The following is a 56,016-nucleotide window of genomic DNA, read 5'->3' as shown; positions in this document are numbered from 1 at the left end:
GCTCGCCCGGGTCAGCGACGCCGCGACCACCCTGGTCCTGCTGCTGTCGGCGATCGTGTTCCTCTCCATCGAGTCCGGCGGGTTCGGCCGGCGGCTGGCGCTGGTGGCCGCCGAGCGTCCGCACCTGCCGATCGCGCTGGGGCTGTTCGCCCGCGGCACCCGCAGCTACCTGCTGGTCAGCACCGTCTTCGGGGCGATCGTCGCGATCGGCGACACGATCGCGCTGGCGATCATCGGCATCCCGCTGCCGGTGGTGTGGGGGTTGCTGTCGTTCATCACCAACTACGTGCCCAACATCGGCTTCGTCCTCGGGCTGGTGCCGCCGGCGATCCTCGGACTCCTCGGCGGCGGGTGGACGGAGTTCTGGGTCGTCGTCGCGGTCTACGCGCTGCTCAACTTCGTCGTCCAGACGCTCATCCAGCCGCGGTTCGTCGGCGACTCGGTCGGGCTGTCCATGACGGTCACCTTCGTCGCCCTGCTGTTCTGGGGCTGGGTGCTGGGCGCGCTCGGGGCACTGCTGGCGATCCCGCTGACACTGCTGGTCAAGGCGATGCTCGTGGACGTCGACCCACGCGGGCACTGGCTCGACGCGCTGCTGCGCGAGGAGCCGCGGGCGCCGCGGACCAGCCGCGCCCGGCAGCGGGCGAACGCCCGGCGGGCGGCGCTGGCCTCGGTGCGTGCGCTGCAGCCGCACCTGCCCGGCCGCAAGCACTCCGAGGACTGACCGCAGCGAGCGCGGAGCCGACCGTCGAGCGGGGTCGGTCCAGGACCGAACGTGCAGGTCAGGGCGGAATGTCAGACCCCCGGAGGACGTTGTCACCATGTCGGGCACCCCGCCCGGCCGGACGTCTTCGGAGGACGATGATGAAGGGCGATCGCGTAGAGATAGTGATCGACGCCGGCGGTGCGACCCGCACGTACGACATCGAGGCCACCCGTGCCGGACGGCGGGTGGACGTCACCCACGGCCGCGGCGTCGTGGAGGTCACGGAGACCACCCGCGGTGGCACCCCGGTCCGCACGGCCCGTTTCATGGCCGGGCGGGTGTTGGCGCTCGTGGAGCACCCGGCTCCGCGGCGGGCACCGGACGACGCCGAGGTGACCCCGCTGCGGAAGTCGGCCTGAACGGGGTCCCGGCCCTCCGCAGATCCGGGAGGAGGCCGGCAGTGGCCGGGCACCAGAGATGAGCCACGCCGAGGCGGGGCCGGCGCAGGAGCTGGTCGTCATGGTGGGCCTGCAGGGCAGCGGGAAGTCGACCTGGGTGCGCGAGCACCTGGGCGGCTCGCACGTGGTGGTGAGCAAGGACCACTGGCCCAACGCGCGCCGCCGTGAGGCCCGGCAGCAACGGGTGGTCGCGGAGCTCCTGGCGCAGGGGTCGAGCGTCGTCGTCGACAACACCGACGCGACGCCGGAGGACCGCGCCCCGCTGGTGGCCGCGGCCCGGGCGGCCGGCGTCGGCGTCCGCGCGGTCTGGCTGGACACCCCCGTGGACACCTGCGTGGCGCGCAACGAGGCGCGGGAGGGACGGGCCCGCGTGCCCCTGGCCGGGCTCTATGGCACCGCGGCCCGGTTCGGGCCGCCCACGACGGACGAGGGCTTCGACCGGGTCGACGTCGTCGGCGCCGCGCGTACCGACGCGCCGGGGGCTACCGGTCGGTAGGGAGCGCGGTGGGCCGCCGTACCGTGTCGGGAGCGCACTCGACGGCGCAGACACGAGAGGGATCTTCCGTATGAGCGAGGCAAGCACCACCGGGGCCCGTGTGGCCATCGTGACCGGGGCCGCCCGCGGCATCGGCGCGGCCACCGCCCTACGGCTGGCGCAGGACGGGTTCGCCGTGGGCGTGCTGGACCTGGACGAGACCGCCGGCAAGGAGACCGTGGCGGCCATCGAGGCGGCCGGCGGCCGGGCGCTGGCCGTGGGCGCCGACGTCAGCGACCCCGAGCAGGTCGAGGCCGCGGTGGGCCGCATCGCCGCCGAGCTGGGCGCGCCGACGGTCCTGGTCAACAACGCCGGTGTCACCCGGGACAACCTGCTGTTCAAGATGACCGAGTCCGACTGGGACACGGTCATGAACGTCCACCTGCGCGGCGCGTTCCTGATGACCCGCGCGGTGCAGAAGCACATGATCGAGGCCAAGTGGGGCCGGATCGTCAACCTGTCGAGCACCTCGGCGCTGGGCAACCGCGGTCAGGTCAACTACTCGGCGGCCAAGGCCGGTCTGCAGGGCTTCACCAAGACACTCGCGATCGAGCTCGGCAAGTTCGGCGTCACCGCCAACGCGGTGGCGCCCGGGTTCATCCAGACGGAGATGACGAAGGCGACCGCCGAGCGGGTGGGCGTCTCCTTCGAGGACTTCATCGCCGCTGCGGCCAAGGAGATCCCGGTGCAGCGCGTCGGGCAGCCCGAGGACATCGCGCACCTGGTGTCGTTCTTCGTCAGCGAGGGCGCCGGCTTCGTCTCGGGGCAGGTCGTCTACGCCGCGGGCGGCCCCAAGGCCTGAGGCCGGACCGCCTGCCCGCACCGGCGGGACGGGCCGCGCGGGGCCCGGCCGGGAGCGTTCCCGGCCGGGCCCCGTGGCGTTCCGGTGCACATCCGCGGATGTGCACGCCGGCGGGCATGGCGGAGGAGCGAGCGGCGTTGTACGGAGCGTGCTGAAGGACTCTCCAGCCCCCCGCCACTCGCCGGCTCGCAGCGGGTCCCTGCACGGGGGCCTGCGCCTGGCTCTCCTCGGTGACTCCCTCGCGTACGGCTCCGGCGCCGCCCGGGTCCAGGACACCCTCGGTCCGCGGCTGGCGGTCGTGCTGGAGGACGCCGGCTTCGACGTCGACCTGACCGTGCTCGCCGTCCCGGGGGCCGTCTCCCACGACCTCGCCGCGCAGGCCCGGCGGGCCGTACCGCTGGACGTCGACCTCGCCGTCGTGGTGGTCGGCGCGAACGACCTCGCCCGCATGGTGCCGCCCGCGCAGGCGGCCGCGGGCCTGGCCGGCGCGCTGGGCACCCTCCGCGCGGCGGGTGCCGACGTCGTGGTCGTGCCGGCGCCGGACATGTCGATGGTGCCGTTCGTGCCCCCGGCGTTCCGGTCGCTGGTGCAGGCCGCCTCCGCCGCCCTGCAGCGTGAGCAGGCCGCCGTCGCCCGGGCCGCCGGCGCGCAGGTCGCCGGGGTGTCCGACGCCGTGGCCACCGCGTTCGCCGCCGACCTCGCGATGTTCTCCGCCGACCGCTTCCACCCCTCCTCGGCCGGCTACGCCGTCATCGCCGACGCGCTGGCCCCGCACGTGCTGGCCGCGGCCGTCGCCCGCCGGGACGACGACGCCGCCTGAGCCCCGGCTCTCCGGCGTCCCGCCCCACCGCAGCGCGTCCTCCCTCACGGCCGGCGGTGAGGGAGGACGCGCGATGATCAGGTCCCCTGGTCGTGGCGGCCACTGTCAGGAGAGGTGGTGCACCTCCTGCAGCCCGTACACCGGCGTCGGGATGCCGACCTGGCGCGCTTTGAGCTGCAGCGCCAGGTACAGCGAGTAGTGCCGGGACTGGTGCAGGTTGCCGCCGTGGAACCACAGCGCCTCCTGCTGGGTGGGCTTCCACATGTTGCGCTGCTCGCCCTCCCACGGGCCCGGGTCCTTCGTGGTGTCCGAGCCCAGCCCCCACACCTTCCCGACCCGGTCGGCGACCTCCTGGGAGATGAGGTCGGCGGCCCAGCCGTTCATCGACCCGTACCCGGTCGCGTACACGACGAGGTCGGCGGGGAGCTCCGTGCCGTCGGCGAGGACGACGGCGTCCTCGGTGAGGCGGTCGACCTGGCCCTGGGCCAGCTTCACCTCACCGTCGGCGACCAGGTCGGCGGCGCCCACGTCGATGTAGTAGCCCGAGCCCCGGCGCAGGTACTTCATGAACAGCCCGGAGCCGTCCTCGCCCCAGTCGTGCCAGAACCCGGCCCGCTCCAGCCGCTCGTAGAAGTCGGCGTCATGCTCGGCCATCTGCTCGTACAGGGGGATCTGGAACTCGTGCATGACCCGGTACGGGATCGAGGCGAAGACCAGGTCGGCCTTCTCGGTGGTCATCCCGTTGGCGACCGCCTCCTCGCTGTAGAGCGCGCCGAGCCCGATGTCCATGAGGGTGTTGCTCTTCACGATGTGGGTCGAGGAGCGCTGGACCATCGTGACGTCCGCGTCGTGCTCCCACAGCGCGCCGCAGATGTCGAAGGCGGAGTTGTTGCTGCCGATGACGACGCAGCGCTTGCCGGCGTAGGCGTCCGGGCCGGGGTGGGCCGAGGAGTGGTGCTGGTCCCCGCGGAACACGTCCCGCCCCGGGATGTCGGGGATGTTGGGCTTGCCGGACATGCCGGTCGCCAGCACCAGGTGCTTCGGGCGCAGGGTCAGCGGGTCGCCCTCGCGCTCGACCTCGACCGTCCACTCACCCCTCTCGGGCGAGTACGAGGCCGTCGTCGCCACGGTGCTCGACCAGTACGGGACCTCCATGGCCTCGACGTAGGACTCCAGCCAGTCGCCGATCTTGTCCTTGGGTGAGAACACCGGCCAGGTGTCCGGGAACTTCAGGTACGGCAGGTGGTCGTACCAGACGGGGTCGTGCAGGCAGAGGGACTTGTAGCGGCCGCGCCACTGGTCGCCGGGTCGCGGGTGCTTGTCGACGACGATCGCCGGCACGCCGAGCTGACGCAGCCGCGCGCCCAGAGCGATGCCCCCCTGGCCGCCGCCGACGACGAGCACGTAGGGCTGGACGGAGGTGCCCAGCTCGGCCTGCTCCTTCTCCCGCCGCTCCAGCCAGGTCAGCCGCTGCCTGTTGGCGCCGTGCTCGGCGCCCATCGGCCGACGCGAGCCGCGCGGCTCCTCGTGTCCGGTCAGCTCGTACAGCGTGGTCAGCAGGGTCCACGCCTTCGTCGTCCCGTCCTCGTCGACGAGCCGGGCGGTGCCGCGTCCCCGGCCGACGGCGGTCTCGAAGGTGAACCAGACGGTGACCACGCCGTCGGCCTCCTCCGGGGACTCCTCGACGACGAACGACCGCGGGTCGGTGCGGTCGAGGGTGTGGGTCAGCAGGTCGCGGACGCCGCCGGGGTCCTCGACGGTGCGGATGTTCCAGGTGAAGGACACCAGGTCGCGCCAGAAGCTGGTGGTCGCGAACAGCCCGGCGGCGCGGTCGACGTCGCGGGCGGTGAGGGCGTCCTCGAAGGTCGTGAGCCACGTGGCGGCCCGGTCGGCGGGGGAACCGGTGGAGCCGGGGCGTTCGATCGTCTGGGTCATGCGCTGCCTCCTGCGTCGTTGCGGGGACCGGGCTCGCCCGGCAGCAGACCGCGCGACGGGTCGCGGCGGGAAGCGTTGCAGGGGGTTGCAGCCCCTATGGTCGGTGGTGCAGGTCACACAGGGAGGAGCCGCCGATGGCGAGCCCGGTCCAGAGCGCCCTCCCGCCGGGCGCCGACCCACACGCGCACACCCGGCTGCTGCAGCGGGTGCGCGCAGCCGCGCTGGCCGGCAGCACGCCGCCCGCCGCACCGCGGCCGGTGATCGGGGCCTCGTGGCGGCGGGTGCTGGGGGCGGGGCTCGACCCCTCCGACGCACCCGACGTCGCGCCCCTGGACGGCGCCGAGCTCGAGCGGCGGCGCGCCGAGAGCGGGCTGGCGCCGCTGCTGCCCCTGCTGCGCGAGCGGCTGCTGCCGGTGGCCCGCGACGCCGGCCAGGTGCTGGTGGTCGTGGACGCCGCCTGCCGGGTCCTGTGGCGCGAGGGCGGGCCGGGGGTGTGCCGTCGGGCCGACCGGCTGGGCTTCGTGGAGGGCTCGGCCTGGGACGAGGACACGGTGGGCACGAACGCGATCGGCACCAGCCTGGTCGTCGGCGCCCCGCTGCAGGTGCACGCCGGCGAGCACTACGCGGAGGGCCACCAGCCGTGGACCTGCGCGGCCGCACCGCTGCACCACCCCGTCACCGGCCGTCTGCTCGGCGCGGTCGACCTCTCCGGCCCGGCGGCCACCGTGCACCCGAGCACGATCGCCCTCGTCGACGCCGTCGCCCGCCTCGCCGAGCTGGAGCTGCGCGCCGCGCACACCCGCTCGGTGGAGCGGCTGCGGGCGCTGGCGGCACCGCTGCTGGCCCGCCTCCCGGGGCCGGCGCTGGTGGTGGGCGCCGACGGGTGCACCGCCGCGGCCACGGGGCTGGCCGCGCCGGACCGGGTGCCGCTGCCCGACGACGTCGGCCCCGGTCCGCTGCTGGTACCGGCGCTGGGCTGGTGCACCGCGGAGCCGCTGCCCGGCGGGTGGCTGCTGCGCCTCGACGGCACGGCGGACGCGGTCCGCCCGGCCGGGGTCGTCCTCGACCTCGCCGGCCCGCGGCCGCAGGTGCGCGTCACCGGGCCCAGCGGCACCTGGTCGGCCGGGCTGAGCCTGCGGCACGCGGAGATCCTGCTGGCGCTGGCTCAGGCCCCGTCGGGTCGCAGCGCCGCCGGGCTCGCCGGTGACCTCTTCGGCGACCCGCGGCGCACGGTCACGGTGCGGGCCGAGGTGTCGCGGCTGCGGCGGACGCTCGGTGCCGTCGTCTCCGCGCAGCCGTACCGCATCGACGAGGACGTGCACCTGGAGGTGCGCCTGCCCGCCCCGGTCGCCCGGCTGCTCCCGGCGTCCACCGCCCCGCTGGTGGAGCGGCTGCGGCGGGGGACGCCCCTGCCGGGCTGATCACCTCGGCAGCTGTTCCGCGCGCAGCGCCCGTGGCTCGGCGAACCGGGTGAGCACCGGGCCGAGGACGGCGAGGACCAGCACGTAGCCGGTCGCGACCGGGCCGAGGCCGGTCACGCCGGCCGCGACGGCGAGCCCCGCGATGACGATCGAGAACTCCCCGCGGGCGACCAGGGCCGTGCCGGCGCGCAGCCGCCCGGGTGCGGCGACGCCGTCCCGCCCGGCGGCGAACCAGCCGGTGGCCACCTTGGTGGCGGTGGTGACCACGGCCAGTGCCAGGACGGCGGGCAGCACCGGCAGCACCGCGCCGGGGTCGGTGGACAGGCCGAAGGCGACGAAGAAGGTGGCGGCGAAGAGGTCCCGCAGCGGGGCGAGGATCGCCCGGGCCCGCTCGGCGAAGGACGCCGGCAGCGCCAGCCCGACGAGGAAGGCCCCGACGGCGGCGGAGGCGCCCATCGACTGCGCGAGCCCCGCCACCAGCAGGGTCAGCCCGACCAGCCGGAGAAGCACCTGCTCGTCGTCGGTGGAGGCCAGCAGCCGGCCGAGCCGGTGGCCGTGCCGCCGGGAGGCCAGCAGCACCAGCACGACGGCGCCCACGGCCAGGGCGATGCCGGCGATGGCCGACGCGGGGCCCGCCCCGGCCAGCGCGACCACGAGCAGGGGGAGGAACAGCGCCATCGAGAGGTCCTCGAGCACGAGCACCGACAGGACCGCGGGGGTCTCCCGGTTGGCCAGCCGGCCGAGGTCGCTGAGCAACCGGGCGACGATCCCGGAGGAGGAGATCCAGGTGACGCCGGCCAGCGCCAGGGCGCCCTGCCAGGGCAGGCCGAGCAGCAGCCCGGCGACGAACCCGGGTGGGGCGTTGAGCAGCAGGTCGACCGCGCCGGAGGGCGCGTGCCGGCGCAGCGAGCCGAACAGCTCGTCGGCGGAGAACTCCAGGCCGAGGGCGAGCAGGAGGAGCACCACGCCGATCTCGGCCGCGGCCTCGATGAACGGCTGGGCGGTGGCCAGCGGGACCACCCCGCCGTCGCCGAGCGCGAGCGCCGCCACCAGCACGAACGGGATCGGGGACAGGCCGATCCGCCGGGCCAGCAGGCCCAGCAGGGACAGGCCGAGGAAGAGCAGGCCGAGCTCGACGAGGAGCGCGGCGACGTGGTCCACCCCGACCCGCCTCAGGCCGCTCCGGCCAGGCGCCGGTCCAGCTGCTCCAGGCCGGTCTGGGAGCCGATGGCGACCAGCACGTCGCCGGCCCGCAGCAGGTCGGCCGGCCCGGGTGACGGGACGACGTCGGTGTCGCGCACGATCGCCACGATCGAGCAGCCGGTGAGGGTGCGGGCGCGGGTGTCGCCGAGCGAACGGCCGGCGAACGGCGAGTCCGGGCGGAGCGCGAAGCGTCCGGACTCCAGCCCGGGCACCTCCCGGGAGAGGTCGGCGAAGCGCTGGGTCAGCCGGGGGGCACCGAGCACCTCGGCGACGGCGTCGACCTCCTCGGCGTCGAGCCTGATCACGCTGCGCGCGCGGTCGGGGTCGCGCCGGTCGTAGACGGCGATCTCCGCCGAGCCCTCGCGCCGCATCACGAGCGCGAGCAGGTCACCGGCACGGGTCTGCAGCTGGTACCGCACGCCGACGCCCGGCAGCAACGTCTCCTCGAGGTCCACCGGCGCATCGTGGCAGACCGCCGCGGCTCTCACCGGGCGGTGGCGAGCAGCTGCGCCAGGTGCAGCGCCCGGCGGCCGGCGAGGTCGTCGAGCTGGGTGCGGCAGGAGAACCCGTCGGCGAGGACGACCGCGTCCGGCCCGGCGTTCCGGACGGCGGGCAGCAGCTGGTGCTCGGCGATGGCCACCGACACCTCGTGGTGACCGCGCTCGACCCCCCAGTTGCCCGCCAGTCCGCAGCAGCCACCGACCCGGCGGACGGTGGCGCCGGCGTCGCGCAGCAGCCGCTCGTCGGCCGTCCACCCGAGCACGGCGGCGTGGTGGCAGTGCGGCTGGGCGACGACCTCGACGCCGGCCAGCGACGGCGGTGTCCAGCCCGGGGTGTCCCGCAGCAGCTCCGCGAGGGTGCGGGTGCCGGCGGCGACCCGCTCGGCCATGTCACCCCCGCCCACCCCGCCCACCAGTTCCAGGGCGTCCCCGCGCAGGACCGCGGTGCACGACGGCTCGACCCCCACGATCGGGACGCCGGCGTCGGCCAGCGGGGCCAGCAGCGCCACCGTGCGGGCCAGCGTGCGGCGCGCGGCGTCCAGTTGGCCGGTGGTGATCCAGGTGAGCCCGCAGCACGCCTCGGCCGGGGGCACCTGGACCCGGTAGCCGGCCGCCGCCAGCACCTCGGCCGTCGCTTCGGCGACCTCCGGGGCGAAGTGGTCGGTGAACGAGTCGACCCACAACGCCACCGCCGGTCCCGCCCCGTCCGGCACCGGCCGCCGCGCCCACGTCTCCCGGAAGGTGCGGGGCGCGAACGCCGGCAGGCCGCGCCGCTGGTCGACGCCGGCGCCCCACCTCGCCAGCCGGCCGCCGAGCCGGGAGGTCATGACCGCGTTGACCAGCCGCGGTGCGCGGGCGGCCAGGTCGGCCCAGAACGGCAGCCGGCCCAGCGTGTAGTGCGAGCGCGGGCGGATGCGGTGCCGGTGGCTCTGGTACAGCACCTCGGCCTTGTAGGTGGCCATGTCCACGCCGGTGGGGCAGTCCCGCGAGCAGCCCTTGCACGACAGGCACAGGTCCAGCGCGTCGTGCACCTCCGGGGAGCGCCAGTCGCGCACCGGCCCGCCCGGGGCGAGCATCTCCTGCAGCACGCGGGCGCGGCCGCGGGTGGTGTCCTTCTCCTCGCGGGTGGCCGGCCACGACGGGCACATCACCCCGCCGGTGGCCTGCAGGTCGGCCCGGCACTTGCCGACGCCGGTGCAGCGGTGGACGGCGGCGGAGAAGTCGCCGCCGTCGTGGCGGTGGGCCAGGGCCAGGCCGGCGGTGTGCCGCGGCGCGGCGGCCACGCGGATGTCGTCCTCCACGCGGGCCGGGCGGACGAGCACGCCGGGGTTGAGCACGTCCTCCGGGTCGAACACGGCCTTGACCCGCTCGAAGAGCCCGAGCACGTGCGGGGAGTACATCGAGGACAGCAGCTCGCTGCGGGCCCGGCCGTCGCCGTGCTCGCCGGACACCGAGCCGCCGAACCGGGCCACCAGGGCGGCGGCGTCGGTGACGAACGCGCGGTAGGCCGCGCGCCCGCGGTCGGCGCCGCGCCCGAGTGGGAAGTCGATCCGCACGTGCACGCAGCCGTCGCCGAAGTGGCCGTAGGGCACGCCCTGCAGGCCGTGCGCGCCCAGCAGCTCCTCGAAGCCGCGCAGGTACTCGCCCAGCCGCTCCACCGGGACGGCGGCGTCCTCCCACCCGGCGTGCGCCGGACGGCCGTCGGAGGTGCGCGCGGCCAGGCCGGCGCCGTCCTCCCGGATCCGCCAGATGGCGGCCGCCTCGGCCGGGTCGGTGACCACCAGCGCGTCCAGCGCCCCCGCGTCGGCGAGGACGCCCTTCGCCCTGGCCTCGATCTCGGCGACGGTGTCCCCGGTGAGCTCCACGATCAGCCAGCCGTCGCCGCGGGGCAGGTCGGGCACGACCGCGGCCGGGACGTCGCGCAGCCGCTGCACGATCCGCTGGTCGAGCCCCTCGCAGGCGGTGGGCTCGTGCCGCAGCAGCGCCGGGGTGGCGTCGGCGGCATCGGCCATCGAGGGGTAGCCGAGCACCACCAGTCCGCGGTACGGGGCGTCGGTGACCAGCCGCACGGTGGCGCCGAGCACCAGGGCGAGCGTGCCCTCGCTGCCGACCAGCGCCTTGGCCACGTCGAACCCGCGCTCGGGCAGCAGGTGCTCCAGCGAGTAGCCCGACACCTGCCGGCCGAAGCGGCCCAGCTCGGTGCGGATCGCCGCGAGCTCGCCGTCCACGAGCGCCCGCAGCTCCCCGAGCACCCCGCTGGGAGGGGCAGAGATGGCCATTTCTGCCCCCAGGGAGAGCCGCTGCCCGCCGCCGGTGACGACGTCGAGACCGACCACGTTGTCCGCCGTCCGGCCGTAGCCCAGGGCCCGGGAGCCGCAGGCGTTGTTGCCGATCATCCCGCCGATCGTGCAGCGGTTGTGGGTGCTCGGATCGGGGCCGAACCGCAGCCCGTGCGGTGCGGCCGCCTTCTGCAGCGCGGCCTGCACGACGCCGGGGTCGACGGTCGCCGTCCGGGCCTCGGCGTCGATGGCGTGCACCCGCGACAGGTACCGGCTGGTGTCGACCACCACGCCCGGGCCGACCGCGTTGCCGGCGATGGAGGTGCCCGCGCCGCGGGCGGTCAGCGGGACGCCGGCCTCGCGGCAGACGGTGAGGGTCGCCTCGATCTCGTCGGGGTGCCGCGGGCGGACGACCACCCGGGGCAGCACCCGGTACAGGGAGCCGTCGGAGGAGTACAGCGCCCGGGCCAGGCCGGAGTCGTCGACGTCGCCGACGCCGGCCCGGAGCAGCGCGGAAAGCAGGTCGGCGTCGGGGGGAGCGGCCGTGGTCACCCCGCCAGTCTCTGTCCCCGGGGCCCGCCCCGGCGAGCGGGGGTCAGCGCGCCAGGCCCGCGGGGTCCTCCGGCAGGTGGGCGCGCGCCCACAGCGCCGCCGACGTCCGGTCCCGCACGCCGATCCGCTGGAAGACGCTCGTCAGGTGCGCCTTCACGGTGCCCTCCCGGATCCCGAGGGCCCGGGCGATCTGCTTGTTGGCCAGGCCGCGGCCGACCAGCGCCAGCACCTCCTGCTCCCGCCCGGTGAGCTCCACCGCCCGGGTGGGGGAGCGGCGGCCGTGCAGCACGGTGCGGGCCACCCGCGGGTCCAGCGGCGAGTGGCCGCGGGCCGTGGAGCGGATGGCGGCGAGCAGGTCCGCGGGCTCGGTGTCCTTGAGGACGTACCCGCCGGCGCCGGCGTCGAGGGCCTCGACGGACGCATGGCCGTGCCGACGACGTTGGTCACCATGGCCCGTCCTCCCCGTCACCCCCCCGGAGGCCACTCGACCAGCCCGTGGGTCGACCGCGCACCTGGACAGGGGTCCTACGACCAGGCCCCTGACCAGGGCACCGACCCCGCCGGGGTCACCAGAGCGACAGCGACCGGCGGAAGATCCCGGCGACGTCGTCCTCGGTGACGTCCTTGGGGGCGGTGGCCAGCAGCCGCTGCTGCTTCATCGTGCCGTCGACGAGGTCGGGGACGTCGCCCTCGTCGTAGCCGACCGCCCCGATGCCGCCGGGGATGTCGATGTCGCGCATGAGGGCGGTCAGCACCGTGGGCAGGAACTCCGCGGGGTCGTCGGGCTGCTCGGCGCGCGGGTCCAGCAGCCGGGCCGCGCGCAGGTGCCGCTCGGGGTCGGCGTCGAAGGTGAACCGGAAGGCCTCGGGCGCGGTGAGGGCCACGGACATGCCGTGCGGGACCATCGGCTCGTCGGCGGGGTAGTCCTTGGGGTGGAAGTCCTTGACCCGGCCGGCGATTGGGTAGGCGTTGGCGTGCGGGATGTGCACCCCGGCGTTGCCGAAGCCCATCCCGGCGAAGGTCGCGGCCATGGCCATCGCCCCGCGGGCGTCCTCGTCCTCGCCGTGGCGCACGGCGGTGCGGAAGGAGCCGGCGAGCAGGGTCATCGCCTTCTCCGACCACATGTCGGCGATCGGGTTCGCCCCGCAGTAGGGCACCCGCTCCTCCGGCCGCTTGTGCTCGAACGTCGTGTACGGGCGGGCGGTGTAGCTCTCCAGCGCGTGGCAGAGGATGTCCATGCCCGACGCGGCGGTGACCCCGGCGGGCTGGGTCCGGGTCAGGGCCGGGTCGACCACGGCCATGGTGGGCCGCAGGCGGGCGTGGCTGATGCCGGTCTTCACCTTGAGTTCCAGCACGTCGAGCACGCAGATCGTGGTGCTCTCCGCGCCCGTGCCGGTGGTCGTGGGGACGGCGACCAGCGGGTTGAGCGGGTTCACCGGCGCCCGGCCCTCGCCGACGGGCTTGTTGATGTAGTCCATCAGCCCGCCGGGGTTGGTGGTGAGCAGGTTGACCGCCTTGGCGGTGTCGATGCTCGACCCGCCGCCCACCGCGACGATCGCGTCCCACGGTCCGTGCTCGCGGGCCCAGTCGACGGCGTGCTGCAGGCTCTCGTCGGTCGGCTCGACGTGCGCACCGTCGAAGACGACCGCCTCGATGGCGAACTGGCCCATCTGGTCGGCGACCCGCTGGGGGTGCCCGGTCGAGGCCACGCCCGGGTCGGTGACGACGAGGACCCGCTTCGCCCCCGTGAGGCTGAGGTCGTAGCCGATCTCGTCGGAGGCGCCGTGGCCGAACTTCAGCTGCGGTGCGCCGTAGGTGAAGACGCTCTCGGGGTTCGCGGGGGAGTAGGTGGACGAGGTCGCTGACATGGGCGGGGCCCCTCCTCGGACGACGCGGCGGTCGGTGGCACGGTCCGTGCGGCACCTGCGAGTCTGCTGCGGTCACCAGCGGTCGGCCAGCCCGACGGGAGCCGGACGCGCCGCCTCGACCGAGGGAGAGGACATCCGCATGCACCTCACCGCACCGCAGGGCGACACCGCACGGGGGACGACGGCCGGCCCGCTGGACGACGCGGAACTGGCGGCCGTCGACGCGTGGTGGCGGGCGGCGAACTACCTCTCGGTCGGCCAGATCTACCTGATGGCCAACCCGCTGCTGCGGGAACCGCTGCGTCCCGAGCACGTCAAGCCCCGGCTGCTCGGGCACTGGGGCACCACGCCGGGGCTGAACTTCCTCTACGCGCACCTCAACCGGGCCATCGCCGCGCGCGACCTGGACATGGTCTACGTGATGGGCCCCGGGCACGGTGGCCCCGGGCCGGTGGCCGCGGCCTGGCTGGAGGGCACCTACAGCGAGGTGTACCCCGACGTCTCCCAGGACGCCGCCGGCATGGCGCGGCTGTTCACCCAGTTCTCCTTCCCGGGCGGCATCCCGAGCCATGTCGCGCCCGAGACGCCGGGGTCGATCCACGAGGGCGGTGAACTCGGGTACGCCCTCTCGCACGCCTACGGGGCGGCGTTCGACAACCCCGGCCTGGTCGTCGCCGCGGTCATCGGCGACGGCGAGGCCGAGACCGGGCCGCTGGCCGCGAGCTGGCACGCGAACAAGTTCGCCGACCCGGTCACCGACGGCGCCGTGCTGCCGGTCCTGCACCTCAACGGCTACAAGATCGCCAACCCGACGGTGCTGGCCCGCATCCCACGCGACGAGCTGGTGGAGCTGATGCGCGGCTACGGGCACACGCCGTACCTCGTCGAGGGCGACGACCCCGCCACCATGCACCAGCAGTTCGCCGCCACCCTCGACCGCTGCCTGGACGAGATCGCCGAGATCCAGCGCCGGGCCCGCGAGGACGGCGTCCGGGAACGGCCGCGCTGGCCGATGATCGTGCTCGCCTCACCGAAGGGCTGGACCGGCCCCGTGCAGGTCGACGGCGTGCAGGTCCAGGGCACCTGGCGCGCCCACCAGGTGCCCTTCGCCAACGCCCGCGACGACGACGGACACCGGCGGGTGCTGGAGGAGTGGCTGCGCAGCTACCGGCCCGAGGAGCTGTTCGACGCCGACGGTGCCCCGGTCCCCGCCGTCCGGGACCTGCACCCGGTGGGGGAGCGGCGGATGAGCGCCAACCCGCACGCCAACGGCGGGACGCTGCTGCAGCCGCTGCGGATGCCGGACTTCCGTGCGCACGCCGTCCCGGTCGACGCGCCGGGCACGGGGGCGGTGGAGGCGACGCGGGTGCTCGGCACGTTCCTGCGCGAGGTGATGCGGCAGAACGCGACCACGTTCCGCGTCTTCGCCCCCGACGAGAACAACTCCAACCGGCTCGGCGCGCTCCTGGAGGTCACCGACCGGGCGTGGATGGCCGAGCGGCTCCCCGGCGACGACCACCTCGCACCCGACGGCCGGGTCATGGAGATCCTCTCCGAGCACACCTGCCAGGGCTGGCTGGAGGGCTACCTCCTGACCGGCCGGCACGGGTTCTTCTCCTGCTACGAGGCGTTCATCCACCTCGTCGACTCGATGGTCAACCAGCACGCCAAGTGGCTGAAGACCACCAACGGCATCCCCTGGCGGCGGCCGATCGCGTCGCTGAACTACCTGCTCACGTCGCACGTGTGGCGCCAGGACCACAACGGCTTCTCCCACCAGGACCCGGGCTTCATCGACCACGTGGTCAACAAGAAGGCAGACGTCATCCGGGTGTACCTGCCGCCGGACGCCAACACCCTGCTGTCCGTCGCGGACCACTGCCTGCGCACCCGGCAGTACGTCAACGTGATCGTGGCCGGCAAGCAACCGGCCCTGCAGTACCTGGACATGCAGTCGGCGATCGAGCACTGCACCAAGGGGATCGGCATCTGGGAGTGGGCCAGCAGCGACGAGGGACGCGAACCGGACGTCGTCATGGCCTGCGCCGGCGACGTCCCGACCATGGAGACCCTGGCCGCGGTGGAGATCCTCCGCGGCTGGTTCCCCGACCTGCGCATCCGCGTGGTCAACGTCGTCGACCTCATGCGGCTGCAGGACGACCGGTCCCATCCGCACGGCCTGTCCGACGCCGAGTTCGACTCGCTGTTCACCCGCGACAAGCCGGTGATCTTCGCCTACCACGGCTACCCCTGGCTCATCCACCGGCTGACCTACCGGCGGGCCAACCACCAGGAGCTGCACGTCCGCGGCTACGTCGAGGAGGGGACGACGACCACCCCGTTCGACATGTGCTTGATGAACCGGCTGGACCGCTACGACCTCGCCATCGACGTCATCGACCGGGTCCCGCGCCTCCAGGCGGTCGGCGCCCACCACCGGGACCGGCTGCGCGACCAGATCATCGAGCACCGGCAGTACGTGCGGACCCACGGCGAGGACCTGCCGGAGGTCCGCGACTGGCAGTGGTCGGGCGCCGCGGGCCCGGTCGTCACCGGGGGGAACGAGCCGCTGCACGAGCCGGCGTCGTCATGAGGGTGCTCGTCGTCAACGCCGGCTCCAGCAGCCTCAAGCTCAGCCGGATCGGCAGCGACGGCGCGGTCACCGACGCGGTGACCGTGGAGCGGTGGCAGGGGGCGGGGCACCTCCAGCCCCTCGCCGACTTCCTCGACCACTGCGGCCCGGTGGACGCCGTCGGACACCGGGTCGTGCACGGCGGCCCCCGCCACACCGGGCCCGCACGGGTCGACCCGGTGCTGGTCGCCGGGCTCTACTCGCTCACCACGCTCGCGCCGCTGCACAACCCGCGGGCGTTGGCCGGGATCCGGGCGGTGGAGGACCTGGTGCCCGGCGTTCCCGCGGTCGCCTGCTTCGACACGACCTTCCACACCGCCCTGCCGGCGGCCGCCCGTACCTACGCCCTGCCGCGGGAGTGGAACCGGCGGTGGGACCTGCGCCGGTACGGGTTCCACGGGCTCTCGCACGCCCACGCCGTCCGGCGCGCGGCCGAGCTGCTCGGCCGCGCGCCCGAGCGGCTGCGGATCGTGTCGGCGCACCTGGGGGCCGGGGCGTCGCTGGCGGCCGTCCGCGACGGCGTCTCGGTCGACACCACGATGGGCTTCACCCCGCTGGCCGGGCTGGTCATGAACACCCGGCCGGGCACCGTCGACCCTGGGCTGCTGCTGTGGCTGCTGGAGCACGGCGGGCAGCCGCGGACCGAGCTGGCCGACGTCCTGGAGCACCACGCGGGCCTGAAGGGCCTCACCGGCACCTCCGGCGACCTGCGGGAGGTCCTCGCCGGCCGCGACGCCGGGGATCCCGACTGCGCCCTGGCGTTCGACGTCTACCTGCACCGGCTGTGCCGGGAGGTCGCGGCGATGACCGCGGCGACGGGGGGCCTGGACCTGCTGGTGTTCACCGGCGGGGTGGGCGAGCACGCCTGGCAGGTGCGCGCGGCGGTGGCCGAGCGGCTGGCGCACCTGGGGCTGGCCGTCGACGACGCGGCCAACCGGGCGGTCACCGCTGACGCCGACGTCAGCGCTCCCGGGGCCGGCGCCCGGACGGTCGTCGTCACCTCCCGGGAGGACCTGGAGATCCGCCGTCAGGTGCTCGAGGTGCTGGGGACCGGCTGAGCGTCGTCGTCCGGACGATGACGGCGCGGCCGGTCACCGTGCCGGCCCGCAGCGCGGCGTAGGCCTCCGGCGCGCGGCTCAGCGGCCACTCCGTCGTCGTCTGGGCGACCAGGTCGCCGCGGGCGGCCAGGGCCAGCACGGAGTGCAGCTCCGGCCGGGTGCCCCAGTACGTGGTCAGGACGCGGATCCCGTAGGGCATCGTCAGCCAGGAGACGGCAGCGTGCCGCCGGCGATCCCGACGACGAGCCGTCGCCGGTGCCGGCGCGCGACCCCCGCGGCGGGCGACGGGTGGGGCCCCCGGCCGAGGCGGCCCCACCCGGCTGCCTCACTCGGTCGGCGGCTCGTCCTTGCCGGCCTCCTCGAGCTCGTCGGCCTCCTCCTTGGTCTTGTGCACCGCGCCGTCGGCGTGCTCCGGCGGGCCGTAGACGGTGTAGAGGACCAGCGGGTTGGGCCCGGTGTTGACGAAGTTGTGCTTCGTCCCGGCCGGCACGACGACGAGGTCGCCCTGCGCGACCTTCTTCTTGCTGCCGGAGATCTGCGCCTCGCCGGTGCCGCTGACGAAGGTGAGGATCTGGTCGATGTCCTCGTGCACCTCCTCGCCGATCTCCCCGCCCGGCGGGATCGTCATGATCACCAACTGGGTCTTCTCGCCGGTCCACAGGACGCGGCGGAAGTCGGCGGACTTCTCCGCCTCGGTCGCGATGGTGTAGTGGATGACGGACGCCATCGAGGGCGCTCCTCTCGTCGGACGGTCTCGTGCAGCCGGGGACGGCTGGCCCCGGCGGACGCCGGTCCTCCTGCCCGCGGCCGCGCGCGGTTAGTCCTGTCCGGAGGGAGGAGTCGATCACCCCGGGTGAGGAGACTCACCGGGCTCGCGGGAAGAACCCGGGGCTGCGCGGTGTCGGCATCGAGGTGACGTCGTCGACCGCCACCCGCCCCACGGCCCGTGCCTACACCGTCTGGGCGGTGGCGCTGGCCGCGTATGCCGTCGCCGTGTTCCACCGCGCTTCGCTCGGCGTGGCCGGGGTCGAGGCGCAGGAGCGCTTCTCCGCGGGCGCCTCGGCGATCTCGCTGTTCCTGGTGCTGCAGCTGGTCGTCTATGCCGGCATGCAGGTGCCCGTCGGCGTCGCGCTGGACCGGTTCGGCTCGCGGCGGCTCATCCTCGCCGGCGCGTTGACCATGGCCGCCGGGCAGGCGGTGCTCGCCGTCGCCGGTGACGTGCCCACCGCCGTCGGCGCCCGGGTCCTGGTCGGCGCCGGCGACGCGATGACGTTCGTCAGCGTGCTGCGGGTGATCGGCTTCTGGTTCCCCGGCCCGACGGTCCCGCTGATCACCCAGCTCACCGGCATGCTCGGCCAGGCCGGGCAGATCGTCGCCGCGTACCCGCTCGTGGCCCTGCTGCACTCGGTGTCGTGGGAGGCGACGTTCCTCGGTGCCGCCGCCGTCGGGGTGCTGGTCGCCGTCCTGGTGGTCGTCGCGCTGCGAGACGCACCGCCGGGCACGGAGCTCGCCACCCCCGCGGGCCTGGCCGAGGTGCGCCGGAGCCTCGCCCTCACCTGGCGGGAGCCGGGAACCCAGATCGGCCTCTACACCCACCTGGTGACCCAGTTCTCCGGCACCGTGTTCGCGCTGCTGTGGGGATACCCGTTCCTCGTCGTCGGCCAGGGCCGCAGCCCGGCGACGGCGGCCGGCCTGCTCACCCTGCTCGTGGTCGTCGGCATCCTCGTCGGCCCGCTGCTGGGCCGGCTGTGCGGGCGCTGGCCGCTGCGCCGGTCGGTGCTGGTGTTCTCCGTCCTCGGGCTGACGGCGGCGGCGTGGACCCTCGTCCTGCTGTGGCCGGGGCGGGCGCCGTTGGCGGTGCTGGTGCTGCTGGTGGTCGTCCTGGGGACCAACGGCCCGGGTTCCATGATCGGCTTCGACTTCGCCCGCACCTGGAACCCGGCCGAGCGGCAGGGGAGCGCCAGCGGCGTGGTGAACGTCGGGGGCTTCCTGGCCTCGCTGCTCACCATCCTGGCCGTCGGCGCGGTGCTCGACGTGCTCACCCCGGGCGCCTCCACCGACTACTCGCTGGACGCCTTCCGCGCCGCGTTCGCCGTCCAGTACGTGTTCTGGGCGGTCGGTCTGGTGGGGGTCGTCCGGCACCGGCGGCAGCTGCGCGAGCGGCTGGCCCGCGACGGCGTCGTCCTCGCTCCGCTGCACGTGGCCGTGGGCGCTCGCCTGCGCGGGGTCTCGGCCTACCGCTGACCCTGCTGCCTCACCGTCCGTAGCCGTCTCGGTGCGTGGTGACGAGCTACGCCGGGTGTCCCCTCCGGCTGTGGCCGCGGCGCGGTGCGGGTCCCCGCCGTCTGGCAACCTGCGGGCCCCAGCACGACATCGAGCTGTCCGGGCGTCCGGCCGGTCATGCCACCGGCACGGCCGCACGTCGGGGCAGGAGGGAGGCCCCGGTGTTCCGACGCGGCGAGGTGGTCGTGGACGGCAGCCGGCACGCGGGCGTGCCGGGCGCGGGGAGAGGGCCGAGGCGTCCCAACCTGGCCGGTGACCTGGAGACCATGCTGGAGGCCCGGCCGCTGTTCCGGACGGGGCTGCGCGGCTACGACCGGTTGCAGGTGGACAACTACGTCACCTGGGCCGAGACCGAGCTGACCGCCGTCCGCCGGGAGAACGACGACCTGCTGTCCCGCTACGGTGCCTGCGCGGCCGAGCTGGAGATCTCCCGCCGGCTGCTGGCCTGCTCACCCGTGGGCCGTGAGCTGGTGCGCACCTCCGAGCGGGTCGGCGAGATCCTGCGGCTGGCTGCCGACGAGGCGGCCGGGCTCACCGAGGCGGGGTCGACCGAGGCCGACCGCATCCGGGCCCACGCCCGCGCGGAGGCCGACGTGCTGCTCCGCCGCGCCACCGAGATCAAGACCGCCGCGCTGGCCGAGGCCCGGCGGGTGGAGGAGGAGGCCCGCGCCACGCGGCAGGAGGCGGCCGCCCGGCTGCGGGAGGCCGGTGTGGAGTCCGACCGGCTGCTGGCCCAGGCCGCCGGCGAGCGGGAGCGGCTGGCCGCCGAGGCCCGGGCCGAGCGGGAGCGGCTGGACACCGAGGCGCAGGCCGAGCGGGAGCGGCTGGACACCGAGACGCGGGCCGGGTGCGCGCGGCGGGACGCGGAGAGCCGCGCCGAGCGGGAGCGGCTGGACGCGGCGGCCGAGGCCGAGCGCGAGCAGCTCACCGGCGAGGCCCACCGCGCGGTGTGCCGCCTGGCCGGCCAGCTCGAGGACGCGGTCGCCACACTTTCGGGGCTGCTGGCCGAGGCCCGGGCCGGGGAGGAACCGCAGCGGGTGGAGCAGCTGGCCTCCTGAGCGCTCGGCTGGCGCCCGGCGACCCCACCGAGCACGATCGCCTCAGGGCATCGGGGCCGGTCAGGGGGTCGTCGTGGACGTCGTCGTCGGGCTGGACTCGGGGACGACGGCGACCAAGGCGGTCACCGCCGGCGCCGAGGGGCGGGTGCGCGACCTCGTCAGCGTCGGCTACCCGTTGCTGGTGCCGGCACCCGGCCGCGCGGAGCTCGACGCCGGGCGGCTGCAGTCGGCCGCCGTCGAGGCGCTCGCGGCCGTCGCCGCCCGCGCCCGCGAGCGCGGGGACCGCGTGGTCGCGGTCGCCCTCAGCGCCGCCATGCACGGCCTGGTGCCCATGGACGACGACGGCGCCCCGATCGGCCCCCTGGTCACCTGGGCGGACAACCGGGCGGCCCAGTGGGCGCAGGCCCTGGTCGCCGACGGCCGGGCCGCGGACCTGCACGCCCGCACCGGCACACCGGTGCACCCCATGTCGCCGCTGGTGAAGCTCTCCTGGGAACGTGCCGAAGACCCCGACCTGGTCACCCGCACCCCGCGCTGGGGTGGGGTCAAGGAGCTCCTCGTCGCCGCCCTGCACGGCGGGCCGCAGGTGCTGGACCGGGCGTGCGCCTCCTCCACCGGCCTCTACGACATCCGGGCCGCCCGCTGGGACGACGAGGCGACCGCGATCGCCGGCGTGCGGCCCGACCAGCTCGGCGAGGTGCTGCCCACGACGGCGGTCCTCCCCGGCCTGCGCCCCGAGGTGGCGGAGGCGACCGGGCTGCCCGCGGACCTGCCGCTGGTGATCGGCGCCTCCGACGGCGTGCTGGCCAACGTCGGCATCGGGGCGGTGCGGCCGGACATCGCGGCGGTCTCCCTCGGCACCAGCGGGGCCATGCGGGTCGTCGTCCCACGGCCGACGGTGGACCCCGGCCGCCGGCTGTTCTGCTACGCGCTCACCGACGACCACTGGGTGGTGGGCGGCGCGGTCAACAACGGCGGCTCGGTGGTGCGGTGGGCCGCGCGGGCGCTGGCCGCCGACTTCGACCGCCCCGACCCCGAGGGCGAGGACGCCGACGACCTCGACGCCCGGCTGCTGGCCGAGGCCACGCAGGTGTCCGCCGGGAGCGCCGGCCTGCTGTGCCTGCCCTACCTGCTGGGCGAGCGGGCGCCGTGGTGGCGGTCCGGGCTGCGCGGGGCCTACATCGGGCTGCGCCGCGAGCACCGCCGCCCGCACCTGGTGCGCGCCGCGGTCGAGGGCGTCTGCCAGCAGCTGGCCCTGGTCCGCGACGCCTTCGCCGCGACCGACCTGCCGGTGCGCGAGGTGCGGGCGACCGGCGGTGCCGTGGCCTCGTCGCTGTGGGTGCACACCCTCGCCGCCGCGCTGGACCTCCCGGTCCGGGTGGCCGACTCCCCGGAGGGCACCGGCCTGGGCGCCGCCCTGCTCGGGTGGCACGCCCTCGGTGCGCTGCCCGACCTCGACGCGGTCACCGCGCTGGTCGAGGTGAACGACCCGGTGGAGCCCGACCCCGAGGAGGTGGCCGTCTACGCGCGGCTGCGCCCGCTGGTCGACCGCTCCACCCAGGCGCTCACCGACGTCCTCACCACGCTCGACACGTTCGACGACCGCCCCAGCCATCCCGAGTAGCCCGCCACACCGAGGAGGAGCCGTGCCCGAGGTCGAACCCACGCCGGACGCCGGACCACTGCACCGGCGCGCGAGGGAGCGGTGGACGTCATGAGAGGTGTCGCACGGGCGGCGGCGGCGGGGCTGGCCGCGTTGTCGGCGGTCGCCGCGCGCGACCTGCTGCAGCGGGAGCACACCCTGCTGCGCAACTTCCCGGTGGTCGGCCACGCGCGCTACCTGCTGGAGGCGATCGGCCCGGAGCTGCGCCAGTACCTCGTCGCGGGCAACAACGAGGAACGGCCGTTCACCCGCGACCAGCGCCGCTGGGTGTACGCCTCGGCCAAGAAGGAGAACAACTACTTCGGGTTCGGCACCGACAACGACCTCGAGTACACCGCCGGCTACCCGGTCATCAACCACCGGACGTTCGGGTCCGCGGTCCCGCCGTCGGCACCCATGTCGGCGCACGACGTCGCGCTGCCGTCGGCGAAGGTGCTCGGTGGCGCGCGCGGCCGGGCGCGGGCGTTCCGGCCGGCCTCGGTCGTGAACATCTCGGCGATGAGCTTCGGCTCGCTGTCCGGAGCCGCGGTGGAGGCGCTCAACCGCGGGGCGGCGCTGGCCGGCTGCCTGCACAACACCGGCGAGGGCGGGATCTCGGTGCACCACCGGCACGGCGGGGAGCTGGTGTACCAGATCGGCACCGCCTACTTCGGCTGCCGCGACGAGCACGGCCGGTTCGACCTCGACCGGCTCAAGGACCTCGTCGCCGCCGCACCCGTGCGGGCGCTGGAGGTCAAGCTCAGCCAGGGCGCCAAGCCGGGACTCGGCGGCGTGCTGCCCGGCGCGAAGGTGTCGGCGGAGATCGCCGCCGCCCGCGGGGTGCCGGAGGGCGTGGACTGCGTGAGCCCGTCGCGGCACGCCGAGTTCTCCGACGTCGACAGCATGCTGGACTGGGTGGAGCTCCTGGCCGCCGAGACGGGGCTGCCCGTGGGCATCAAGTCCGCCGTCGGCGACCTGGGCTTCTGGCACGAGCTGACCGACCTGATGAGCCGCACCGGCCGCGGGGTGGACTTCGTGACCGTGGACGGCGGCGAGGGCGGCACCGGCGCCGCGCCGCTGATCTTCACCGACTCGGTGTCGCTGCCCTTCCAGCTCGGCTTCGCCCGCGTGTACGCGGCGTTCGCCCGGGCCGGGCTGCACGAGCAGGTGACGTTCGTCGGCGCCGGCAAGCTCGGGCTGCCGGACAACGCGACAGTCGCCTTCGCGCTGGGCTGCGACATGGTCAACGTCGCCCGCGAGGCGATGCTGGCGATCGGCTGCATCCAGGCGCAGAAGTGCCACACCGACACCTGCCCGACCGGGGTGGCCACCCAGAACCCGTGGCTGGCCCACGGGCTGGACCCGGGGCTCAAGTCGGTGCGGGCGGCCAACTACGTCGAGACGCTGCGCCGGGACCTGTTCAAGGTGGCCGAGGCCTGCGGGGTGCTGCACCCGGGGCTGATCGGGCCCGAGGCGGTGGAGGTCCTCGACGGCCGCACCCACTCGACGCCACTCGGCGAGGTCTACGGCTACCAGCCCGGATGGGGGCTGCCGTCGGCCGCCGACCGCGCCGAGATCACCCGGATCATGGCCGGCGAGGCCCCGCAGGGCGGCTCCGCGCCGGCCTCACCCGACGCCACCGGCTGAGCGGCTCCAGGGGCCGACGAACCGGCGGTCACCCCCGGGAGGCCGGGCGTAGCGACGCGCGCGGCGCCTCGATCGACCGGTCGTCCCGGGCCCGGGCGGGGTCCGCCCGGCCCCCCGGACCGCTAGCTTCCCCGTTCACCTGTGGTCCCGATCCCCGGAGGACCTCGATGGCGGGTTACGTCTACCGGTGTCCCAGGTGCGGCCCCTGGGAGGTCCGCCGCCCCATCGGCACCGCCGAGAGCTCCGGCCGCTGTCCCGGCTGCGGGGCGGAGGGCCGGCGCGTCTACACCGCCCCCCTGCTCAGCCGTACCGCCGCGCCCGTGGCCGCCGCGCGGCTGCGCGAGGAGGCGAGCGGGGACGCGCCCACGGTGACCACGACGGTCCCGCGCGCCGCCGGCCGCCCGGCCCCGCGGGACCCGCGCTGGGACGCGCTGCCCCGGCCCTGACCGCCCCCGGGCCCCGCGACCCCCCGAACGGCCCGTTCCCCGCGGGCTGACGCTCACCATCACCGCAGATCGGAGAGTGGGGACATGCCAGACGTGGTGTTCACCGTCGACCAGGCCAAGTCCATGAGGGACCAGGCCGTACCCGGCCACAACCGCTGGCACCCGGACGTCCCGGTCGCGGCGATGGTGCGGCCCGGGCAGAGCATCCGGGTCGAGTGCCGCGAGTGGACCGACGGCCAGATCGGCAACAACGACTCCGCCAACGACGTCCGCGACGTCGACCTGACCCACGCGCACATGCTCAGCGGGCCGATCGGTGTCGAAGGCGCGGAGCCCGGCGACCTCCTCGTCGTCGACATCCTCGACCTCGGGCCGGTGCCGGCGCCGCAGGAGTTCGGCGACGCACCCGGCCAGGGCTGGGGCTACACCGGCATCTTCGCCAAGGTCAACGGCGGCGGCTTCCTGACCGACTACTTCCCGGACGCCTACAAGGCGATCTGGGACTTCCAGGGGCAGGTCGCCACCTCCCGGCACATCCCGGGAGTCCGGTACACCGGTCTCACCCACCCGGGGCTGTTCGGAACGGCCCCGTCGGCCGACCTGCTGGCGAAGTGGAACGAGCGGGAGCGGGCGCTGATCGCGACCGACCCCGACCGGGTGCCGCCGCTGGCGCTCCCGCCCCTGGCCGAGAACACCCTCGGGGGGACGGCGAGCGGCGACGCGCTCGACGGCATCGCCCGGGACGGCGCCCGCACCGTGCCGGCCCGCGAGAACGGCGGCAACCACGACATCAAGAACTTCTCGCGCGGATCGCGGGTGTTCTACCCGGTGCACGTCGACGGCGCGAAGCTCTCCGGCGGCGACCTGCACTTCAGCCAGGGCGACGGCGAGATCACCTTCTGTGGCGCCATCGAGATGGGTGGCTTCATCGACTTCCACATCGACCTGATCAAGGGCGGCATGGAGGCCTACGGCGTGACCACCAACCCCGTGTTCATGCCGGGCAACGTCGAGCCCCGGTACTCGGAGTTCCTGACCTTCATCGGGGTCTCGGTCGACCACGAGACCAACACGAACCAGTACCTGGACGCCACGCTGGCCTACCGGCGGGCGTGCCTCAACGCCGTCCGGTACCTGGAGAAGTTCGGGTACTCCGGTGAGCAGGCCTACCTGCTGCTGGGCTCGGCGCCGATCGAGGGCCGGGTCAGCGGGGTCGTCGACATCCCGAACGCCTGCTGCTCGCTCTACCTGCCGACGGCTGTCTTCGACTTCGACATCAGGCCGTCGGCCGCCGGGCCGCAGCGTGCCGACCGCGGGCAGTGCGCCGTGACGTCGTGACGGGCCGGCCGGGGCCGGCACGCACCGGCTGACCGAGGTGTCCGGACGGGCGTCCGCTCAGGCCGCTTCCGGTTCGGCGAGGAGTCTGACGGTGGGCCGGGCGGTCACGACGACCGGCCCACCGCAGTTCCAGCAGACCGGGTCGACAGCGCCGTCCTCCTGCTCGTCCTGGCCGCCGACCTCGCACCGCCGGCACGTCCAGACCACCTCGATCCGGTGCTCCACGGATGGCTCCTCGTGTGTCTGCGCTCCGTGGCCGCCGGCTGTTCGAGGCCGGGCGCGGGGTACCCCCGCGTGCCGTCCACCAACCGGGAGGAGGAGTCACCGACCGTGATCCGGAGAGAGGGCCCGTGACCGACGACCTGCCGCCGATCGAGCGGCACCAGGCGACCGACCGCTTCGGCAAGGAGGCGCTGCGGGCGGCGCACCGGCTCACCGAGGCGCTGGCCGAGGTCGAGGACGCCGCGCCCGAGCCGGTGCTCTTCCGCCGGAACGGTCCGCACCGCTCCCTGGACGGGCTCGCGGCGCTCCTCGACGAGGCGCTGGAGGAACCCGACCCGGGCGAGCGGTCCACCGGCGACCGGGAGGGCCGCCGGGAGCCCTGACCGCTGCAGGGGGACGGCCGGGCACGGCCGTCCCGGGCCGGCGTGACAACCGCCGGCGCACCGCCACGGGGGACATCCGCACCGTCGCGGGACCGGAGGAGATGAACGCACATGGGAGCCGTGGGCCTGCTGTACGTGGGGGTCGTCCTGTTCGTCAACGGCCTGATGCTGCTGGGCCGGGTGGACGCCCGGGCCGCCGCACCGATCAACTTGTTCGTGGGCGCGCTGCAGGTCTTCACGCCCACCTACCTGATCGTCAGCTCCGGTGGTGACCCCGCCGCCATCCTGGGCGCATCGGGCATCTACCTGTTCGGCTTCACGTACCTGTACGTCGGGATCAACCTGCTCGCCGACCTGGACGGGACGGGACTGGGGTGGTTCTCCGCCTTCGTCGCTGTCTGTGCGGTGGTCTACGCCGGCCTGAACTTCTTCTACTTCGAGCCGCGGGACGCCGCCTTCGGTGTCATCTGGCTGTTCTGGGCCGTGCTCTGGGCGCTGTTCTGGCTGGTCCTCGGGCTCAAGCGGGAGGACCTCACGCGCTACACCGGCGCGATCGCAGTGGTCGCCGGCCTGGTCAGTGCCGCCCTCCCGGCCTTCCTGCTGCTGACGGGGGTCTGGGCCGACAACGTGGGCCTGTGGGCGATCGTCCTGGCCGTCGTCTTCGTGGCCAGCCTCGTGCTGCTGTACCCGCGGCTGCGGGCCCACCCCGAGCCGGCGGTGCCGCCGTCCGCGCCGGTCCCGCAGGGTGCTCCCGAGGGGCCCGAGGGCGTGCCGGTGGCCCGGAACTCGACCGACCGCAACGACGCCGGCACCCCGCGCCGGACGCCTCGGGCATAGGAGGCGTTCCCCACGTCGGGCCGCGCCGGACGTGGGGAAGGCCTCCTGTGCCTCGCCTCCTATGCCTTGCCGCGGAGGAGCTGGTCGAACGGCGTGACGTCGGCGAACGGGTCGGCCGGGCGGGCCGACGACGGCCGGCCGGCCACGATGTCGGCCAGCTCGCCGGCCGCGCGCTCGACGCGCGCGGCCAGCGCCCGGTCGACGCCGTCGGCGCCGCCCCAGTCCTCCGAGGCGGCGAAGACCCCGGTGGGGACGGCGACCGCGCGCAGGTAGGCGAACAGCGGGCGCAGGGCGTGCTCGATGACCAGCGAGTGCCGTGCGGTGCCCGCGGTGGCGCCGAGCAGCACCGGCCTGCCGGTCAGCGACTCCTTGTCCAGGACGTCGAAGAACGTCTTGAAGAGGCCGCTGTAGGAACCCGAGAACACCGGGGTCACCACGATGAGCCCGTCGGCGCCGGTGACGGTGTCGACGGCCGCCTGCAGGGAGGTGTTGGCGAACCCGGTGACGAGGTCGTCGGCCAGGTCGCGGGCGTGCGTGCGCAGCTCGACCACCTCCACGGTGGCGTCGTCGCCGCGGGCCCGGAGGGCGTCGACGGTGGCCACGCTGAGCCGGTCGGCGAGCAGCCGCGTGGACGACGGCGTGGACAGCCCCGCGCTGACGACGGCGAGGGTGCGCGTGGTCACCGGACCTCGACCTCCTCGCGGGCCTGCCCGGTGACGTCATCGGCGGGCGCGTGCACGGTGGCGTCCCTCGCCCCGCCGCGGGCGGCGACCCGCGACGCGTGGGTCGGGACCTCGGGCACGTGCGCGGGCTTGAGGGCGGCGAACTCCCGCCGCAGCACCGGCACGACCTCCTCCCCGAGGATGTCCAGCTGCTCCAGCACCGTCTTCAGCGGCAGGCCGGCGTGGTCGATGAGGAACAGCTGCCGCTGGTAGTCCCCGACGTACTCGCGGAAGCCGAGGGTGCGCTCGATGACCTGCTGCGGGGAGCCGACGGTCAGCGGCGTCTCGCGGCTGAAGTCCTCCAGCGACGGGCCGTGGCCGTAGACGGGGGCGTTGTCGAAGTAGGGGCGGAACTCACGGACGGCGTCCTGGCTGTTCCGGCGCATGAACACCTGCCCACCGAGGCCGACGATCGCCTGGTCGGCCGAGCCGTGACCGTGGTGTTCGTAGCGCTGGCGGTAGAACTCGACCATCCGCTGGGTGTGCTGCGGCGGCCAGAAGATGTGGTTGTGGAAGAAGCCGTCACCGTAGTACGCAGCCTGCTCGGCGATCTGCGGCGAGCGGATGGAGCCGTGCCACACGAAGGGGGCGACGCCGTCCAGGGGCCGCGGGGTCGAGGTGAAGCCCTGCAGCGGGGTGCGGTACTGGCCGGACCAGTTGACGACGTCGGAGTCCCACAGCCGGCGCAGCAGCGCGTAGTTCTCCACGGCCAGCGGGATGCCGTCGCGGATGTCCTTGCCGAACCACGGGTAGACCGGGCCGGTGTTGCCGCGGCCCATCATGAGGTCCACCCGGCCGCCGGCCAGGTGCTGCAGCATCGCGTAGTCCTCGGCGATCTTCACCGGGTCGTTGGTGGTGATCAGCGTCGTCGCCGTCGACAGCTGCAGCGTCCGCGTCCGCGCGGCGACGTAGGCCAGCGTGGTGGTGGGGGAGGACGAGAAGAACGGCGGGTTGTGGTGCTCGCCCAGCGCGAAGACGTCGAGCCCGACCTCCTCGGCCTTCTCCGCGATGGTGACGACCGCCTGGATCCGCTCCGCCTCGCTGGGCGTGCGGCCGGTCGTGGGGTCGGTCGTGATGTCGCTGACCGAGAAGATCCCGAACTGCATCTCGTGCTCCAAGTGGTTGAGAGCGCAACTACTGACCGGTGCAACACCGTCCCCGCCTGCGTATTCCGGATCCGGCCCGCCTCTGCCGCGACGAGGGTCACGTAAACCCTGAGGCGCCTGGGATTGTCACGGGACGGTAACGGCCCCTACGGTGGAGAGGTCCGGTCGGTCGTTCTTCCCCCACCCGGGGGAGCCTGGCCGGACGCCGCCGAGTCGTGTCCGCGCACCGCGGACGTGAGCCGGGGACCCACCGCAGTCCTGGGGTGAATCCTGCTCCCGAGCAGGTAGGGCACCTTCCCGCCCGAACCCGTCAGCTAACTCGGTAGGCGGCCATGGAAGGAACGGAGAGAGCATCCGCATGCCTCGCCCACGGGCCCTCCCGGCCCGCAGGGATCCCGTGCCACGCGCACCTCGCGCCTCTTCCTCGGCCCGCTGATCCCGCCTCGCCGTTGACCGGCCGCGCGCGTCCCTGACCGCCGCCGGCACGCCCCCGCAGACCCCGCCGCGTCCCGGGCTGCCCTCTGTCCTGAGGAGCCGGCCCGCGTGCGCCCTCGCGCCCCGGAGCACCCCACTCGATGAAGCACCGCACCACGCAGTTCCCCGCCGTCGACGACACGACCCCCGCCGACACCGTCCCCGCCGTCGACACCCCCCGCCGCCTCCGGCTGCCCGCCGCGGGCCGCCGTCCGGCGTTCTTCCTGGCCGCCGCCGCGGCCGGCGCGATCGTGGTCAACGTCGTCGTCGGCGGCCAGACCGGCGCCGAGGCCGAGACGGCCACCCAGAGCGCGTCGGTGAGCGTCGCCGAGCAGCTGGGCATCACCGCCGACGGCGCCACCGCGGCGACCTCGAACGCCGCCGACCTGGCCCCGCTGCAGGACCTCGCCGCCTCGCGCAGCGAGCGGGAGGCCGCCGCGGCCAGCGCCGCCCAGGCGCAGGCCGCGGCCGACCAGGCCGAGCTGGACCGCCAGGCCGCCGAGCGGGAGGCCGCCGAGCGCGCCGCCGCCGAGGCCGCCGCCGCCGAGCAGGCCGCACGGGAGGCCGCCGAGCGGGAGGCCGCCGAGCGCGCCGCCGCCGCGGCAGCTCCCGCGCCCGCCGCCCCGGCCGCCGCCCCGGCCGCCCAGAGCAGCGGCGGGTCCGCGGCCCCGCGCGGCTCCTTCAAGGAGTACGCGATGGCCAAGGTCGGCAGCGCCCAGCAGTTCAGCTGCCTGGAGAACCTGTGGGGCAAGGAGAGCGGCTGGAACCCCAACGCGCAGAACCCCACCAGCACCGCCTACGGCATCCCGCAGTTCCTGAACTCCACCTGGGCCGGCACGGGGATCGCCAAGACCTCCGACGGCTACCGCCAGATCGACGCCGGGCTGATCTACATCGAGAACCGCTACGGCAGCCCCTGCAGCGCCTGGGCGCACTCGCAGGCCAACAACTGGTACTGATCCGCACCCGGTGCTGAGCCGGGGACCCGTTCGAGGGGCCGTCCTGACCGGACGGCCCCTCGAGCCGTCTCCGGGCCCGTGTGCGACGGTCGGGCCGTGCCGTTCGTGACGGGGGAGGAGATCCGGGTGGACCCGCACGTCCTGGGAACCGGGAGCAGGGTGGTCCCGTCCGGCTTCGTCCGCGCGCACACCCGCGTCCGCCGGCCGTCGTCGGTCCCGGAGGTCCGGTTGCACGTGGCCGACGACGTCGTCGCCCTCTGGGAGGCGATGGAGACCGAGCCGGGCGGCGCGGGGGAGGCACCGCCGTTCTGGGCCGCGGCCTGGCCCGGGGGGCAGGCGCTGGCCCGCTTCGTGCTGGACCGGCCCGAGGTCGTCGCGGGGCGGGCGGTGCTCGACCTCGGCGCCGGCAGCGGCCTGGTGGCGCTCGCCGCCCGCCTGGCCGGCGCCCCGTGGGTGCTGGCCAGTGACGTCGACCCGTTCAGCCGCGCCGCGGTCGGTGTCAACGCCGGCCTCAACGGGATCGCCGGGGTGAGCGTGACCGGCGACGTCCTGGGCCGGGACCTCGCCGGTGTCGACGTCGTCCTGGCCGGCGACGTCTGCTATGACCGCGAGATGACCGAGCGCGTGCTGCCGTTCCTCGACCGCGCTCGCGCCCGCGGAGTGGAGGTGTACGTCGGCGACCCGGGGCGGCCCTACCTGCCGCACGACCGGCTGGCCGCTGCCGCGGTCTACGAGATCCCCGAGACCGAGGGCCCGGGCCTGCGGCGGACGACGGTCTGGCGGCTGCCGTGACCGAGCACGTGGACGTCCTCGTCGTCGGCGCCGGGCTCTCCGGCATCGGCGCCGCGTGCCACCTCCAGCGGGAGTGCCCCGACCTCAGCTACGCCGTCCTGGAGTCCCGCGAGGCCATCGGCGGGACCTGGGACCTGTTCCGCTACCCCGGCGTCCGCTCGGACTCGGACATGTTCACCCTCGGCTACTCGTTCAAGCCGTGGACGCAGGCACGGGCGATCGCCGACGGCGACTCGATCCGCCGCTACGTGCAGGAGACCGCGCGCGAGCACGGCGTGGACCGGCACATCCGGTTCGGCCACCGGGTGCTCGCCGCCGAGTGGTCCACCGGGCAGGCGCGCTGGACGGTCACCGCGCAGCGCACCGACACCGGCGAGACCGTGCGAATGACCTGCTCGTGGCTGTCGGTCTGCTCCGGCTACTACCGCTACGACCGGGGTCACCGCCCGCGGTTCCCCGGCGAGGAGCGCTTCCCCGGCCCGGTCGTCCATCCGCAGCACTGGCCCGACGGCCTCGAGTACGCCGGCAAGCGCGTCGTCGTCATCGGCAGCGGCGCCACGGCGGTGACCCTGGTGCCGACGATGGCGCGGACCGCCGCGCACGTGACCATGCTGCAGCGCACCCCCAGCTACGTGCTCGCGCTGCCGGGCCGGGACCAGCTGGCCGACGCCCTGCGCCGCCGGCTGCCCGCCGGGGCGGTCTACCCGGTGGTGCGGTGGAAGAACGTGCTGGTCTCCATGGCGTCCTACCAGTTCAGCCGGCGCCGCCCGGGGGCCATGAAGGCGGTCATCCAGCGGCTGGCCCGCAGGCAGCTGCCCGCCGGGTTCGACGTCGGGACGCACTTCGGACCGCCCTACGACCCCTGGGACCAGCGGCTGTGCCTGGTGCCCGACGGCGACCTGTTCACCGCGATCCGCGAGGGCCGGGCCGACGTCGTGACCGACCGGGTCGCGACCTTCACCGAGACCGGCATCGCGCTGGAGTCCGGCGCCGAGCTGCCCGCCGACGTCGTCGTCACCGCCACCGGGCTGGACCTGCTGCCGATCGGCGGCATGACGCTGACCGTGGACGGCGAGGCGGTCGAGCTGTCCGAGCGGGTGTCCTACAAGGGCATGATGATCTCCGGCGTGCCGAACTTCGCCATGACCATCGGCTACACGAACGCCTCCTGGACGCTCAAGGCCGACCTCGTTGCCCGCTACGTCTGCCGGCTGCTGCGGCACATGGCCGCGCACGGCCACGCCAGCTGCACCCCCGTCGCCCCGCCCGAGGGCGGCACCGAGCCGTTCATCGGCCTGAGCGCCGGCTACGTGCGGCGCAGCCTGTCCGCGCTGCCGAGGCAGGGTGCCCACGCGCCGTGGCGGCTGCACCAGAACTACGTCCGCGACGTGCTGCTGATGCGCCACGGCCCGGTGGACGACGAGGGCGTCCGTTTCGCCGCACGGCCGGCACCCGCCGCCGAGGAGGCCGTCGCATGAGGCTCGCGCCCTACGTCTTCGCCGGCGGCACGGCGGTCGTCACCGGCGCGGCCGGTGGCATCGGCGCCGCGCTCACGCACGGGCTGGCCCGGCGCGGCAGCTCGCTGGTCCTGCTCGACCGGGACGTCGCGGGCCTCGCGACCGTCGCGGGCGCCATCCGAGCCGCGCACCCCGAACTCGCCGTCACCACGTACGAGGTCGACCTCGCCGACGCCGCGGCCACCCTGCGGGCCGCCGACGTGCTGGCCACCGCGCACCCCGAGATCACCCTGCTGGTCAACAACGCCGGGGTGGCCCTGGCCGGGCGGTTCGACCAGGTCACCCTCGAGGAGTTCGACTTGCTCCTGGAGGTCAACCTCCGGGCCGTCGTCCGGCTGACGCACGCGCTGCTGCCGGCGCTGAAGGCGCACCCCGGCTCGCACCTCGTCACCGTCTCCAGCCTCTTCGGGCTGGTCGCGCCGGCCGGCCAGGCCGCGTACGCGACGAGCAAGTTCGCCGTCCGCGGGTTCACCGAGGCGCTCCGCCACGAGCTGGCCGACGACGGTGTGGGCGTCACGTGCGTGCACCCGGGCGGCATCCGCACCCGGATCGCCGCGGACGCCCGGGTGGGGTCCGGCGTCCCGGCCGCGGAGGGGGAGCAGGGCAAGCGCGACTTCGCCAAGCTGCTCACCATGGACCCCGCGAAGGCGGCGGAGACCATCCTCACCGCGGTGGAACGGCGTCGGCCCCGCCAGCTGGTCGGCTGGAGCGCCGTCGTCCCCGACCTGCTGGTCCGGCTCGCGCCGGGCTCGCACGGGCGGCTGCTGGCCGGCCTGACCGCGCTCGCGGGCCGCGGCCGCGGCTGACCGGGAGCGCACGGTGGCGGTGCACGTCGGGACGTCGGGGTGGAGCTACGACCACTGGGACGGCGTCCTCTACCCGCCGGGCACGCCGGTGCGGGACCGGCTGGCCCACTACGTGCGGCGCTTCGGGACCGTCGAGCTCAACGCCAGCTTCTACCGCTGGCCGCGGACGGCGACCTTCGCCGGCTGGCGCCGCCGCCTCCCGCCCGGCTTCCAGCTGTCGGTCAAGGCGCCGCGCGGCCTGACCCACGCCAAGCGGCTGTACGCCCCCGAGGTGTGGGTGGAGCGGCTGGTCAGCTGCTGGCACGAGCTGGGGGACCGGCGGGCGGTGCTGCTGGTCCAGCTGCACCCCGCGCACGAGCGGGACGACGAGCGGCTGCGGTACTTCCTCGGCCTGCTGCCGGACTGGATGCGGGTGGCCGTGGAGTTCCGCCACCCCAGCTGGCACGCCGACGAGGTGTTCGCCCTGCTGGAGCGGTACGGCGCGGCCTACTGCGTGATGAGCGGCGCGGGGCTGCCGTGCGTGCTGCGGGCGACCGCGTCGTTCGTGTACGTCCGGCTGCACGGCCCCGACACCGCGCACCTCTACGCCGGCTCCTACCCCGACGCCGACCTGCGCTGGTGGGCCGACCGGATCGGGGAGTGGGCCGGATCCGGACGGGACGTGTACGTCTACTTCAACAACGACGGCCACGGGTACGCCGTCCGCAACGCCGAGACGCTGCAGGCACTGGTCGACGGGTGATGTCCTGCGCGGCCCCCGGGAGGTGCCGCCGCTCCACGGCGCCGGCGTTCCCGCGGGAACGGCAGACGCCTCAGCGTGGCCGAGGACGTCGCCGCGGGAACACCGGAGCAGCGTGCGGGCCGGACGGGGCCGTGCAGCGATCAGGAGACGGCGGAGTGTCCTGGCCGACAGTGAGGGGAAGGGGAACGGACGCGGGCCGCCACGAGCACGACGACGGCAGCCGGGTCAGCCGGGGCCCGCCCGAGGCAGCCGGCGGGCTGCTCCGTGGCGACCCGTCCGGCTCGGGCCGTCGCCAGCCCGCGGAACCACGGCTGCGCACCGCCCGGGCGGTGAGCAGCCCGTACCCGACGGCGTTCGGCAGCAGCGCGACGGTGTAGATGCCGGCCTGCACACCCGGGCCGGCGACCTCCAGGCCGAGCGGCGTGAACGCGTAGTGGCCGAGGAAGCCGCCGGCATAGGGCCCGGCGCCGGCGCGCTCGCGCAGCGCCAGCTCCCACTCGGTGAGCGGGCACGGTGCGCCGGCCAGGTTGACCGCCAGGATCGCCGCGGCCACCGGTGCGTGCAGCAGCACCAGACGTGGCCACCGCAGGGCCAGCAGCGCGCCGGTCAGCATGAGGACCACGGCCAGCGCGTGCACAGCCGCGACGGCGTACGCCCAGGACACGCCTCCAGGCTGGCACGCCGGTGGCCCCGGCGGGAGGCCCCGGACGGGAGACTGGGCGCATGAGCGAGCGCGAGGAGAGCGGCCGCGACCCGGGCAACCGGGTGCCCCGGTCGATCGAGGACTTCGTCAACCAGCTGCGCGGGTTCACCGACCGCGCCCGGGGCATGGCCGCCGGCGCCGTCCCCTTCGGCCTGCCGAGGCTGCCCTCACCGCCGGGGGCGATGTCGGCGGCCCAGCTCCAGGCGATCGACAAGGCCGTGCGCGGGCAGCGGCAGCAGATCCAGGCGATGACGGCCCAGCTGGAGGCCTTCGACGAGCAGCTGGCCGTGTTCGAGCGGATCCTCGACCCGCTCGTGGAGTGGAGCTCCACCTGGGCCCGGCTGGAGGAGTCGGTGGCCGACCTCGTCCGCCGGCAGCCGGTCGAGGGCGACGACCCGGCAGGCGGCGACGGACCACCGGCGGGCCGGCCGGTCTGACCCCCCGTGGCTCAGCGCTGGTCGCGGCGCAGCGGGTGGTCGGGGGGCACCTCGACCAGCACGATCCGGACGCCGTCGGGGTCGGCCACCCAGCCCTCCACCAGCCCCCACGGCTCGGTCCGCGGCTCGTGCAGCACCCGCACGCCCGCGCTGCGCAGCCGCTCGAACTCCGTGGCGACGTCGCGCACCTGCAGCCACAGCGACAGGCCCCTCGGCGGCTCGTCGCTGCGGCCGGCCACCTCGAGCAGCCCGTTGCCGAGGAAGAAGACCAGCCCCGGGTCCTCGGCCGGTCCGAACTCCCGGTACACGGCCAGCTCCAGGACGTCGCGGTAGAAGGCCCGGGAGCGGGCGGGATCGGTCGGGCGCAGCAGAACCCTGCTGCTCAGCACGTCCACCCCGGCATCATCGGGGCAGACGGCGTCCCCGGACAGGGGCCGCCCCGCCGACAGGAGGAACCCCATGGCCCAGCGCTACGAGTACAAGGTGGTGGAGCTCCGGGAGGGGCTGCTCGGCGGGAAGATGTCGGGTGACAAGCTGGAGAAGGTGCTCAACGAGCACGCCCGCTCGGGATGGCAGCTCAAGGCCATCACGTCCGTGGAGGTCAAGGGCCGGATCGGCCCAGGCGGCGTCGAGGGCGTGCTGGTCACCCTGGAGCGCCTCACCGCCTGATCCCTGGAGGCCCCGTGCCCGACGCTGCTGACGCCCGGGCCGGGCTCCGGGCCGACTGCACCCGCTGCGCGGGGCTGTGCTGCGTGGCGCCGGCCTTCGCCGCGTCGGCCGACTTCGCGCTGGACAAGCCGGCCGGGCGGGCGTGCCTGCACCTGCAGGGCGACTCGCGCTGCGGGATCCACGCCGAGCTGCGCGAGCGCGGGTTCCCGGGCTGCACGGTCTTCGACTGCTTCGGCGCCGGCCAGCAGACGGTGCAGGTCACCTTCGGCGGGCGCGACTGGCGCGGCGACCCCGAGCGGGCGGCGTCGGTGTTCGCGGCCTTCGGCGTGCAACGGCAACTGCACGAGCTGCTCTGGTACCTCACCGAGGCGCTCGCCCTGCCCGCAGCCGGCCCGCTGCGGCGGGAGCTGACCGCGGCCCGCGACCGCACCGAGCGGCTCACCGGCGCGGCGCCGGAGCAGCTGGCCGGTGTCGACACCGCGGCCCTGCGTGCCGAGGCGGGTGCGCTGCTGACGTCGGTCAGCGAGCTGGCCCGGGCGGGGGTACGGGGCCGGCGGCGGGACCGGCGCAACGCCGACCTCATGGGGGCCGACCTGCGGCGCGCGGACCTGCGCGGCGTCAGCCTGCGCGGCGCGTACCTGATCGGCGCGGACCTGCGGGGCGTCGACCTGACGGCGGCGGACCTGCTGGGTGCCGACCTGCGGGCGGCGGACCTCCGCGGCGCGGACCTCGCCGGCACGCTGTTCCTCACCCGCCCGCAGGTGGCCGCGGCCCGTGGGGACGACGCCACGCGCCTCCCCCCGGGGCTGGAGCACCCGGAGCACTGGGGCCGGCGGTGAACGGGGAGGACGCCGCGCGCTGGCTGACGGCCCACCGCGGTGGCGCGGCGCCGGTGGACGTGCTGGCGTTCTTCGACCGGCTGCCCGCCGTCGGCCCGGACGCCATGGTCGGCCGGTGGCGCGGTGCGGAGCTCCGCACCGGCTCGCGGCTGGACGGCCTGCTGACCGCCCACGGCTGGTACGGCAAGGAGGTCCTCGACGCCGACACGGTGCACCCGCTGCTGTTCCCCGACCGGGCCGGCCGGCCGCGACCGGTGCAGCCCGCCCCCGCTCCGCTGAGCCTGCTCCGCCACGCCCCGGCGCTGGCCCGCGGCGCACCCGCCCGCGCCGCGTTCGCCGTCCTCCGCCCGCTGCTGCGGACCCGGCGCCCGGCGGCGCGGGTGCGCGTGCTGGCGTACCGGGGGGTGACGACCGCCGCGGTGGTCTACGACCGGCTGCCGGTCGTCGACGTCCTGCGCGCGGTCACCCCCGACGTGCTGCTCGGGCTCATGGACCTGCGGGACCTGCCGGAGCCGTTCTTCTTCGTGCTGGAGCGCGACGGCGGCTGACCCCGCTCAGGGCTCCAGGACGTCGTCGGCGGCGTCGCCCGGCCGGCCGCGGCGGCGCAGCATGCCGGTGACCGAGCCGAGCCGGGTGGTCGCCTGCCGCAACCCGGACACCAGGGGCAGCAGGTCCTCCGACACCCGCCGCAGCGTGTCCGGCACGGTGTCGATGGCGGGGTCGTCGAGGACCTTGCCCACGCGCTCCAGGCCGGGCTTCAGCGCCCGGACCGGTTCCTCGAGCTCCTCGACGAGCGTCTCCAGGCGCTCGGCGGTCCGCTGCGCCGACGCGATCGCGTCGGTGGCGACGCGGGTGGCCGCGATCAGCTCCCGGACGGCGGTGTTGAGGTCGGTCAGCGTCCGCGGCAGCTGGGCCAGCGCCTCGGTCTGGGCCTGCAACGTGCTGATCAGCTCGGAGAGGCCGGGGATGCGCGGCATGCCGAGGCCGCGGAAGGGGTCCACGCCGCAACGGTCGGTGACGTGGGCCGCCGCCGCAACCGTCGCGCGGCCAGCACGCGGCCAGGACGCGGTCAGTGCCAGGTGGTGACGCGGACCGTCGTCCCCGCGGGGGAGGAGCGGACCTGGACCAGGTCGCACAGCTGGTGGACCAGGCGGACGCCGTGGCCGCCCTCCCGCGGGGGGTCCGGCAGCCGGCGGCCGATCAGCGGGTCGGCCAGGTGCCCCGCGTCGGAGAACTCCACCACGGTGGCGCCGGGCTCGTTCCACATCGCCAGCACTCCGGTGCCCCCGCCGTGGCGGATGCTGTTGGTGGCCAGCTCCGACGCCGCCAGCGCCAGCGCCTCCACCTGCTCGGCGGTCAGCCCGCTGGTGCGGGCGTACTGCGCCACGGTCCGCCGCACCGCGGGCACGTCGGCGGGCCCGAACTCCCCGCGGAGCACCACCTCGCCGGGCGGCGGGAGCGAGGTGGCCAGCAGCTCGGCCGCCGTCGGGCCGCCGGGGCCACCGGTGGGGAGGACGCCGTCGGCGCCGGTGCGGTAGGGATGGGTGCCCAGCGCCCGCTCGCACACCTCCGCGGGGAGTCCGCCCTGGTCGTACGGGCACAGCAGCCGCCAGGCGGGGCCGTCGTCGAAGGCAGCGTTGAGCAGCAGCTCGTGCAGCTCGCACTCGACGAGCTCGGCGGGGGAGCGGCCCGGGTAGGCCGGCTCGCCCACCCCGCGCAGCGTCCGGCCGGCCCGGTGGTGCCGGTCGAGGGCCGCGGCCCACACGCTGATGATCCGGCCGGGGTTGCCGCCGATCGCGGTCATGTCGAGGAAGTCGACGGCGGCCGCGTCGTCGCCCAGCGCGGCGCGCAGCTGCTCCAGCCTTGGCGGGGGCTCGGCGACCACGACCGCCTCGTCGTGCGCCAGGCCCTCGCGGACGAAGGCGGCGACGACGGCGGCGAACTCGTCGTCCTCCCGGTAGGCGAACGTCTCGTGCGAGAACCCGGGTGCCGGGGCACCGGCGGCGCGGGCGAGGAGAGGGCTCACGACCGCGCCCGCAGTGAGACGGTCGGCACGCGGTCGTACCCCAGCGGCCGCCACGCCCGGGCGAACAGCGGGGAGACGCCGACGACCGCGACGTCCCGGCCGCCGTCGGCGTACACCCGGAACGGCGCCAGGACGTCGTGGGGGAGGGCGGCCGGCAGGGCCCCGGCGTCGTGGACCCAGCCGGAGTGGTCGGCCGGGGCAGCGGGGACGGCCTCGGTCACCTGCCCCTGGTTGCGCATGGGTCCACCGTAGGCCGCGGGCGGTTCCGGCCGACAGCACCGCAGGTCACAGGCTCTTCAGGATGTCCTCGACCCGTTCGCGGGCGTCGCCGAAGAGCATCCGGGTGTTGTCCCGGAAGAACAGCGGGTTCTGGACCCCGGCGTACCCGGTGTTCATGGACCGCTTGAACACGACGACGTGCTCGGCCTCCCACACCGTGAGGACCGGCATGCCGGCGATCGGGCTGCCCGGGTCCTCCAGCGCCGCCGGGTTGACGGTGTCGTTGGCGCCGATGACCAGGACGACGGAGGTCTTCGCGAAGTCCTCGTTGATCTCGTCCATCTCCAGGACGACGTCGTAGGGCACCTTCGCCTCGGCCAGCAACACGTTCATGTGCCCGGGCAGCCGGCCGGCGACCGGGTGGATCCCGAACCGCACCCGCACGCCGGCCTCGGTGAGCTTGCGGGTGAGCTCGGCGACCGGGCCCTGGGCGTGCGCGACCGCCATGCCGTAGCCGGGCGTGATGACCACCGACTCCGCGGTCCGCAGCAGCTCGGCGGCCTCCTCGGCGGTGATCTCGGTGTGCTCGCCCTCCACGCCCGCGGCGGTGCTGCCCTCGTTGCCGAACCCGCCGGCGATGACCGAGAGGAAGGAGCGGTTCATCGCCCGGCACATGATGTAGGAGAGGTAGGCACCCGAGGAGCCGACGAGCGCGCCGGTGACGATGAGCAGGTCGTTGTCCAGCAGGAAGCCGGAGGCGGCGGCGGCCCAGCCGGAGTAGCTGTTGAGCATCGAGACGACGACGGGCATGTCGCCGCCGCCGATGGAGGCGACCAGGTGCCAGCCCAGCGCGAGGGCGAGCACGGTGACGGCGGCCAGGAGGCCCAGGCCGGGACGCGCCACGAACGCGACGGTCAGGACGAGGAAGGCGACCAGCGCGCCGAGGTTCAGCCAGTTGCGGCCCGGCAGCATCAGCGGGTTGCTCCTGATGCGGGCCGACAGCTTGAGGAAGGCGACGATCGAGCCGGTGAAGGTGACCGCGCCGACGAACACGCCGATGGCGACCTCGGCGGAGTGGATGCCGAGCAGGCCCGGGGGCACCTCGGTCTGCGCTGCGCCCTCCCGCTCCACCGACAGGTAGCCGTTCCAGCCGACGAGGACCGCGGCGAGGCCGACGAAGCTGTGCAGCACCGCGATCAGTTCCGGCATGCCGGTCATCTCGACCCGGCCGGCGCGCCACAGGCCGATGGCGGCGCCGATGAGCATGGCGACGACGATCCCGCCGACGGCGGCCGCGGGGATGCTGCGGGTGGCCAGCCCGATGGTGGCCACCAGGGCGATCGCCATGCCGGCGATGCCGTAGGCGTTGCCGGTCCTCGCCGTCTCGTGCCTCGACAGCCCCGCCAGGCTGAGGACGAACAGCAGCGCGGCGACGATGTAGGCCGCGGCGGCGGCGGAGGCGGCGGTCACGGCCGGGTCCGGGTCGGCCCGCCGGCGGCGAACATGCCCAGCATGCGGCGGGTGACGGCGAAGCCGCCGAAGACGTTGATCGAGGCGACCAGCACCGCCACGAACGCGAGCACGGTGACCAGCGTGCTGGTGTGGCCGAGCTGCAGCAGGGCGCCGACCACGATGATCCCGGAGATGGCGTTGGTGACGCTCATCAGCGGGGTGTGCAGCGCGTGGTGCACGTTCCCGATCACGTAGAAGCCGACCACGATGGCCAGCGCGAAGACGGTGAGGTTCCCGATCAGCTGGTTCGGTGAGAACGCGGTGGCGAGGAACAGCAGCACCGCCGCCGTCCCCACCACCGCGGCGGTGCGGACCGGCGAGGCCGGGCGCCGGGCCGCTGGTGGGTGGGCCGCCGGCCGCAGCGCGGGCGGGGCGGCCGGCGCCGCGGACACCTGGACCGGGGGCGGGGGCCAGAGCACCTCGCCGTCCCGGACGACGGTCATGGCCCGCTGGACGACGTCGTCGAGGTCGAGGACGAGCTGCCCGTCCTTGGCCGGGGTCAGCAGCTTCACCAGGTTGACCAGGTTGGTGCCGAACAGCTGCGAGGCCTGCCCCGGCAACCGGCCGGGCAGGTCGGTGTAGCCGATGATCGACACCCCGCCCGGTGTGGTCACGACCTGGTCGGGGACCGAGCCGGCGACGTTGCCGCCCTGGGCGGCGGCCATGTCCACGATCACGCTGCCCGGCCGCATGCTCGCCACCATCTCCTCGGCGATCAGCCGCGGCGCCGGCCGGCCGGGGATCAGCGCGGTGGTGATCACGATGTCGACGTCGCGGACCTGTTCGGCGTACATCCGCGCGGCCCGGCGGTCGTAGTCCTCCGACGTCACGCCGGCGTACCCGGTGCCGCCGGCCGACTGCTCGTCGGCCGGCACGCCCACGTACTCCCCGCCCAGGGAGGCGATCTGCTCGGCCACCTCCGGGCGGACGTCGGTGGCCCGCACCACCGCCCCGAGGCTGCTCGCCGTCCCGATCGCCGCCAGCCCCGCCACCCCGGCGCCGGCGACCAGCACCTTGGCCGGCGGCACCTTGCCCGCGGCGGTCACCTGCCCGGTGAAGAACCGCCCGAAGGCGTGCGCCGCCTCGATCACCGCCCGGTACCCGGCGATGTTCGCCATCGAGGACAGCACGTCCAGCGACTGGGCGCGGGAGATCCGCGGCACGGCGTCCATCGCCAGCGCGGTGACCGGCCGGGCCGCGAGGGTCCGCACGAGCTCGGGGTCCAGCGCCGGGGACAGCGTGCTGACCAGCACCGCGCCGTCGCGCAGCAGCTCGATCTCCGCGGGCGTCGGCTTGGCCACGTGCAGGACGAGGTCGGCGGTCCACGCCTCGGCCGCTGTCCCGATCCGCGCACCGGCGTCGGCGTAGGCGGCGTCCGGGGAGCTGGCGGCCACCCCGGCACCGCTCTCCACCACGACGTCGTAGCCGAGGCCGAGCAACTGCCGCACCGTGGCTGGCGTCGCGGCCACCCGCGTCTCGCCGGGGCGGGTCTCCCTGGGCACTCCGATGAGCACGTCCGCTCCTTCCTGGAGGTGGCGCAGCCGGGGCCGATCATGCCGCCCCCGCGGCTCCCGGCGCCCCTCGACGGCCGCCCGGGACGGCCTCCCCCCGGAGGGTGAGGGCCCCTCGGGCTCGCGTGCAGAGGCAGGTCCGGCCTGCCGTACTGGTCGGTGAGCCGGGAACTGCCGGACCACCGACCGGTGCCGAGCCGGTACAGACCACGTTGGGGGGAGCGTGTCAGCGCCGACCGTGCCTGCCGAACCTCTGGTGTCGCCGGACATCGTCTCCTCGATCTTCTACGGCGCGGCGGTGAGCGACACCCTCGTCCTGCTGGTGGCGGAGATGGTCGGGGGCACCGCACGGATCACCTGGTGCAACGAGGGCGCGACCCAGCTCCTCGGCTACGGCCTGGAGGACCTGCGCACCCTGCCCGTCTCGGCGCTGGTGCCCACGCTCCGAGGCGGGGAGGTCAAGCTGCTGCTGCGCCGGGAGCGCAGCGCGCGGATGAACCTGCCGGTCCGCACCGCCAGCGGCGCCCTCGTCGAGGTGGTCGTGCTGTGCACCCCCTCGCCGTCGGGCCGCATGTGGACCCTGCGGCTGGTGCCGGCCACCAACGACTCCGAGCGCGCACTGCGCGCGACCGCCGACGCCCACGAGCGGCGCTTCGCGACCCTGACCGAGCGCTCGCCGGTCCCGACCCTGCTGTCGGAGCAGGGCATGCGGCTGGCGCACGTCAACGACGCGTTCTGCAGCCTGGTCGGGCTGCAGGCCGAGCAGTTGCTGGGGACCGGCTGGATGGCCACCGTGCACCCCGAGGACCTCGACGGCGTGATCGAGCAGGTGGTCGCCGTCCTGGGGGGCGGGGACGGCGAGGCGACGGCCCGGCTGGTCCGGGAGGACGGCACGGAACGGACGACGGTCATCCGCTTCGCCCACCTGTTCACCCCGGGCGTGGGCGCGGGCTTCGTCGGCACGATCGAGGACATCACCGACCGGCTGGCCTTCGAGGCGCGGCTGGCGCACCAGGCCAACCACGACCCCCTCACGGGCCTGCCGAACCGCACCCTGCTGGCCGAGCACGTGGCCGGCCGGTTCACCCCCGGCGGGAGCGGGCTGGCCTGCCTGTTCCTCGACCTGGACAACTTCAAGGTCGTCAACGACTCCCTCGGCCACGCGGCCGGCGACGAGCTGCTGGTCGAGATCGCCGACCGGCTGCGCTCGACCGTCCGCCCCGGCGACCTGGTGGCCCGCTTCGGCGGGGACGAGTTCGTCGTCGTGTGCGAGGGCGTGGAGGAGGCCGATGCGGTCACCGTCGCCGAGCGGATCGGCGCGGCGCTGGCCGAGCCGGTGCGGCTGGGCGGGGTGGACGTCCGCCCGCACGCCAGCGTCGGCGTGACCGTGCAGACCGACGAGCACACCGCCGCCGAGGAGCTCATCCGCGACTGCGACATCGCGATGTACCAGGCCAAGGCCGGTGGCAAGGGCCGGATCACCGTGCTCGACCAGCAGGCCCGCGCCGAGGCCCGCGACAAGCTCCGGCTGGTGGCCGAGCTGCGCACGGCCATCGAGCGCCGCGACATCACCCTGCTCTACCAGCCGATCTTCAGCACCGCCGACCGCTCCTCGGTCGCGGTGGAGTCGCTGGCTCGCTGGGAGCACGCCGAGCGGGGCGCCATCAGCCCGGCGACCTTCGTCGCCCTGGCCGAGGAAAGCGGCCTGATCGGCCCGCTCGGCCTGCTGGTGCTGGACGAGACCTGCCGCCAGCTGGCCGAGTGGGACGCCGAGCTCGGGGCCGCCGCCCCGCAGCGGGCCAACGTGAACGTGTCGGCGCTGCAGCTCGACGGCAACCTGCACCCCCAGGTCGTCGCCGCGCTGGCGCGGCACCGGCTGCACCCCTCGCGGCTGTCGATCGAGATCACCGAGTCGGCCCTGATGAAGGACCCCGCCTCCGCCCGCGCGGTGCTCACCCAGCTGCGCGACCTCGGCGTCCAGCTGGCCATCGACGACTTCGGCACCGGGTACTCCTCGCTGGCCCATCTGCGGCACCTGCCGGTGGACTGCCTCAAGGTCGACCGTTCCTTCGTCGCCGAGCTCGGCCAGGGGCACACCGAGATCGCCTCGGCGGTCATCGCGCTGGCCGAGAACCTCGGTCTGACCACCGTCGCCGAGGGCGTGGAGACCGCCGAGCAGGCCGAGCAGCTGGCCGCCCTCGGGGCCGGCTTCCTGCAGGGCTTCAGCCTCGCCCAGCCGATGACCGGCGAGCGCACCGCCGCCTGGTTCGCCGCGCGCGCCCGGTGACCGGCCGCGCGGTGACGCAGCACCCGATGACGCCCCGCCCGATGACCCTCGCCCGCCTCACCTCCCCGGGAGCCGCCGTGCCCGCCACCCTGGCCCCCGCGCCGACCTTCGACCTGGAGGGCGTGCTCGCCAGCATCGACACCATGGCCGCGCAGAAGCCGGTCGCGGCCCAGATCGTGTCGGTGGCCAACTCCGACGACACCAGCGCCGCGGCGCTGGCCCAGATCCTCGCCGCTGACGTGGCGCTGGCCAGCCGGGTGATGAAGCTGGCCAACTCCGCCTACTTCGGCATGCGCGGGCGGGTGACCTCGCTGCAGTTCGCGGTCACCGTCGTCGGGTTCACCACGGTGCGCACGATGGCGACCGTCGCGGTCACCGACCTCGATGACGAGTCGCGGCTGCCCGCCGACTTCTGGCGCACGAGCACCAGCGTCGCGCTGGCCGCCTCCACCCTCGCGCCCCGCTTCGGGGAGCGGCCACAGGACGCGCTGTGCCTCGGGCTGCTCGCCCCGCTCGGTGTCGCGCTGCTGCACCACAACGACCAGGAGGGGTACGCCGAGCTGTCCGCGGCCGAGCCGACGGCCACCGGACGCCGCGCGGCGGAGGTCCGCCGCTACGGCATCCACGCCTACCGGCTGACCGCGGTGGCGCTGGAGCAGTGGGGCTTCGCGCGCAGCATGGTCGCCCCGCTGGCCGCCGTCGACGACCTGTCCGACGGGGACGCCGGCCTGCTGCGCGCCGCGCTGGAGCTGGCCGCCCGGCTCACCGTGGCGGACCACCAGGCGGTCCCGATGGAGCGGCTCACCCGCGGCCTGCTGCGGGAGGACGCCGTCCCCCCGGTCATGGACAGGGTCCGTGCCGAGGCCGAGGAGCTCCGCCTGGCGATGCTCGGGCAGTGACCCCAGGGGCGGAGACGGCCATCCCCGCCCCTGCGGACCGGAGACGGCAGCGGCCGGCGTCCCCACGTGGGGACGCCGGCCGCTGCTTCTCGGGGAGCCGCTCAGGGGGTGTAGGGCGCGCCCAGCGGGTCGACCGTCTCGTAGGCGGTGACCCCCGAGGCCAGGCGGGCCAGCGCCCAGTCGCCGTCACCGAGCAGGTGGTCGATGGCGGTGAGCCGGCTGGTGTAGTGCCCCACCTTGTACTCCGCGGTCACGCCGATGCCGCCGTGCAGCTGGATGGCCTCCTTGCCGATGTGCCGGCCGGCGCGGCTGGTCTGCAGCCGGGCGCGGTCGGCGGCGGAGACGACGTCCCCGCCGGCGTCGGCGACCATCGACGCCCACAGCGCGGTGCTGCGGGCCAGCTCCAGGCCGATGTACATGTCCGCGGCCCGGAAGGTCAGCGCCTGGAACCTGTTCAGGGTGACCCCGAACTGCTTGCGGGTCTTGAGGTACTCGGCGGTGGTCCGCAGCGCGGTGTCCATCGCGCCGATGGCCTCGTGGCTGTAGGCGATGCGGGCGGCGGCCAGCATCTGCTCGACCTCCGCGGTGCGGTCCCCGGTGCCCTCGCCCAGCAGCTCGGCCGGGGTGCCGTCGAACCGGACGTTCGCCGCGCGGCCGCCGTCGTGGGTGCGGTAGCCGGTCCGGGTGAGGCCCTCGGCGTCACCGCGGACGAGGAAGAGCGCGGTGGCGCCGTCGGTCACCGCCGACACGACGAGGACGTCGGCCCGCGCGCCGTTGGGAACCGGCTCCTTGACGCCGGTCAGCCGCCACGTGCCGCCGTCCTGTGTCGCGGTCACCGCGGACGCCGACGGGCTCCAGCGGGTGCCGGGCTCGGCGTGTGCGAACGCGAGCACGCTCGCGCCCTCGGCCAGCGGCCCGAGCACCTCGGCGCGCTGGACGGCGGTGCCGACCGCGGCCACCACGCCGCCGGCGAGGACGACCGCCTCGACGAACGGCTCCGGCGCCAGGACCCGGCCGACCTCCTCGGCGACGATCGCCACCTCGAGCGGCCCGGCGCCCATGCCGCCGTCCTCCTCGGCGAAGGGCAGGCCGAGCAGGCCCATCTCCGCCAGGCGCGACCACGTCTTCTCGTCGAAGCCCGGGTCCTGTGCGACGACCTTCCGGCGCTGTTCGGCGTCGCCGTACGCCCGCTCCAGCAGGCCGCGCACGGCCACCCGGAGGTCGTTCTGCTCGCTGTCGAAGTCGAAGTCCACGGCTACCTCACAACCCCAGGATCGTGCCGGCGATGATGGTGCGCTGCACCTCGTTGGAGCCTCCGTAGATGGAGACCTTGCGGTAGTTCAGGTACTCCGGCGTCGCGACCCGTGCCCAGTCGGGGACGTCGGACCCCTCCTCGGCGTACGAGGCCACCGAGAGCGGACCGGCGATGTCGACGATCAGCTCGGTCGCGGCCTGCTGCAGCTCCGAGCCGCGCAGCTTGAGCACCGACGACGCCGGGTGCGGCCGGCCGTCGGCGGAGTTGGCCACCACGCGCAGGGCGGTGAGCTCGAGCGCGAGGAGCTCGTTCTCCACCTCCGCGATGCGACCGGCCATGCGGGGGTCCTCGGCCAGCGGCCGGCCGTCGACGGTGGTCGCCCGCGCGTACTCCTTGGCCTGGGCGAGCAGCCGCTTGGTGGCGCCCACCCGGGCGATCCCCACGCGCTCGTTGCCGAGGAGGAACTTCGCGTAGTCCCAGCCGCGGTTCTCCTCGCCGATCAGGTTCTCCGCCGGCACCCGGACGTCCTCGAAGAAGACCTCGTTGACCTCGAAGCTGCCGTCGAGCAGCTCGATCGGCCGCAGGGTGACCCCGGGGGAGTCCATGGGGAAGACCAGCAGGGAGATGCCGCGCTGGCGCTTCTCCGCGGTCGGGTCGGTGCGCACCAGGCAGAAGATCCAGTCGGCGTGCTGCCCCAGGGTCGTCCACGTCTTCTGGCCGTTGACCACCCAGTCGTCGCCGTCGCGGACCGCGGGGGTGCGCAGCGAGGCGAGGTCGGAGCCGGCGTCGGGCTCGGAGAAGCCCTGGCACCACCAGATGTCGAGGTTGGCCGTCTTGGCCAGGAACCGCTCCTTCTGCTCCTGGTTGCCGAAGGCCGCCAGCACCGGGCCGATCATGCTGGCGTTGAACGCCAGGGGCTCCGGCACGTTGGCCAGCTGCATCTCCTCACGCCAGATGTGGCGCTGCAGCGGGGTCCAGTCGCGGCCGCCCCACTCCACCGGCCAGTGCGGCACGGCCAGCCCGGCGGCGTTGAGGATCCGCTGGGTCCGGACGTAGTGCTCCTTGGACACGTGCCGCCGGGCCGCGACGGTGTCGCGGATGTCCTGCGGGATCTGGGTGGTGAAGAACGTCCGCATCTCCTCCCGGAAGGCCTCCAGCTCCGGGGACAGCTGCAACCGCATCGGACCTCTCTCCTGACGGCGGCTCCGCCGTCTCGCAGGGTGGGACCCCGACGATGCCACAAGAGCTACTGGCCGGTAGTCCCTGGGGCGGTGGCGCGTCGGCGCCCCCGCGGGCGGGGGTGCCGACGGTCGGGGAACCGGACCCCGGCAGCCACGCGTTGCCCCGCCATGGAGCTGATCTGCCCGAAGTGTCACGGCGCGATGCGCACCTACGAGCGCAACGGCGTGCACGTCGACCAGTGCACGGACTGCCGCGGCATCTTCCTCGACCGTGGCGAGCTCGAGCGCCTGGTCGACGCCGAGACCGCGTGGCACGGCCGCCCGTCGGCCGGGACGGGCGGCGGAACCCCGCAGCCGTCGTCCCCCGGCGGGTCGGGGCACGCGGCGTCCGAGCACGGCGCCGGCGGCTACGGGACGTCGGGCCATGCCCCCGGCTCCACCGGCGGGCTGGGCGCGGTCGTCGGCGAGGTGCTCAGCCAGGTGCAGGGGAAGAAGCACCCCTCGTACGGGCACGGTTCCAAGCGCAAGCAGTCGTTCCTCGGCGAGTTGTTCGGCTGACGCCTGCGCGCGGTGTGCGTGGATCGACGGGCCGGCCCGGGCCCCCCGCCGATCCGCGCCGCACGGTCGCCCCGTGGGAGCGTCGACGACCGCAGCAGAGGACGCTGGGGGACGTGTTCGACGTCGACTGGATGGGCCAGCTGACCCGTGAGGTGTTGCGCGAACGGGTGCCCGCGCTGATCGCCGAGGCCTGCGCCTGGTGCGTCGGGATCTCCGACCGGCGCCACCACGAGCGGCGGCGCGGCCGGCTGGTGGAGACCGGCGGGACCAACGCCGACCGGATGGCCTGCGGGCTGCCGCTCAGCGGCGAGGAGGACGGCCGCCTGGACCTCGGGGACGCGCGGCCGGGCAGCTTCCGCGACGCGCTCAACGCGGTGGACGCCGACGGGGTGGTCTACGCCGACCGATTCGATCGCGAGGTGATCGAGCCGTTCGTGCTGGCCACCTGCGTGCTCGCCGCCGAGCGGGCCCGGGCCACCCGCCGCCGCGACTGGGCCGAGCTGCTCGACGACCTCGGGGAGGACGGCTGCGACCTCGCCGGCGTCGTCCGCGCGGGGGAGTGGGAGGCGCCGCTGCGTACCGAGGCCGAGCACCTGGTGCTCGCCGCGCTGGCCGACGTCCCGCTGCTGGACGTCGAGGCCGAGGGCTTGCCGCTGTCGCTGGTCCGCGCCGCCGAGGCGCTCACCCGGGGTGCCGCGGACCCGGCGCCGGTGCCGGCGCGGGAGGACCTCGCCGCCTCGGGCGCGGTCTTCCTCGCCCGGGCGGCGCTGGCGGAGACGGGGCTGCCCGAGCCGGTGGCCCCGCGGCACGCCGACCGGCTGCTGACCGCGCTGCTGGCCGAGGGGCTGGAGCCCGACGAGCTGGGCGGTGTCCTGCCGCACCTGCCGCTGGCGCCGGGCACCGCCGACGCCGTCCTCACCCTGCTCGACGCCGGCTCCTCCCAGGCATAGGAAGCGGGCTCAGAGGTCCAGGGGCAGGCCGGTGTAGTTCTCCGCGAGCTCGCGGGCGGCCGGCTCGGAGGCGGCGATCCGGCGCAGCTGGGACAGCTGCAACTCGGCATCGAAGTCGTCACCGGAGCGGTGCAGCATCGAGGTCATGAACCAGGAGAAGTGGGTGCACCGCCACACCCGGGCCAGCGCGCGGTCGGAGTAGGTGTCGACCAGGTCCGTCTGCTTCTCGTGCAGCAGCCGCACCAGCGCCTGCGCCAGCAGCGTGACGTCGGCGACGGCGAGGTTGAGGCCCTTGGCGCCGGTGGGCGGCACGATGTGCGCGGCGTCCCCGGCGAGGAAGAGGCGCCCGCGGCGCATCGGGGTGCTGACGAAGGAGCGCATCGGCAGGACCGACTTCTCGGTGATCGTGCCGGTGGTGAGCTCCCAGCCCTCGAGGGCGAACCGCGTGGCGAGGTTCTCCCAGATCCGGTCGTCGGACCAGTCCTCGATCTTCTCGGCGGGGTCGACCTGCAGGTACAGGCGGGACACCGACGGCGAGCGCATGGAGTACAGCGCGAACCCCTCGGGGTGCCAGGCGTAGATGAGCTCGTCGGTGGCGGGTGCGGCGTCGGCCAGGATGCCCAGCCACGCGTAGGGGTAGGTGCGCTCCCAGACCCGCCCGGCTGCGCCCTGCACGACCGCACGCGAGGGGCCGTGGAAGCCGTCGGTGCCGGCGATGACGTCGCACTCGAGGACCTGCTCGACGCCGTCGGCGTCGGTGAACCGGATCCGGGGGCTGTCGCCGTCGACGTCCTCGGGGCGGACGTCGGAGACCTCGAACAGCAGCGGCGGGCCGCCGTCGAGCTGGGCCGCGATGAGGTCCTTGGTCACCTCGGTCTGGCCGTAGACCCAGACCGTGCGGCCGCACAGCTCCGGGAAGTCCAGCTTGTGCCGGGTACCGGGGTACTGCAGGTAGATGCCGCGGTGCTCGAGGCCCTCCCGCTGCAGCCGGTCGCCGAGGCCCGCGGCGGTCAGCGTGTCGACGGTGTGCTGCTCCAGGATCCCGGCCCGGATGCGGGCCTCCACGTAGTCCCGCGACCGGTTCTCCAGGACGACGGAGTCGATCCCCTGGAGGTGCAGCAGCCGCGACAGCAGCAGGCCGGCCGGGCCGGCTCCGATGATCCCCACCTGAGTACGCACGAGGCGAGTGTGACCGGCGGTACGCCGCCAGGGGAACCGCGCGCTCCCGGTCAGTGGAAGTGGCGGACCTGGGACAGCTGGCGCCCGATGCCGCGCGCCGCCACCTCGAGCACCGGCACCAGCCGGGTGAGGTCACGGCGGTGGCTGGGGGCGACGACGCCCAGCGCGGCGACGACGACCGCGTCCCCGCCCCGCTCGGCACGGACCGGGACGGCGACCGACAGCGTGCCCAGCGACATCTCCTCCGCCGTCCGCGCGTACCCGCGCCGGCGCACCTCGCCGAGCTCGCGCCGCAGCCGCGCCGGGTCGACGACGGTGTGCCGGGTGGCCCGCCTCGGTGCCCGCAGCACGGCCTCGATGACGTCGTCCGGGGCGGCGGCGAGCAGCACCTTGCCCACGCCGGTGGCGTGCAGCGGCAGCCGGCTGCCCACCTGGCTGACCACCGGGACCGACTCGCGGCCGGAGATCCGCTCGACGTAGAGCGCGGAGCGGCCCTCGCGGACGGCGAGGTGCACCGTGTCCCGGGTGGCGGTGTGCACGTCGAGCAGGAAGGGGGCGGCGACCTGCCGCAGCTCCAGCTGCACCGGGGCGAGCAGTCCGAGGTCCCACAGCTTGCGGCCGATCTCGTAGCGGCCGTCGGCCCGCCGGGCGAGCGCGCCCCACTCGGTGAGCTCGCCGAGCAGCCGGTGCGTGGTCGACAGCGGCGTCCCCGACCGCTCGGCGATCTCCGACAGCGACAGCCGGGGCGCGCTGCTGTCGAAGGCGTCGAGCACGGCCAGCGCCCGGGAGGTGACCGACCGCCCCGACGTCGCGCTCCCACCGGCCACGAGCACCTCTTTCCACTGGACGGGAGTCCCGGCTTGGGCAGCCTAGACCGGCGGCCGTACCGTCCCACCATGACCGGGACCACATCCGGCAGCCGGCTCCAGCTGCCGCGCTACCTCCGCGAGGACGCCTCGCTGCGCACCCCCGTCGGGTTCCCCGACTACAAGAGCACCGGACTGCGCGCCCCGCTGCGCACCCCCGTCGACCTGCCGCACCGGCTCACCGAGATCACCGGCCCGGTGCTCGGCGAGGACCGGGTCGTACAGCAGGACACCGACCTGACGTGGCGCAACGGCGGGGAGGCGGTGGGCCAGCGGATCCTCGTCCACGGGCGGGTCCTCGACAGCGACGGCCGCCCCGTGCCGGACGCCCTGGTCGAGGTGTGGCAGGCCAACGCGGCCGGCCGCTACCGGCACGTCGTCGACAACTGGCCCGCGCCGCTGGACCCCCACTTCGACGGCCTGGGCCGCGTGGTCACCGACAGCCTCGGCCGGTACGAGTTCCTCACGATCAAGCCCGGCGCCTACCCCTGGGGCAACCACCACAACGCCTGGCGCCCGGCGCACATCCACTTCAGCCTGTTCGGCCGGGCCTTCACCCAGCGCCTGGTCACCCAGATGTACTTCCCGGACGACCCGCTGTTCGGCCAGGACCCGATCTACAACGCCATCCCGGCGGCCGCGCGGCACCGGGCGATCAGCCGGTTCGACCTCGAGCGGACCCAGGACAACTGGGCCCTGGCCTTCCAGTGGGACATCGTGCTCCGGGGCACGGACCAGACCCCGTTCGAGACCGACGACGACGGAGATGTCGCGTGACGTACGACCCGCTGGACGTGCCCGCAGACCCGGCCACGCCCTTCCAGCCGCGCTCGGGGCAGCGCGGCTCCGGCTTCCTCACCGACCCGCTGCGGCTGGGCACCACCCCGAGCGCGACGGTCGGGCCCTACCTGGCGATCGGCCTGACCTGGCCGGACGGTCAGTGGGCCGCCGCCGAGGGCACCGAGGGGGGCATCTGGATCCGCGGGCGGGTCTTCGACGGCGCCGGCGACGTCGTCCCCGACGCCATGCTGGAGACCTGGCAGGCCGACCCGGACGGCGGCTTCCCCTCGCCGGAGGACCCGCGGGGCGCGTCGTCGCACCCCGGCTTCCGCGGCTACGCCCGCGTGCAGACCATCGACCCCCCGGGCGAGTTCGGCATCCACACCCTCAAGCCCGGCCGGGTGCCCGACGGCGAGGGCGGCCTGCAGGCCCCGCACATCGACGTCAGCGTCTTCGCCCGCGGCCTGCTCGACCGCGTCGTCACGCGGATCTACTTCGCCGACGAGGCCGAGGCCAACGCCGAGGACGTCGTCCTGCAGGGGCTGTCGGCGGACCAGCGCGCCACGCTGCTGGCCACCCCCACCGAGGACGGCTACCGCTTCGACGTGCACCTGCAGGGTGAGCGGGAGACGGTCTTCTTCGCGGTGTGACCGGTCACGGTAGGAAGGACCCGTGACAGGTCTGTTCGCCGGCACGTTCGCCCGCGGCGCGGCGGCGGCCGCGGTCTCCGACGACGCCTGGTTCCGGGCGCTGCTCGACGTCGAGGCCGCGCTCGCCCGCGCCGCGGCGCGCACCGGCCTGGTGCCGGCGACGGCCGCCGACGCCGTGACCGCCGCCTGCGCCGACCCCGCGCGGCTGGACCTCGCCACGGTGGTGGCGAGGGCCGCCGACGCCGGCAACCCGGTGCCGCCGCTGGTGCGGGCGGTGCAGGACGCGGTGGGGGAGCGCGACGCGGTCGCCGTCCACGTGGGCGGCACCAGCCAGGACGTGCTCGACACCGCGCTCGTGCTGCTGGCCCGCAACGCCATCGCGACGATCGACGCCGACCTGGCCGCCGCCGCCGACACGGCGGCCGCGCTGGCCGGCACCCACCGCGACGACGTCGTCATGGGCCGCACGCTCATGCAGCAGGCGCTGCCGACCACCTTCGGGCTCAAGGCCGCCGGCTGGCTGGCCGGCCTGGACGGCGCCCGCCTGCGGCTGGCCGAGGTGGTCGCGTCGCTGCCCGTGCAGTACGGCGGCGCGGTCGGCACGCTCGCGGCCAGCCACGGCTCCGGTGTCGACGTGCGGGCGGCCCTGGCCGCGGAGCTGGGCCTGGCCACCACCGCCGTCCCCTGGCACACCGTCCGGCTGCCGATCGCCGACCTCGCCGGGGCGCTGGGAGCCGCCGCCGGGGTGGTTGCCACGGTCGCCGTCGACGTCGTCCTGCTCGCGCAGTCGGAGGTCGCCGAGGCCGCCGAGGTGGGGGAGGGGCGCGGCGGCTCGTCCGCGATGCCGCACAAGCGCAACCCCGTCGCGGCGATCTCCGCCCGCGCCTGCGCCCGCCGTGCACCCGGGCTGGTGGCCACGCTGCTGGTGGCCATGGAGCAGGAGCACGAGCGGGCCGCCGGCGCCTGGCACAGCGAGTGGCCGGCGCTGACCGACCTGCTCACCACCGTCGGGTCCGCCGTGGCCTGGCTGGCCGAGAGCCTGCGCGGGCTGCGCCCCGACGTCGCCCGGATGGCCGGCACCGCCGCCGCGGCCGCCGAGGGCCCGCTGGCCGGCGCGCTGGCCGACGCGCTCACCCCGACCCTCGGCAAGGGGGCGGCGCACGACGCCGCGTCCGCCGCCGTCCGGGAGGCCCGGGAGACCGGGCGGTCGCTGGCCGACGTGGTGGCCGCGCGCACCGACGTCGATGCCGCCGCCGTCCTGGCGGCCGCGGCACCGGACGTCGGCGAGGCCGGCGCCCAGGTCGACGCCGCACTCGGCGAGCACGCCGCGCTCACCGAGGGCACGCCGTGACGACCGCGGCGCTGCCCTCCCACCCCGACCGAGGAGCCCCATGAGCGAGCTGCCCAGCACCGACGACGCCCGCCGGGACGCCGGCATGGCCACCCGCCGGCAGGTGCTCGGCGACGAGTGGGTCGACCGGGCGGTGGCCGGCACGACCCCCTTCACCGCCGACTTCCAGGACTTCATCACCCGGGTGGCGTGGGGCGACATCTGGCAGCGGCCCGGGCTCGCCCGTCGGGACCGCAGCCTGATGACGCTGTCGATCACCATCGCGCTGCGGCACTGGGACGAGTTCGCCCTGCACGTGCGCGCCGCGGTGAACAACGGGCTCACCGACGCCGAGATCGCCGAGTGCATCCAGCACGCGGCGGTGTATGCGGGCGTGCCGGCGGCCAACCACGCGTTCAAGGTGGCCGGGCCGATCCTCGCGGAGCTGCGCGGCTCCTGACCGCCGTCCACCGACGGGGCCGGTGACCGGGCGGTGCCGCGGGCGGGGGCGTCCCGCGGCACCGCACGGCCGGTCCGGGTGCCGGTGCCGATGCGGCGGCGTCGACGTCCCAGACGGTAGGACCGCCGGGCGCCCGGCGGACCCGTCCGCCGCCCGTTCACCGCGGGCGCGGCGTGGTGGCCACCGGCTGTCGAGGCGGGGCCACAACCGGTCGTGCACACCGGCCGGACCCTCGAGCGGACCCGACCCGGACGCGGGGAGCCCCCGGGGGCCCTGCCCAGGAGAGGGCGGACGAGCCGGCGCGCCGCGGCACACAGGGTCAGGGCCGTGCCACTCAGCGGCCCCGCGACGGTGGGTTACCCGCGAGTGACCTCATCGTCGGGTCGCAGGGGCAACCGGGACGGAGACGTGGGAATGGCACTGCTGGACGGGGGCCTGGACCGACGGGTCCGGCGGCACCTACGACGCGGTGGAGCCGGCGACGGGCGACGTCATCGCCCCGGTGGGCAGGGCGACGCCGGAGGACGTGCACACCGCTGCGGTCCGGGCCGTGGCGGCCCAGCGCGCGTGGGCCGCGGCGCCGTTCGAGGAGCGGGCGCGGGTGCTGCGCCCGGCCGGTGAGGTCCTCGAGGCGGACGCCGAGGAGCTCAAGGGCTGGCTGGCGCGGGTGTGGTGGGGGTGATCGCGCCGTTCAACGTGCCGACCATCCTGGCCATCCGGGCCATCGCCCCGGCGCTGGCCCTCGGCAACGCGGTGGTCCTCAAGCCCGACCCCCGCACCGCCGTCTGCGGGGGCGCGGTGTTCGCGCGGGTCTTCGAGGAGGCCGGGCTGCCGGCCGGCGTCCTCCAGGTGCTGCCCGGCGGCGCCGACGTCGGCGAGGCGCTGGTCGTCGAGCCCGCGGTGCGGGTCATCGCCTTCACCGGTTCCACCCGGGCCGGCCGGGCCGTCGGGTCCCTGGCGGGCCAGCACCTCAAGCGCGCGCACCTGGAGCTGGGCGGCAACTCCGCGTTGATCGTGCTCCCGGACGGCGACGTGACCGCCGCGGCCGGCGTCGGGGCGGGGGGCACGTTCTCCCACTCCGGCCAGATCTGCATGGCCACCAGCCGGCACCTGGTGCACGAGTCGATCGCCGAGGAGTACACCGCCGTCCTCACCGAGAAGGTCGAGAAGCTGCCGGTCGGCGACCCGTTCCGCGAGCAGGTGGCGCTCGGCCCGGTCATCGACGCCGGCCAGCGCGACCGCGTGCACGGGCTGGTGACCGCCAGCGTCGAGGCCGGCGCCACGGTGCGCACCGGCGGTACCTACGAGGGCCTGTTCTACCGGCCCACGGTGCTCGGCGACGTCCCGGTCGACGCCCCGGCGTACCGGGAGGAGATCTTCGGCCCGGTCGCGCCCGTCACCCCGGTCGCCAGCCTGGACGAGGTGGCCGAGCTGGCCGCCGGCACGGAGTACGGGCTGTCACTGGGCATCCTGACCCGCGACGTCTACGCCGGCCTGCAGCTGGCCGAGCGGATCCCGTCCGGCCTGGTGCACATCAACGACCAGACGGTCGACGACGAGGCGGTGGCGCCCTTCGGCGGGGTGGGTGCGTCGGGCACCGGCTCTCGGCACGGCGGCCCCCAGGCCACCATCGAGGCCTTCACCGAGACCCAGTGGGTGACGCTGCGCGGCGACCTCCCCACCTACCCCTTCTGATCCACCGGCCCTCCTGAGCCACCGCCACCGGCGCGGTCCCGGTGCCGGTCCCCGCGGGGACCGGCACCGGGGACCGCGCCGTCAGGCGACCGCGGCGGGCAGCTGCATCTCGCCGACATCGGCGGGGATGGTGAGGGGGGCGCCGGTGTTGTCGGCGACCTCCTGGGGGGTGACGCCGGGGGCGGTCTCGCGCAGGGTGAAGCCGTCGGCGGTGACGTCGATGACGGCGAGGTCGGTGATGACCCGGTTCACACACGCCCGCCCGGT

Annotated in this window: 55 protein-coding genes, 2 pseudogenes and 1 riboswitch (1 of these 58 only partly in view); of the genes and pseudogenes, 34 read left to right on the top strand and 23 right to left on the bottom strand. The window is 75.0% G+C overall.

Going from position 1 to position 56,016, the window contains the following annotated elements:
* The 5 genes from CRP39_RS08420 to CRP39_RS08400 all read left to right on the top strand — a co-directional run.
* Window positions 1-724: the 3' portion of an AI-2E family transporter gene (locus tag CRP39_RS08420; protein WP_097205937.1), read on the top strand. 611 nt of this gene lie to the left of the window's left edge; only the last 724 of its 1,335 coding nucleotides appear in the window; its start codon lies beyond the left edge, outside the window; it ends in the stop codon at window positions 722-724.
* 164 nt (window positions 725-888) lie between these two features.
* Entirely contained in the window at window positions 889-1,125 is a 237-nt protein-coding gene (locus CRP39_RS08415) for a hypothetical protein (protein WP_245853694.1), read from the top strand.
* A gap of 58 nt (window positions 1,126-1,183) precedes the next feature.
* On the top strand, window positions 1,184-1,660 hold the full coding sequence (locus tag CRP39_RS08410; protein WP_245853691.1) for an ATP-binding protein: 477 nt from the start codon (window positions 1,184-1,186) through the stop codon (window positions 1,658-1,660).
* Window positions 1,661-1,730: 70 nt separating this feature from the next.
* Complete coding sequence (fabG, locus tag CRP39_RS08405) at window positions 1,731-2,501, top strand: 3-oxoacyl-ACP reductase FabG (RefSeq protein WP_097205935.1); 771 nt, start codon at window positions 1,731-1,733, stop codon at window positions 2,499-2,501.
* 148 nt (window positions 2,502-2,649) lie between these two features.
* The gene (locus tag CRP39_RS08400; RefSeq protein ID WP_245853689.1) at window positions 2,650-3,321 is read left to right on the top strand and encodes a GDSL-type esterase/lipase family protein; all 672 of its coding nucleotides are present in this window, start codon (window positions 2,650-2,652) and stop codon (window positions 3,319-3,321) included.
* Between the two features lie 105 nt (window positions 3,322-3,426).
* Here CRP39_RS08400 and CRP39_RS08395 read toward each other — a convergent pair whose 3' ends face one another.
* On the bottom strand, window positions 3,427-5,256 hold the full coding sequence (locus CRP39_RS08395) for an NAD(P)/FAD-dependent oxidoreductase (protein ID WP_097205934.1): 1,830 nt from the start codon (window positions 5,254-5,256) through the stop codon (window positions 3,427-3,429).
* 134 nt (window positions 5,257-5,390) lie between these two features.
* Here CRP39_RS08395 and CRP39_RS08390 point away from each other — a divergent pair, with 134 nt between their 5' ends.
* On the top strand, window positions 5,391-6,677 hold the full coding sequence (locus tag CRP39_RS08390) for a GAF domain-containing protein (protein WP_097205933.1): 1,287 nt from the start codon (window positions 5,391-5,393) through the stop codon (window positions 6,675-6,677).
* On the opposite strand, the gene CRP39_RS08385 is transcribed toward CRP39_RS08390, so the two are convergent.
* The 5 genes from CRP39_RS08385 to CRP39_RS08365 form a co-directional block, all read right to left on the bottom strand.
* Entirely contained in the window at window positions 6,678-7,838 is a 1,161-nt protein-coding gene (locus CRP39_RS08385; protein WP_097205932.1) for a cation:proton antiporter, read from the bottom strand.
* Window positions 7,839-7,849: 11 nt separating this feature from the next.
* Window positions 7,850-8,335 carry a cation:proton antiporter regulatory subunit gene (locus CRP39_RS08380; protein ID WP_097205931.1) on the bottom strand — a complete coding sequence of 162 codons (486 nt, stop codon included), beginning with the start codon at window positions 8,333-8,335 and terminating at the stop codon, window positions 7,850-7,852.
* Window positions 8,336-8,364: 29 nt separating this feature from the next.
* Window positions 8,365-11,211, bottom strand: a complete 2,847-nt coding sequence (locus tag CRP39_RS08375) for an FAD-binding and (Fe-S)-binding domain-containing protein (RefSeq protein ID WP_097205930.1) — start codon at window positions 11,209-11,211, stop codon at window positions 8,365-8,367.
* Window positions 11,212-11,254: 43 nt separating this feature from the next.
* The gene (locus tag CRP39_RS08370; protein ID WP_245853688.1) at window positions 11,255-11,680 is read right to left on the bottom strand and encodes a LuxR C-terminal-related transcriptional regulator; all 426 of its coding nucleotides are present in this window, start codon (window positions 11,678-11,680) and stop codon (window positions 11,255-11,257) included.
* Between the two features lie 97 nt (window positions 11,681-11,777).
* Window positions 11,778-13,079 (bottom strand): hydroxyacid-oxoacid transhydrogenase, encoded by a 1,302-nt coding sequence (locus CRP39_RS08365; protein WP_097205929.1) that lies wholly within the window; start codon window positions 13,077-13,079, stop codon window positions 11,778-11,780.
* Window positions 13,080-13,218: 139 nt separating this feature from the next.
* Here CRP39_RS08365 and CRP39_RS08360 point away from each other — a divergent pair, with 139 nt between their 5' ends.
* Together CRP39_RS08360 and CRP39_RS08355 are read left to right on the top strand one after the other, a co-directional pair.
* Complete coding sequence (locus CRP39_RS08360; protein WP_097205928.1) at window positions 13,219-15,672, top strand: phosphoketolase family protein; 2,454 nt, start codon at window positions 13,219-13,221, stop codon at window positions 15,670-15,672.
* Entirely contained in the window at window positions 15,669-16,769 is a 1,101-nt protein-coding gene (locus tag CRP39_RS08355) for an acetate/propionate family kinase (protein ID WP_097205927.1), read from the top strand. The genes CRP39_RS08360 and CRP39_RS08355 overlap by 4 nt, the downstream gene beginning before the upstream one ends.
* Here CRP39_RS08355 and CRP39_RS26355 read toward each other — a convergent pair.
* Window positions 16,708-16,968, bottom strand: coding sequence for a hypothetical protein (locus tag CRP39_RS26355; protein ID WP_143426592.1), 261 nt, complete (start codon window positions 16,966-16,968; stop codon window positions 16,708-16,710). The two genes, CRP39_RS08355 and CRP39_RS26355, sit on opposite strands and share 62 nt — an antisense overlap.
* Window positions 16,969-17,094: 126 nt before the next feature.
* Window positions 17,095-17,496 (bottom strand): cupin domain-containing protein, encoded by a 402-nt coding sequence (locus CRP39_RS08350; RefSeq protein WP_097205926.1) that lies wholly within the window; start codon window positions 17,494-17,496, stop codon window positions 17,095-17,097.
* A 185-nt stretch (window positions 17,497-17,681) separates the two neighbouring features.
* Here CRP39_RS08350 and CRP39_RS08345 point away from each other — a divergent pair, with 185 nt between their 5' ends.
* The 6 genes from CRP39_RS08345 to fmdA all read left to right on the top strand — a co-directional run bounded on the left by CRP39_RS08345 (window position 17,682) and on the right by fmdA (window position 25,183).
* Entirely contained in the window at window positions 17,682-19,013 is a 1,332-nt protein-coding gene (locus CRP39_RS08345; protein WP_097205925.1) for an MFS transporter, read from the top strand.
* A gap of 200 nt (window positions 19,014-19,213) precedes the next feature.
* Complete coding sequence (locus CRP39_RS08340) at window positions 19,214-20,110, top strand: DivIVA domain-containing protein (protein ID WP_097205924.1); 897 nt, start codon at window positions 19,214-19,216, stop codon at window positions 20,108-20,110.
* Between the two features lie 73 nt (window positions 20,111-20,183).
* Window positions 20,184-21,734 carry a gluconokinase gene (locus CRP39_RS08335; protein WP_097205923.1) on the top strand — a complete coding sequence of 517 codons (1,551 nt, stop codon included), beginning with the start codon at window positions 20,184-20,186 and terminating at the stop codon, window positions 21,732-21,734.
* A gap of 90 nt (window positions 21,735-21,824) precedes the next feature.
* Window positions 21,825-23,399 (top strand): FMN-binding glutamate synthase family protein, encoded by a 1,575-nt coding sequence (locus CRP39_RS08330; RefSeq protein WP_097206282.1) that lies wholly within the window; start codon window positions 21,825-21,827, stop codon window positions 23,397-23,399.
* 167 nt (window positions 23,400-23,566) lie between these two features.
* A complete protein-coding gene (locus tag CRP39_RS08325; RefSeq protein ID WP_097205922.1) occupies window positions 23,567-23,845 on the top strand; it encodes an FmdB family zinc ribbon protein in 279 nt (92 codons plus the stop codon).
* An 84-nt stretch (window positions 23,846-23,929) separates the two neighbouring features.
* Entirely contained in the window at window positions 23,930-25,183 is a 1,254-nt protein-coding gene (gene fmdA / locus CRP39_RS08320) for a formamidase (protein WP_097205921.1), read from the top strand.
* A 57-nt stretch (window positions 25,184-25,240) separates the two neighbouring features.
* On the opposite strand, the gene CRP39_RS26725 is transcribed toward fmdA, so the two are convergent.
* Window positions 25,241-25,408 carry a hypothetical protein gene (locus CRP39_RS26725; RefSeq protein ID WP_172442347.1) on the bottom strand — a complete coding sequence of 56 codons (168 nt, stop codon included), beginning with the start codon at window positions 25,406-25,408 and terminating at the stop codon, window positions 25,241-25,243.
* A gap of 125 nt (window positions 25,409-25,533) precedes the next feature.
* On the opposite strand from CRP39_RS26725, the gene CRP39_RS08315 reads away from it, so the two are divergent.
* Both CRP39_RS08315 and CRP39_RS08310 read left to right on the top strand, forming a co-directional pair.
* Window positions 25,534-25,788, top strand: coding sequence for a hypothetical protein (locus CRP39_RS08315; protein WP_097205920.1), 255 nt, complete (start codon window positions 25,534-25,536; stop codon window positions 25,786-25,788).
* A gap of 111 nt (window positions 25,789-25,899) precedes the next feature.
* The gene (locus CRP39_RS08310; RefSeq protein ID WP_097205919.1) at window positions 25,900-26,625 is read left to right on the top strand and encodes an AmiS/UreI family transporter; all 726 of its coding nucleotides are present in this window, start codon (window positions 25,900-25,902) and stop codon (window positions 26,623-26,625) included.
* A 59-nt stretch (window positions 26,626-26,684) separates the two neighbouring features.
* Here CRP39_RS08310 and CRP39_RS08305 read toward each other — a convergent pair whose 3' ends face one another.
* Both CRP39_RS08305 and CRP39_RS08300 read right to left on the bottom strand, forming a co-directional pair.
* Window positions 26,685-27,308 (bottom strand): FMN reductase, encoded by a 624-nt coding sequence (locus CRP39_RS08305; RefSeq protein ID WP_097205918.1) that lies wholly within the window; start codon window positions 27,306-27,308, stop codon window positions 26,685-26,687.
* On the bottom strand, window positions 27,305-28,453 hold the full coding sequence (locus CRP39_RS08300; protein WP_097205917.1) for an LLM class flavin-dependent oxidoreductase: 1,149 nt from the start codon (window positions 28,451-28,453) through the stop codon (window positions 27,305-27,307). Before CRP39_RS08300 ends, CRP39_RS08305 begins: the two co-directional genes overlap by 4 nt.
* Window positions 28,454-28,649: 196 nt before the next feature.
* A riboswitch (cyclic di-AMP (ydaO/yuaA leader) is annotated at window positions 28,650-28,797 on the top strand.
* A gap of 231 nt (window positions 28,798-29,028) precedes the next feature.
* Here CRP39_RS08300 and CRP39_RS08295 point away from each other — a divergent pair.
* From CRP39_RS08295 to CRP39_RS08275, 5 genes are all read left to right on the top strand, one after another.
* On the top strand, window positions 29,029-29,886 hold the full coding sequence (locus CRP39_RS08295) for an aggregation-promoting factor C-terminal-like domain-containing protein (protein ID WP_183358954.1): 858 nt from the start codon (window positions 29,029-29,031) through the stop codon (window positions 29,884-29,886).
* A 96-nt stretch (window positions 29,887-29,982) separates the two neighbouring features.
* Entirely contained in the window at window positions 29,983-30,678 is a 696-nt protein-coding gene (locus tag CRP39_RS08290; protein ID WP_245853686.1) for a class I SAM-dependent methyltransferase, read from the top strand.
* Window positions 30,675-32,156, top strand: a complete 1,482-nt coding sequence (locus tag CRP39_RS08285; RefSeq protein ID WP_097205916.1) for a flavin-containing monooxygenase — start codon at window positions 30,675-30,677, stop codon at window positions 32,154-32,156. The genes CRP39_RS08290 and CRP39_RS08285 overlap by 4 nt, the downstream gene beginning before the upstream one ends.
* On the top strand, window positions 32,153-33,001 hold the full coding sequence (locus tag CRP39_RS08280; protein ID WP_097205915.1) for an SDR family NAD(P)-dependent oxidoreductase: 849 nt from the start codon (window positions 32,153-32,155) through the stop codon (window positions 32,999-33,001). Before CRP39_RS08285 ends, CRP39_RS08280 begins: the two co-directional genes overlap by 4 nt.
* Window positions 33,002-33,014: 13 nt before the next feature.
* On the top strand, window positions 33,015-33,743 hold the full coding sequence (locus tag CRP39_RS08275) for a DUF72 domain-containing protein (RefSeq protein ID WP_097205914.1): 729 nt from the start codon (window positions 33,015-33,017) through the stop codon (window positions 33,741-33,743).
* Between the two features lie 70 nt (window positions 33,744-33,813).
* Here the strand turns inward: CRP39_RS08275 and CRP39_RS08270 are convergent, their stop codons facing one another.
* Entirely contained in the window at window positions 33,814-34,407 is a 594-nt protein-coding gene (locus tag CRP39_RS08270) for a DUF2784 domain-containing protein (protein WP_097205913.1), read from the bottom strand.
* A 59-nt stretch (window positions 34,408-34,466) separates the two neighbouring features.
* Here CRP39_RS08270 and CRP39_RS08265 point away from each other — a divergent pair, with 59 nt between their 5' ends.
* Window positions 34,467-34,883, top strand: a complete 417-nt coding sequence (locus tag CRP39_RS08265) for a hypothetical protein (RefSeq protein ID WP_097205912.1) — start codon at window positions 34,467-34,469, stop codon at window positions 34,881-34,883.
* A gap of 11 nt (window positions 34,884-34,894) precedes the next feature.
* Here the strand turns inward: CRP39_RS08265 and CRP39_RS08260 are convergent, their stop codons facing one another.
* Entirely contained in the window at window positions 34,895-35,344 is a 450-nt protein-coding gene (locus tag CRP39_RS08260; protein ID WP_221201375.1) for a VOC family protein, read from the bottom strand.
* On the opposite strand from CRP39_RS08260, the gene CRP39_RS08255 reads away from it, so the two are divergent.
* The 3 genes from CRP39_RS08255 to CRP39_RS08245 are packed head-to-tail and all read left to right on the top strand — an operon-like array spanning window position 35,343 to window position 36,939.
* Window positions 35,343-35,552 (top strand): DUF4177 domain-containing protein, encoded by a 210-nt coding sequence (locus CRP39_RS08255; RefSeq protein WP_097205911.1) that lies wholly within the window; start codon window positions 35,343-35,345, stop codon window positions 35,550-35,552. The genes CRP39_RS08260 and CRP39_RS08255 overlap by 2 nt on opposite strands.
* A 14-nt stretch (window positions 35,553-35,566) precedes the next feature.
* On the top strand, window positions 35,567-36,391 hold the full coding sequence (locus CRP39_RS08250) for a pentapeptide repeat-containing protein (RefSeq protein WP_216359661.1): 825 nt from the start codon (window positions 35,567-35,569) through the stop codon (window positions 36,389-36,391).
* Window positions 36,388-36,939 carry a GXWXG domain-containing protein gene (locus CRP39_RS08245; RefSeq protein WP_097205909.1) on the top strand — a complete coding sequence of 184 codons (552 nt, stop codon included), beginning with the start codon at window positions 36,388-36,390 and terminating at the stop codon, window positions 36,937-36,939. Before CRP39_RS08250 ends, CRP39_RS08245 begins: the two co-directional genes overlap by 4 nt.
* 6 nt (window positions 36,940-36,945) lie before the next feature.
* On the opposite strand, the gene CRP39_RS08240 is transcribed toward CRP39_RS08245, so the two are convergent.
* The 5 genes from CRP39_RS08240 to CRP39_RS08225 all read right to left on the bottom strand — a co-directional run bounded on the left by CRP39_RS08240 (window position 36,946) and on the right by CRP39_RS08225 (window position 41,662).
* A complete protein-coding gene (locus tag CRP39_RS08240; protein WP_097205908.1) occupies window positions 36,946-37,392 on the bottom strand; it encodes a hypothetical protein in 447 nt (148 codons plus the stop codon).
* Between the two features lie 68 nt (window positions 37,393-37,460).
* Complete coding sequence (locus CRP39_RS08235; RefSeq protein ID WP_172442346.1) at window positions 37,461-38,417, bottom strand: sensor histidine kinase; 957 nt, start codon at window positions 38,415-38,417, stop codon at window positions 37,461-37,463.
* Window positions 38,414-38,656, bottom strand: coding sequence for a hypothetical protein (locus CRP39_RS26135; protein ID WP_101811051.1), 243 nt, complete (start codon window positions 38,654-38,656; stop codon window positions 38,414-38,416). The genes CRP39_RS08235 and CRP39_RS26135 overlap by 4 nt, the downstream gene beginning before the upstream one ends.
* A 46-nt stretch (window positions 38,657-38,702) precedes the next feature.
* Window positions 38,703-40,106 carry a Re/Si-specific NAD(P)(+) transhydrogenase subunit beta gene (gene pntB / locus CRP39_RS08230; protein WP_097205906.1) on the bottom strand — a complete coding sequence of 468 codons (1,404 nt, stop codon included), beginning with the start codon at window positions 40,104-40,106 and terminating at the stop codon, window positions 38,703-38,705.
* The gene (locus CRP39_RS08225) at window positions 40,103-41,662 is read right to left on the bottom strand and encodes a Re/Si-specific NAD(P)(+) transhydrogenase subunit alpha (protein WP_097205905.1); all 1,560 of its coding nucleotides are present in this window, start codon (window positions 41,660-41,662) and stop codon (window positions 40,103-40,105) included. Before CRP39_RS08225 ends, pntB begins: the two co-directional genes overlap by 4 nt.
* A 235-nt stretch (window positions 41,663-41,897) precedes the next feature.
* Here CRP39_RS08225 and CRP39_RS08220 point away from each other — a divergent pair, with 235 nt between their 5' ends.
* Window positions 41,898-43,946 carry a putative bifunctional diguanylate cyclase/phosphodiesterase gene (locus CRP39_RS08220; protein WP_245853684.1) on the top strand — a complete coding sequence of 683 codons (2,049 nt, stop codon included), beginning with the start codon at window positions 41,898-41,900 and terminating at the stop codon, window positions 43,944-43,946.
* Window positions 43,947-43,987: 41 nt separating this feature from the next.
* Complete coding sequence (locus tag CRP39_RS08215; RefSeq protein ID WP_097206279.1) at window positions 43,988-44,845, top strand: HDOD domain-containing protein; 858 nt, start codon at window positions 43,988-43,990, stop codon at window positions 44,843-44,845.
* Between the two features lie 101 nt (window positions 44,846-44,946).
* Here CRP39_RS08215 and CRP39_RS08210 read toward each other — a convergent pair whose 3' ends face one another.
* Together CRP39_RS08210 and CRP39_RS08205 are read right to left on the bottom strand one after the other, a co-directional pair.
* Window positions 44,947-46,098 carry an acyl-CoA dehydrogenase family protein gene (locus tag CRP39_RS08210; protein WP_097205903.1) on the bottom strand — a complete coding sequence of 384 codons (1,152 nt, stop codon included), beginning with the start codon at window positions 46,096-46,098 and terminating at the stop codon, window positions 44,947-44,949.
* Window positions 46,099-46,105: 7 nt separating this feature from the next.
* Window positions 46,106-47,281 carry an acyl-CoA dehydrogenase family protein gene (locus CRP39_RS08205; protein WP_097205902.1) on the bottom strand — a complete coding sequence of 392 codons (1,176 nt, stop codon included), beginning with the start codon at window positions 47,279-47,281 and terminating at the stop codon, window positions 46,106-46,108.
* A 168-nt stretch (window positions 47,282-47,449) separates the two neighbouring features.
* Between CRP39_RS08205 and CRP39_RS08200 the strand changes: the two genes are divergently transcribed.
* Together CRP39_RS08200 and CRP39_RS08195 are read left to right on the top strand one after the other, a co-directional pair.
* Entirely contained in the window at window positions 47,450-47,839 is a 390-nt protein-coding gene (locus tag CRP39_RS08200) for a TFIIB-type zinc ribbon-containing protein (protein ID WP_097205901.1), read from the top strand.
* Between the two features lie 113 nt (window positions 47,840-47,952).
* On the top strand, window positions 47,953-48,789 hold the full coding sequence (locus CRP39_RS08195; RefSeq protein ID WP_097205900.1) for a hypothetical protein: 837 nt from the start codon (window positions 47,953-47,955) through the stop codon (window positions 48,787-48,789).
* A 9-nt stretch (window positions 48,790-48,798) separates the two neighbouring features.
* Here CRP39_RS08195 and CRP39_RS08190 read toward each other — a convergent pair whose 3' ends face one another.
* Both CRP39_RS08190 and CRP39_RS08185 read right to left on the bottom strand, forming a co-directional pair.
* Window positions 48,799-49,968, bottom strand: coding sequence for a 4-hydroxybenzoate 3-monooxygenase (locus CRP39_RS08190; protein WP_097205899.1), 1,170 nt, complete (start codon window positions 49,966-49,968; stop codon window positions 48,799-48,801).
* Between the two features lie 50 nt (window positions 49,969-50,018).
* Window positions 50,019-50,795, bottom strand: a complete 777-nt coding sequence (locus tag CRP39_RS08185; RefSeq protein ID WP_097206278.1) for an IclR family transcriptional regulator — start codon at window positions 50,793-50,795, stop codon at window positions 50,019-50,021.
* A gap of 69 nt (window positions 50,796-50,864) precedes the next feature.
* Between CRP39_RS08185 and pcaH the strand changes: the two genes are divergently transcribed.
* The 5 genes and pseudogenes from pcaH (at window position 50,865) to CRP39_RS08160 (ending at window position 55,749) form a co-directional block, all read left to right on the top strand.
* A complete protein-coding gene (gene pcaH / locus CRP39_RS08180) occupies window positions 50,865-51,611 on the top strand; it encodes a protocatechuate 3,4-dioxygenase subunit beta (protein ID WP_097205898.1) in 747 nt (248 codons plus the stop codon).
* Window positions 51,608-52,264, top strand: coding sequence for a protocatechuate 3,4-dioxygenase subunit alpha (pcaG, locus tag CRP39_RS08175; RefSeq protein ID WP_172442345.1), 657 nt, complete (start codon window positions 51,608-51,610; stop codon window positions 52,262-52,264). Before pcaH ends, pcaG begins: the two co-directional genes overlap by 4 nt.
* Window positions 52,265-52,286: 22 nt before the next feature.
* Window positions 52,287-53,615 carry a 3-carboxy-cis,cis-muconate cycloisomerase gene (pcaB, locus tag CRP39_RS08170; protein ID WP_245853683.1) on the top strand — a complete coding sequence of 443 codons (1,329 nt, stop codon included), beginning with the start codon at window positions 52,287-52,289 and terminating at the stop codon, window positions 53,613-53,615.
* Window positions 53,616-53,655: 40 nt separating this feature from the next.
* Window positions 53,656-54,054: a 4-carboxymuconolactone decarboxylase gene (gene pcaC / locus CRP39_RS08165; protein WP_097205897.1), complete on the top strand. Its 399-nt coding sequence runs from the start codon at window positions 53,656-53,658 to the stop codon at window positions 54,052-54,054.
* 469 nt (window positions 54,055-54,523) lie between these two features.
* A pseudogene (locus tag CRP39_RS08160) lies at window positions 54,524-55,749 on the top strand (aldehyde dehydrogenase family protein).
* A gap of 81 nt (window positions 55,750-55,830) precedes the next feature.
* Here the strand turns inward: CRP39_RS08160 and CRP39_RS08155 are convergent.
* Window positions 55,831-56,016, bottom strand: a pseudogene (locus tag CRP39_RS08155) (succinyl-CoA--3-ketoacid-CoA transferase); the annotation flags it as partial.

It is taken from the genome of Geodermatophilus sabuli, assembly GCF_900215145.1.
GTDB classification, from domain to species: domain Bacteria; phylum Actinomycetota; class Actinomycetes; order Mycobacteriales; family Geodermatophilaceae; genus Geodermatophilus; species Geodermatophilus sabuli.
The sequence above is the reverse complement of the archived record's forward strand: the minus strand, read 5'-3'. Positions and strand labels throughout refer to the sequence as shown.

Coding starts and splice junctions, on each gene's coding strand:
- CRP39_RS08410 (WP_245853691.1), top strand. CDS start 1,184: ATGAGCCACGCCGAGGCGGGGCCGGCGCAGGAGCTGGTCGTCATGGTG.
- fabG (WP_097205935.1), top strand. CDS start 1,731: ATGAGCGAGGCAAGCACCACCGGGGCCCGTGTGGCCATCGTGACCGGG.
- CRP39_RS08395 (WP_097205934.1), bottom strand. CDS start 5,256: ATGACCCAGACGATCGAACGCCCCGGCTCCACCGGTTCCCCCGCCGAC.
- CRP39_RS08390 (WP_097205933.1), top strand. CDS start 5,391: ATGGCGAGCCCGGTCCAGAGCGCCCTCCCGCCGGGCGCCGACCCACAC.
- CRP39_RS08365 (WP_097205929.1), bottom strand. CDS start 13,079: ATGTCAGCGACCTCGTCCACCTACTCCCCCGCGAACCCCGAGAGCGTC.
- CRP39_RS08360 (WP_097205928.1), top strand. CDS start 13,219: ATGCACCTCACCGCACCGCAGGGCGACACCGCACGGGGGACGACGGCC.
- CRP39_RS08355 (WP_097205927.1), top strand. CDS start 15,669: ATGAGGGTGCTCGTCGTCAACGCCGGCTCCAGCAGCCTCAAGCTCAGC.
- CRP39_RS26355 (WP_143426592.1), bottom strand. CDS start 16,968: ATGCCCTACGGGATCCGCGTCCTGACCACGTACTGGGGCACCCGGCCG.
- CRP39_RS08350 (WP_097205926.1), bottom strand. CDS start 17,496: ATGGCGTCCGTCATCCACTACACCATCGCGACCGAGGCGGAGAAGTCC.
- CRP39_RS08330 (WP_097206282.1), top strand. CDS start 21,825: ATGAGAGGTGTCGCACGGGCGGCGGCGGCGGGGCTGGCCGCGTTGTCG.
- CRP39_RS08325 (WP_097205922.1), top strand. CDS start 23,567: ATGGCGGGTTACGTCTACCGGTGTCCCAGGTGCGGCCCCTGGGAGGTC.
- fmdA (WP_097205921.1), top strand. CDS start 23,930: ATGCCAGACGTGGTGTTCACCGTCGACCAGGCCAAGTCCATGAGGGAC.
- CRP39_RS08310 (WP_097205919.1), top strand. CDS start 25,900: ATGGGAGCCGTGGGCCTGCTGTACGTGGGGGTCGTCCTGTTCGTCAAC.
- CRP39_RS08300 (WP_097205917.1), bottom strand. CDS start 28,453: ATGCAGTTCGGGATCTTCTCGGTCAGCGACATCACGACCGACCCCACG.
- CRP39_RS08295 (WP_183358954.1), top strand. CDS start 29,029: ATGAAGCACCGCACCACGCAGTTCCCCGCCGTCGACGACACGACCCCC.
- CRP39_RS08280 (WP_097205915.1), top strand. CDS start 32,153: ATGAGGCTCGCGCCCTACGTCTTCGCCGGCGGCACGGCGGTCGTCACC.
- CRP39_RS08265 (WP_097205912.1), top strand. CDS start 34,467: ATGAGCGAGCGCGAGGAGAGCGGCCGCGACCCGGGCAACCGGGTGCCC.
- CRP39_RS08255 (WP_097205911.1), top strand. CDS start 35,343: ATGGCCCAGCGCTACGAGTACAAGGTGGTGGAGCTCCGGGAGGGGCTG.
- CRP39_RS08260 (WP_221201375.1), bottom strand. CDS start 35,344: ATGGGGTTCCTCCTGTCGGCGGGGCGGCCCCTGTCCGGGGACGCCGTC.
- CRP39_RS26135 (WP_101811051.1), bottom strand. CDS start 38,656: ATGCGCAACCAGGGGCAGGTGACCGAGGCCGTCCCCGCTGCCCCGGCC.
- CRP39_RS08215 (WP_097206279.1), top strand. CDS start 43,988: ATGACCCTCGCCCGCCTCACCTCCCCGGGAGCCGCCGTGCCCGCCACC.
- CRP39_RS08205 (WP_097205902.1), bottom strand. CDS start 47,281: ATGCGGTTGCAGCTGTCCCCGGAGCTGGAGGCCTTCCGGGAGGAGATG.
- CRP39_RS08200 (WP_097205901.1), top strand. CDS start 47,450: ATGGAGCTGATCTGCCCGAAGTGTCACGGCGCGATGCGCACCTACGAG.
- pcaH (WP_097205898.1), top strand. CDS start 50,865: ATGACCGGGACCACATCCGGCAGCCGGCTCCAGCTGCCGCGCTACCTC.
- pcaC (WP_097205897.1), top strand. CDS start 53,656: ATGAGCGAGCTGCCCAGCACCGACGACGCCCGCCGGGACGCCGGCATG.